Source organism: Amycolatopsis sp. cmx-4-61, assembly GCF_046548775.1.
Classification (GTDB): domain Bacteria; phylum Actinomycetota; class Actinomycetes; order Mycobacteriales; family Pseudonocardiaceae; genus Amycolatopsis.
In genome coordinates, this window is sequence record NZ_JAEBEI010000031.1 from 1 (window position 1) to 55,884 (window position 55,884).

Here is a 55,884-nt window from a genome sequence, read left to right on the forward strand (position 1 = left end):
CCGCTGGTCAGCCCTACGACGGGTCACTCTCTGCCCGAAACGCATCGGCGCCATCGTCCAAGCAGCCCTCGTCCTGACCCATCACGAGCACCAAGGCCGCTACTGAGAAAACCTCATTGGGGCGCTTTACCCCGGGTGAGCTCAAAGATCCGGCCAGTGCGCAAACGGGTGAAATCGGCGTCTGCCATGCTCTGCCCATGCTCGCGCTGCGCACCGACGAACCGCCCCGCCGTGCTCCCGCCATCTGGCGGACCATGCTGAACATCGACCGCGGCCTGGTGAACCTCGTCGGACGGCTGACCGTCACCGGCCGGGTACCGGCGCAGCTGCGCGGCAAGCCGCTGCTGATGGCCGCGAACCACATCGGTGTGTTCGACGCCTTCGTGCTGATGGCCGCGTGCAAGCGGATCGGCATCAACCCGCGGTTCATGCTGGCCGGCGGCATTCTCGACGCGCCCGTCATCGGGCCGGCGCTGCGGGTCAGCGGGCACCTGCGGGTCGACCGCAAGCACGCCGGCACCGCCGTCGGGCAGTTCGCCGAGGCCGTCGAGGCGATGAAGACCACGCGCGAGCCGATCGTCGTCTACCCCGAGGGCCGGATCAGCCACGACCCGGGCCTGTGGCCGGAACGCGGCAAGACCGGCGCCGCGCGGCTGGCGCTGGCGGCGGGCGTCCCGGTGATCCCGATCAGCCAGTGGGGCGCGCACGAGGCCGTCTACTGGGGCACCGAGACCGTCAACGGCCCGGCCGACCTGGTGCCGCTGGCCCGCTCCGGGCTCAGCGCTCCCCTGCGCCGCCCGCGGTTCCGGGTGCACTTCGGCGACCCCGTCGACCTCTCGGACATCGACACCCGGCGGCCGGGCGCCGGGGTTCGGGCGCACGCGAAGATCATGCAGGCCATCACCGACGGCCTCGTCCCGCTGCGCCGCGACGAGCTCGACCGTCCCCGCTTCCACGACCCGACGCGGCCCACCGACACGGTCAGCCCCTGGAAGCCGTCGTCCGGATCGTGAGACACGCGGGCGCGCGCCCCTAGAGTCGGCGGATGTGAGCACACGGATACTCGTCGTCTACTACAGCTCGACCGGGAACACCGCCGCCCTCGCCGAGTCGCTCGCCGCGGGCGCGCGCGAGGCCGGGGCCGACGTGCGGGTGCGGACCGTGCCGGAGACCGTCCCCGCCGACGCCATCGCGCGGAACCCGCGCTGGCAGGCCTGGGTCGACGCCGGCCCGCACCACGAGCTCGCCACGCTCGGCGACCTCGAGTGGGCCGACGGCCTCGCCGTCGGCAGCCCGACCCGGTTCGGCGGCCCGGCCGCCCAGCTGAAGTCCTTTTTGGACAGTACCGGCGGCTTGTGGGCGCAGGGAAAGCTGGCGGACAAGGTCGCGACGTCGTTCACGACGGCGTCCACCGCGCACGGCGGCCTCGAGTCGACGCTGCTGGCGATCAACAACGTCTTCTACCACTGGGGCGCGATCGTCGTGCCGCTCGGCTACACCGACCCGCACCTCAAGGAATCCGGCAACCCGTACGGCGGCTCGTTCGTTTCCCGCAAGTCGGCGGCGCCGGACGACGTCGCGCTCGACGCCCTGCGCCTGCAGGGCCGGCGCCTGGCCACGATCACCACGCACGTCGCGACCGGGCTGAAGCGCGCGGAGTGAACGTCCGGGTGCCGGAGCACCCGGACGTCGGGTTCAGCGCCGGGCCCCCGCATCACCCGCGACGAGTGCCGGGAAGGCGGGTTCGTCGCCGGCCGGGCCACCGCCGGTCTGCGGGGCGCCGTGTGGCTTCACCGCGACCTGCGGGGCCGGCTTCGGCTTGGGCGCCGACGTCGGCTTGGTGGGCTTGGTGGGCTTGGTGGGCACTGGCGTCGGCTTGGTGGGCGTCCCGACGGTGAAGTGCTGCGAACGGCTTCCGGTGCCGCCGTCGAGGCAGTACATGGTGGCCACGTAGGCCCCGGGCTGCACCCCGGTGAACGTGATGGCGTACTTCTTCCCGTCCCACGTCATCACACCCGACTGGATCGGCCGCTGCCCGCGGTAGTAGTCGTAACCCGCTTCGGCCTGGACACCTTCGGCGGCACAAGTTCCCGTGATGGTCACGGTGGTCCGCGACACCGCGACGTTCATGGAGGTCGGCGAGCCCGGGTACGGTTCCCGGGCCGAAGCCGCGGCCGGCAACAGCAGCACGCAACCGGCGGCCGCACCCACGGCGGCAAAGGATCTTCGCATTTCTCCTCCGAATCGTCGGCGGGGTTTCGGGGCATTCGGGAACACGCCCGCGGCCGTGCCCGTGGTTGCGGCCCGAACGTAACGAAACGGACTCGCCGGCCCGTGATCCAGATAACCGGGAAAATAGCTTCGGCGGTGACGTCCGGGCACCTACAGTCGCGACGGTGACCACCGAACTGCCCGTCCTCGCGCCGCCCCGGGTCGCCCACCGGGGCCGCGGGACCTCCTACGTCCTGCTCGCCGCGCTGTTCTTCAGCACGTCGGGCACCCTGGGCAAGTCCGTCATGACGGCCGGGATCACGCCGCAGCAGGTGGCCGCGGCGCGGATCGCGCTGGCCGGGGTCGTGCTGCTCGCCGGGGTCGCGCTGGTGGCGCCGCGGAAGCTGCGGGTGCGCCGCGCGGACCTGCCCGTCCTGGCCGGCTACGGCCTGCTCGGCGTCGCCGGTGTCCAGCTGCTCTACTTCGTCGCCGCGGGGCGGATCCCGGTCGGGATCGCCATCCTGCTCGAGTTCGTCTCGCCGGTGCTCATCGCGTTGTGGGTGCGGTTCGTCCGGCGGCACCGGCTGCCGCGGGCGGTGTGGGGCGGCATCGCGCTGGCCATGGTGGGACTCGCGCTGGTCGCGCAGGTCTGGGAAGGCGTCACCTTGGACGGGCTCGGCCTGCTCGCCGGCTTCGGCGCGGCGCTGTGCTCGGCGGCCTACTTCCTGCTCGGGGAACGGGCGGTGGCCGACATCGACCCGCTGGGCCTGGTCACCTGGGGCATGGTGGTCGGCGCGGTCGCGATCAGCTTCGTCGCGCCGCCGTGGACGTGGCCGGCCGCGCTGCTCGGTGCGCCCGTCGGGTTCGGCGTCTGGCACCCGCCGGTGTGGCTGCTGCTGACGCTGCTGGTGCTGGTCGCGACGGTGCTGGCGTACGTCTGCGGCATTTCGTCGCTGCGGCACCTGCCCGCGTCGGTGGCGAGCGTGCTCGGGCTGGTCGAACCGGTGATCACGACGGTCGCCGCGTGGGTACTGCTCGGCGAGCAGCTCGCCTGGCCGCAGCTGCTCGGCTCGGCGATCCTGCTGGGCGGCGCGTACGTCGTCCAGCGCAACTCGGCGATCCTGACGGCCTGAAGTTGCGCAAATCCTGCACCGGATGAGCCGCGGGTGCGAAAATTCCGCGATCCGGGTTCTCTGCGGGGAGGTGGCACCTTGGCGACCGAGTCCGGGCTGCGGCCCGAGCTGAGGCAGCGGCACGTCCGGATGATCGCCCTCGGCGGGATCATCGGCGCGAGCCTGTTCATCGGCAGCGGCGCGGTGATCCGCACCGTGGGCCCGGCGGCGGTGCTGTCCTACGCCATCGGCGGGCTGCTCGTCGTGCTGGTGATGCGGATGCTCGGCGAGATGGCGACCGCGGCGCCGTCGCTGGGCTCGTTCATGGAGTACGCGCGCGACTCGCTCGGCGGCTGGGCGGGGTTCACCATCGGCTGGCTGTACTGGTACTTCTGGGTCGGCGTGGTCGCGTTCGAGGCGGTGGCCGGCGCGAAGATCCTGCAGGGCTGGCTCCCCGGTGTGCCGCAGTGGGTGTTTTCGCTGGCGCTGATGCTGCTGCTGACGGCGACGAACCTGGCGTCGGCGCGCTCGTTCGGCGAGACGGAGTTCTGGCTGGCGTCGATCAAGGTCGCCACCATCGTCGTGTTCCTGTTGCTGGGCACGCTGTTCGTGCTCGGGCTCTGGCCGGACGCCCACTTTTCGGTGGGCAACATCGGCCTCGACGGCTTCGTCGCGAAGGGGCCGTTTTCGGTGGTGCACGGCGTGGTCATCGTGATCTTCTCGTACTTCGGCGCCGAGATCGTGACGATCGCGGCGGCGGAGTCCGACCAGCCGGAGACGGCGGTCCGCAAGGCGACGTCGACGATCGTCTGGCGCGTGATCGTGTTCTACGTGGGTTCGGTGGCCCTGCTGGTGATGATCACACCGTGGCGCGAAATCCCGAGCGAGACGAGCCCGTTCGCGGCGGCGTTCGGCCGCTTCGGCGTCCCGGCGGCGTCGACGATCGTGTCGGCGGTGGTCCTGACGGCGGCGTTGTCGGTGCTGAATTCGGGGCTGTACACGGCATCCCGGATGCTGTTCGCCCTGCGCCGCCACGGGTGGGCCCCGGGCTGGATAGCGGACACGAACGCCCGCGGCGTGCCGTGGAAGGCGATCCTGGCGTCGACGTCGGTCGGGTACGTGGCAGTGGTGATGAGTTACGTGTCCCCGGACAAGATCTTCTACTTCATCATCAATTCGGCGGGCGCGGTGGCATTGTTCGTGTACGCGATCATTTGCGGCTCACAGATCCGCATGCGGCGACGGCTGGAGGCTTCGGAGCCGGAGAAGCTGAAGCTGCGGATGTGGGGATATCCGTGGCTGAGCTGGGTGACGCTGGTGCTGACGCTGGTGGTGGTGGCGTCGATGTTGTTCGTGGACGAGGACGCCCGGGCGCAGCTGTACCTGAGTTTGGTCAGCCTGGCGGTGATCCTGGGGGTGTACGCCCTCATCCGCCGGCGATCCGGCTCAGCGCCGACCCCCAAGTGAAGCGAAGAAGTCCTCAGCCGGCCTTGCGTACGAGTCCGGTGTATCCGGCGAGGGCAAGGGTTGCCAGCGCCCACATCGCCGCTTGCACGAGCCACACAGCGGCGGTGAACACTCCGCCCCATTGAGTGTCGACGTTGAAATCACAGCGGCTGCGCACTCCTGTCGACGAAAGCGGCAGGCCTCTGTCAAGACCGACACCGATGAGTTCGATCGTCGTGCAAGGCACTCCTACGCCGCTCGTGAACGAGGTGGTGCGTTCGACGGTGTGGTGCCGACCGTCGCCGACATGGCCGGCCCACAAACCCAGTCCTCCGGCGACGCTCAGAGCTATCAGAAGAGCTCCAGCCGTGCGACGTGCGAGGTAGCCGTACCCGGCCAGAATGCCCCAGAGGCGGTGAAACCGCCGGTTCCACCAGGTGCCGATCGCCTCGGGCGCGCGCTGATGGAGATCTTGTTGCTGGCGGATGAGGATCCTACGGGCATTGCCCTCGTGGCCTGCAGCGCGTTCCACCGCCGCCAACTGCTGGTACGGCCCGGGACGGTAGGTCTTCGTGTGGAATCGGATGAGGTGCAGCCACTCCCGCCAATCAGGCGTGTCGAGGCTGCCGAACGTGAACCGGTCAAGGTCGACTTGGTTTCCGTCGACACAAGGAAACCCGGACTGCTTCGCGGAGCACACCGAAGACAACGGCATCGAAACAGTGGCGACCTCCGCATCTCTGATATCCATGAGTAGGTCGCCATCGGTGTTCATCGCTTCCACGGCAGGACCGCTGTCATTGACGACCTCGGCGCGATCGAGGTCGACGTACCCACCGACACGGGCGCCGCGCAAGCGTACCGCTCCAGCCTCGCCGACACCGGAGATTCGGGTCCCTTGCAGCTTCAGATCACCGTCGACCTGCAATCCGTCAGCCAGCAAACGCCGGAGCCGGCAGTTCTGGAAGCTGACCCAGGGGAAGTGGCTTCCCGTCAGCGCGATCGGTTCGGCGACAACGCATCGTCTCAAAGAGATACCGGCGGTCGCTGCGATCTGGTCGAGCCGCAGCCTGCCGACGATCCTGAGCCCGATCAACCGGACACCTTGCGGATCGAGCGGACCTCGCCTTCCGAGAAGCAGTTCCCTCAACAGCTCGGCACGCACTTCGTGGACTCCCTCTTCACGGGCGGCCAGCTGTTCGAGCGCCAGCGAGCTGACCTTGAGCTCGGCACCGCGCCGCGCAGCCTCGACGACCTTTCTTTCGCAGCCCGTCAGATCATTCAGAACCGGGATCGGCGATAAGTCAGTCACGTGTACCAAGTCGGCGAGGAACAGCTTGGTGCTACACGGAGTTGTTCGCCAGTTGGGGAGAGTTGTGAGCTCGCCGAGTGTCGAGTTGGCGTTTCACCGTTTTCATCCGCCGGCGATCCGGCTCAGGGCCCCGAAGAACACGTCCGTGATCTTCGCCGGGTCCGGGGCCACGAACGCCTGGCCGCCCGTGGCCGCCGTCAGCTGGTCCAGTTCCGCTTTGTCCGCGTCCGGGCCGATGCCTACTCCGATCAGGGGGATCGGGCGGCGGGGGTCCTGGAGCTTCGCCAGCCCGGCCAGCGCCTCCTCGCGGGAAATGCCGTGCGGGTCCTCGTTGCGGCCGTCCGTCATCACGATCACCAGGTTCAGCCGGCCCGGTTCCCACTCGCGGCGGGCCGTTCGGTACGTGTCCAGGACGCTGTCGTACAGCCCGGTTCCGCCGTCCGGGGTGGCCTTTACCTCGGCCAGTTTGTCCAAGGCTCCGCTCGCCAGGTGCTGGGCGACCGGCGCCATCGGCAGCAGCTCGCGGTAGTCCTTGTCGCCGTCCAGGCGCGTCGAAAACGCCAGCATGCGCAGCTGGGTCGCCGGCTTGAACAGGCGCATCGCCCTCGCCGCCGCCTGCATCGTCACCTGCATGCGGTCCAGGCCCGTGCCCGGGACCTGCGCGTTCATCGAGCCCGACACGTCGACCAGCACCTGCACCCGGGCGCTCAGGTTGATGCCCGCCCACTGGTTGAGCAGCTCGTCGACCGCCGGAGCGGACGGGAGGTTCGCCACCCGGATGCCCTCGGGCCGCACCCGCGGGTCGTCGGGGTGGTCGCGCAGCGCCTGGCCGCCCGCCGCGCGCAGGCCCGTCCGGGCGATCGCCTCCGTGCCCGCGTCGCCGAGCGCCGCCTCGCGCAAAGCGTCGACGAGCGGGCGCTGCTGCGGGGTGATGCCGCCCAGCTCCGCGAACGGGTAGTCCAATGTGGGCACCGCCGTCGAATAGACCGCGACGAGCGGGGACTTCGCGTCCTCGACGTTGTGGCGCAGCAAGGAATTCTCCGACGCCGGGAACGCCGTGACCGCGGCCGTGCCGCCGCCGTCGCTCGACCCCGGCAGCCGCGCGATCAGCTCCGTCTCCGCGCCGAGCGTGTTGGCCGAGAACCTCCGCAGCGTCGCCACGTACGCGGCCGAAGGCTCGGGCGACGCCTTGACGCTGTCCCGCAAGCCCAGCAGCGCCATCGCGCCCACCGGGTCGCGCGCCGGGTCGGACATGCCCGGCACCACACCCGGCGCCGCCAGCACCTCCGCCCAGGTCGGTGCCCGGTCGGGCCAGCCGAGGCCCTTGGCGACGTCCGCGGCGACCGCCAGGACCACCGGCGAGCTCGCCACCGACGCCCCGGTTTCGGGGACGTCGGAGGCGCCGAGCTGGTGGGCGCGGCGCAACGCCAGCGTGGAGTCCGGAACCCAGACCTGCGGCCGCGGGCTGCCGTCCGACAGCGCGAGCCGCTCGGCCGCCGGGGTCGCGTCCCGCGTCTGGATCTCGATGCTGCCGCACTTCAGGTCCAGACCGTGCACGACGAGCGACAGCGCCGGCGCGATGTCCGGCGACGCGGTGACGAGGACCTTGGCGGGCTGCTCGCACGTCGGCCGCGCGCGCACGGTCGTCACGGCCGCCCACGCGCCGGCTCCGAGGAAGAGCACGAGACCGGTCGCGAGGGCGGGCACGAGCAGCCGGCGTCGCCTACCGTCCGAATGACGTCCCATCGGCGCGGCCTCTCTGCGCGAGGCGGGGTGGGATCAAGGTTATCCCGCGGCAAAGCGGCGGTTCGTGGTCCAGACGGCCTAACAGAAGGGCTGTGGAAGCAGTGAAGGCCGCATCGAGGGCGCGAAAACCCTCGATGCGGCCTCCACGGACCGGAAACCTAGACCGGGATGACCGTCGGGACGATCATCGGGCGGCGCCGGTACGTGTCGGCCACCCAGCGGCCCACCACCCGGCGGACCGCCTGGGCGATCCGGTGCGTGTCGGTGATGCCCTCGGCCTCCGTGCGCGCCAGCTCCATCTCCACCAGCGGCACCACGGCGGCGAGCGCCTTCGGGTCGTCGGAGAAGCCGCGGCCGGACACCGTCGGGCTGCTGACCGCGCGGCCGGTGCTGGAGTCCACCGCGACGCTGATCGAGATGAACCCGCCCTCGCCGAGGACCAGCCGGTCCGACAGCGTCGACTCGCCGACGTCGCCGACCGACAGGCCGTCGACGTACACGTGCCCCACCTCGACGCGGCCGGTGCGGGACGCCTTGCCGTCCACGAGGTCCACGACCACGCCGTCCTCGGCGATGACCACGTTCTCCGCGGCGACGCCGGTGCGGATCGCCAGCTCGCCGTTCGCGCGCAGGTGCTTCCACTCGCCGTGGACCGGCATCACGTTGCTCGGGCGCACCGCGTTGTACAGGTAGAGCAGCTCCCCCGCCGACGCGTGACCGGACACGTGGACCTTCGCGTTGCCCTGGTGGACGACGTTCGCGCCGAGCCGGGTCAGGCCGTTCACCACGCCGAACACCGCGGTCTCGTTGCCCGGGATCATCGAGCTCGCCAGCACGACCGTGTCACCGGCGCGGATCGAGATCTGCCGGTGCTCGCCGCGCGCCATCCGCGACAGCGCCGAGAGCGGCTCGCCCTGCGAACCCGTCGAGACGAACAGGACCTTGCTCTCCGGCAGGGTGCTCGCCTGGTCGAGGTCGACCAGCAGGCCGTCCGGCACGTTGAGCAGGCCCAGCTCGGCCGCGATCCCCATGTTCCGGACCATCGACCGGCCGACGAACGCGATCCGGCGGCCGTGCCGCTGCGCGGCGTCGAGGACCTGCTGGACGCGGTGGACGTGGCTGGCGAAGCAGGCCACGATCACGCGCTGGTCGACGCGGCGGATGACGTCGTCGAGGACCGGGCCGATGTCGCGCTCGGGCATGACGAACCCGGGCACCTCGGCGTTGGTCGAGTCGACGCAGAACAGGTCGACACCCTCGTCGCCCAGCCGGGAGAAGCCGGCCAGGTCGGTGAGGCGCCCGTCCAGCGGGAGCTGGTCGAGCTTGATGTCGCCGGTGTGCAGGACCACGCCCGCCGGGGTGCGGATCGCGACCGCGAGCGCGTCCGGGATGGAGTGGTTGACCGCGAAGAACTCGAGGTTGAACGCGCCGACGTCGCGGCGCTCGCCCTCGCGGACCTGGATGAGGTTCGGCCGCTGCCGGTGCTCCTTGGCCTTGGCCGCGAGCAGGGCGTTGGTGAACTTCGAGCCGTAGATCGGCAGGTCCGGCCGCAGGCGCAGGAGGAACGGGACGGCACCGATGTGGTCTTCGTGCCCGTGGGTGAGCACGAGGCCGTCGATGTCGTCGAGGCGGTCCTCGATCGCGCGGAAGTCCGGCAGGATCAGGTCGACGCCGGGCTGGTCGTCCTCGGGGAAGAGCACTCCGCAGTCGACGATGAGCAGCCGGCCGCCGTACTCGAAGACGGTCATGTTGCGCCCGACTTCGCCGATACCGCCCAGCGCGACGACGCGCAGGGCTCCTTCGGGCAGTGCGGGCGGGGCGTTGGTGGGGCCTGGGCCGACGAGAAGTGAGCTCACCGAGGCAGGGTCCCAACGCTGGTGTGCGAGGTCGGCGCGACGTAGGCCGCTCGCGAATCTGCTTGTGCCACCCGCTCACCATGCCAGTCCCGGGCCGCCGTGTCGCCCAGCGGCACGCCGCCCTGGGCAAGATCAGCAGCGATCGAGGCCGTCTGCTCGGCGGTCGGCGCGACGATCGGCAGCCGCGGCTCGCCGATGTCGAACCCGCGCAGCCGCAGCGCCGCCTTGCTGAAGGCGACCCCGCCGACCCGCGACATCGCGCGGAGCACCGGCAGCATGCCGCGGTGGTTGGTGCGCGCGGTGGAGGTGTCGCCGTTCTCGTAGGCGTCGAGCATCGCGCGGATCCGGCCCGCGACGACGTGACCGATCACACTCACCACGCCGACGCCGCCGACGGAGATCCACGGCAGGTTGAGGCCGTCGTCGCCGGAGTAGTAGGCGAGGTGGGTGTTGGCGATGACCTCGGAGCCGGCGATCAGGTCGCCCTTGGCGTCCTTGACCGCGACGATCCGGGGGTGCTCGGCCAGCCGCAGCAGCGTGTCGACCTCGATCGGGACGACCGAACGCGGCGGGATGTCGTAGAGCAGCACGGGCAGCCCCGTGCTGTCGGCGACGGCGGTGAAGTGCGCGAACAGCCCGGCCTGGCTGGGCCGCGAGTAGTACGGGGTGACGACCAGCAGGCCGTGGGCCCCCGCTTCTTCGGCCTGCTTCGCCTGCTCGATGCTGTGCGCGGTGTTGTTGGTGCCCGCGCCGGCCACGACGGTCGCGCGGTCGCCGACGGCCTCGACCACGGCGCGGATCAGCTCCTGCTTCTCCGCGTCGGTCGTGGTCGGGCTCTCGCCGGTGGTGCCGTTGACCACGAGGCCGTCGTTCCCCAGCTCCACGAGGTGCTCGGCCAGCTCCTGCGCCCGCTTCAGGTCCAGTGCGCCGTCGGCGTCGAACGGGGTGGCCATCGCGGTGAGCACGCGCCCGAAGGGCCGTCCGGGCGCTGCGGTAGGTGGGTTGGACATGGGGAGACGGTACCTCGCCGGTCCGACGAAAACCGCGTGGACCTGGTCACCAGGAGGATTTCCCGGGGTCGGCCGCTCGTCGCGGAACTTCTACTTGACCTTGGTCACGATCGGGGCGGTGATCGGGCCGCCGTCGGCGCGGGCGAGCACGCAGTAGAACTCGCGGCTGGGCTCCTCACCTTGCTTCCCGGGAGTTCGGCGCCACTCGGTTTCGGTGGGCACGAGCGCGCGGAAGGTGAGGTCCGCCCGGTTCGGTTCGGGCACGATCGACGACCGGAACGCGGTCGCGCACGCCGCTTCGGCGCCGGCCGTCACGGCGGGCAGGCCCGGGTAGGCCGCGACCTTGGCGTCGTCGGAGCTCCAGTTCTCGACCGAGATCAGGTTGCCGATCTCGTAGACCTCCAGCGTGTGGCTCTTGTCGCAGTCGGTCTTGTTGTCTTCCTCGCTGATGATGGAGCCGTCCTGCACCGGGGTGTTGAAGCACCGGTAGTAGCCGCCGATGTCGGTGCGGAGCTGGCCGCCGACGCCGTAGGTCATGGTCGCCTGCTTCTGCTTGTCCACGGCGGGCGTCTCGTAGGCCTTGCCCGCGAAGAAGCCGCCGACCAGAGCGGCCACGACGAGCACCGCGGCGGCCGTGAGCCACAGCGCGCGGTGGGACTTCTTCGCGGGCGGCTGTGGCGCGGCCCGGCCGAGCATCGCCGTGCCGTGCGGCGGCGTGGGCCGCACGCCCTGCGCCGTGGTCAGCAGGTTCTGGGCCTGGGCCGCGGTCAGCCGCGCGTCGGGGTTGGTGACGAGCAGGCCGAGGATGGCCGCGGCGATCGGGCCGTGTGCGCGGGTGAGGTACGGGATCTCGGTCATGATCGCGTGCAGCGTCGCGGCGGTGGTCGCGCGCTCGAACGGGATCGAGCCTTCGACGGCGAAGAAGAGCGTCGCGCCGAGGGACCACAGGTCGGACGCGGGCATCGCTTCGCGGCCCTCGACGCGCTCCGGCGCCATGAAGGCGGGCGAGCCGACGATCATGCCGCTGGTGGTCAGCCGCGGGTCGTCGACGGCGTGGGCGATGCCGAAGTCGGTCAGCTTCACGCGGCCGTCCGGCGCGACCAGGATGTTCGCCGGCTTGACGTCCCGGTGCACGATCCCGGCGGCGTGCGCGGCCTGCAGCGCGGCGAGCACCCGCTCGCCCAGCTGCGCGGCCTGCGCGGCGGCCATCGGGCCGCGCCGGCGCACGAGGTCGGCGAGGCTGGGCGCTTCGACGAGCTCCATGACGATGAAGGTGGTCCCGCCGTCGGTGACGACGTCGTAGACGGTGACGACGGCGGGGTCGTTGAGCCGGCCGCCGGTGCGGACCTCGCGCAGGGCGCGTTCGGAGAAGACGGCGGCGGATTCGGCGTCCGGCAGCCGCAGTTCCTTGACGGCGACCTGCCGCCCGATGACCTGGTCCTGTGCCCGCCAGACGACACCCATGCCGCCCCGGCCGAGCTCGCCGAGCAGGAGGTAGCGGCCGGCGACGACCCGCTGACCAGGCGTAACGGGGGCCTGCGGCGGGTAGGGCCGGGTTCGTTCGTCGGTCACGGTGCTCCTTTTGGCGGCGGTCGCGCAGATGCTAGTCGGACCGCCGCGGGGCGCCGCGGGTTCCGCGGAATTCGTGACGTGGGCCGGCCGGCTCGGGCCACTGGCGGGTCGGCCGGCGTCCCTGGCGGGCCGGGTCGCGTGCCGGGAGGGTCAGGGGGTTTCGCCGCGGTAGGGAAGCCAGCGGTAGCCCGGGGCGAACTCGCTGAACTCGGCGTGGCTGCCGGTTGCCGTCCAGATCCGGTCGCTGACCACCAGGCCCGGGAAGATCGTCAGGTCCTTCTCCGCCAGGAGCTCGTCGTGGTGGCGGAACAGGTCGGTCTCGATGCCGGCGAGCGCGTAGCGGTAGACCGGCGGGGCGGTCCGGAGCAGCCAGTAGAGCCGGCGGCCGGCCGCCGTCATGGCCGCCGCCTCCTCGCGGGTGTGGGCGCCCGTGCGGCTGAGGCCCTCGGGGGCGATGCCGCACCACCACGCGCCGTCGCCGGGGAAGACGCTCGCCGGCCAGCCGTCGAAGTGGCGCGCGAGGTCGTGGGCGTGGGTCGCGCGCTCCCCGCATTCGGCGTTGAGAGCGAAGGTCCAGGCCATGGCCGCTACCCCGTTCCGTCGGTCAACCGGTGACCGTGAGCCAGATGAGCACCAGGTTCAACGCGATGATGATCGCCGCCACGACGCAGGCCGCCAGGGTGGTCAGGCGGTGGTTCGCGTCCTCGCCCAGCAGCGACCGGTCCGCCGTCAACCGGATCAGCGGCACCAGGGCGAACGGGATGCCGAACGACAGCACCACCTGCGAGACCACCAGCGCCGCGCTCGGGTCCGCGCCCAGGGCCAGCACCACGATCGCCGGGGTCAGCGTCACCAGGCGGCGCAGCACCAGCGGGACGCGCTTGTGCAGCAGCCCCTGCATGATCATCGCGCCCGCGTACGCACCCACCGACGTCGAGGCCAGGCCCGAGGCCAGCAGGCCGATGGCGAACATCAGCGCGATGCCCGGGCCGAGCGCCGAAGCCACCGCGCCGTGGGCACCCTCGATGCTGTCCACGCCCGCCTGGCCCTGCAGGTTCGTCGCCGCGAGCAGCAGCATGCCGAGGTTCACCGCGCCCGCCAGCAGCATCGCCAGGCCGACGTCGGCCCGGGTCGCGCGCAGCAGACGGCGGCGCCGGGCCGGTTCGAGCCGGCCGTGGCGGTCGCGGACCAGGCCGGAGTGCAGGTAGACCGCGTGCGGCATCACCGTCGCGCCGAGCATGGCCGCCGCGATCAGGATGCTGCCGGCGCCGTCGAACTTCGGGACCAGGCCGCCCAGCGTCTGCGTGGCCGACGGCGGCTCGACGAACAGGCTCGCCAGGAACCCGATCGCGATCACCGCCAGCAGGCCGGTGACGACCCGCTCGAACGTCCGCTGGCCGCCGCGGTCCTGGACCGCCAGCAGCGTCAGCGACACCGCGCCGGTGATCAGGCCGCCGACGACGAGCGGCAGGTCGAACAGCAGGTTGAGGGCGATCGCGCCACCGACCACCTCGGCCAGGTCGGTGGCGATGGCGACGATCTCCGCCTGCGCCCAGTAGGCCAGCCGGGCCGGCCGCGACAGGCGGGCGCGCAGGGCCTCCGGCAGCGACATCCCGCTGACCAGGCCGAGCTTCGCCGACAGGTACTGCACGAGCACGGCCATCAGGTTCGCCGCGACGATCACCCAGACCAGCAGGTAGCCGTAGCGGGCGCCGGCGCTGATGTTGGACGCGACGTTCCCGGGGTCGACGTAGGCGATGGCGGCCACGAAGGCGGGCCCGAGCAGGGCCGAGCCGGTGCGCAGGCGGGTCACCAGTCTCGGGCGGACTGCCTCGGTCACCGCCATGAAACCTGCCTCTCGCCGGATGTCGGGAAACCCAAACCGAAGTTTAGGCACGCCGAACTTTGCTTTTCAAGGGTGACGACTCCACCCTGGAGCCGGGGTACCCCGAAAAGCCGGAAAGGCCACCTCGATGAGTTCGAGGGCCTTCCCCGGCGGCGGATCAGGGGTGGGCGACCTCGTGGCCGGATTCGCGCAGGGCCGCGACCGCGTGGTCGAGGTCGGCGGCACGGACCAGGATGTGGTCGGTGTCGAACGTCGACATCGAGAACAGCGCGACCCCGGCCGCGGCCAGCTCCGAGGCCAGCGCGGCGATGATGCCGGTGAGCGTGAACTCCAGCGGACCACGGACCGACAGCAGCCGCCACCCGTCCTCGGCCGCCGTGGCGCCGGCCGGCTCGTGGCCGGCCGGGCAGATCACGGACAGCTCTTCGGGGGTCCGCGTCACCGAGACGAACCCGTCGCCGGGCGCGAAGAGCTCGGCGGGCACCGCCGCGTCCGCGGGCAGCCGGACGACGGCGTACTCGCCGGGCCGGACGTCGATGGCAAGTCGCTTCATCAGGCTTCCAGCACCTTCGGGCTCGTGGCGATCTCGGTGCCGTCCGGCAGCGTCGAGATGGTGAAGTCCGCGAACACGTTCGCCGCGGCCTTCTGCAGCTGCCGCAGGCATTCCACGGCCAGCTCGCGGATTTCGACGTCGGCGTGCTCGGTCGCGCGCATCGCGACGAAGTGCCGCCACGCGCGGTAGTTCCCGGTGACGACGATGCGCGTCTCGGTCGCGTTCGGCAGCACCGCGCGTGCGGCCTGGCGGGCCTGCTTGCGGCGCAGGGTCGCGCTCGGGACGTCGGCGAACTTCTCCTCCAGCCCGGCCAGCAGCTCGGTGTAGGCGTCGACGCTCGCCTGCGTCGCGGCGAGGAACTTCTCGTGCAGCACCGGGTCGTTCGCGATCACCTCGGGCTCGACGAACTCGGCGTTGCGCTCCGGGACGTACCGCTGCGAGAGCTGGGAGTAGGAGAAGTGGCGGTGGCGGATCAGCTCGTGGGTCAGCGAGCGGGAGATGCCGGTGATGTAGAAGGTCACCGAACCGTGCTCCAGCACCGAAAGGTGCCCGACGTCGATGATGTGCTCGAGGTAGCCGGCGTTGGTCGCGGTCGCCGGGTTCGGCTTCTTCCACGACTGGTAGCAGGCCCGGCCGGCGAATTCGGCCAGCGCTTCGCCGCCGTCCGCGTCGGTCGACCACGGCACGTCCCCGGGCGGGAAGAACTCGGTCTTCGCGATCAGCTGCACTCTGGGTGACACGGTTCCGGTCACGTCAGCACCCCTTCTCCCGGCTCTCGCGCAGCCTAACCGCGTGCGGGCCGTCACTTCCGGGGGACACGTGACATCACGGCTTCCTTGACTGACGTCACCGATGACGTCATAGTGGTGTCATGGACCTGACCCCGTACATCGCCAACCTTCGCGAGGACCTCGCGAACACGGCTGCCGCCGGGGACGAGCACACCCGGCGGGCGGCCGCACTGCTGTCTTCCGCGCTCGAGCCCGCCGTCCGCCTGACCCTGATGAACGCTCTCGCCGACCTCGCCGCCGAGGTCACGGCCGCACTGCCCGGCCAGGTGGTCGACGTGCGGCTCGACGGCCGGGACGTCCGCGTGGTCGTCACCGGCACCGCCGAGGAGACGACGTCACGCACGACACCACGTGACACCACGCCACCACCACCGTCGTCGCCGATCGACGGCGGCGACATCAGCCGGATCACCCTCCGGCTGGTCGAGCAGATCAAGGGCCAGGCCGAACGCGCCGCCGCCGCCCAGGGCGTCTCGCTGAACACGTTCGTTTCGCAGGCCGTGCAGGGCGCGCTGGGCCACGGCGTGCTCGGCGGCGGGGGCAGCAAGCACCAGAGCAAGGGCGGCGGGTCGCACCTGCACGGCTGGGTCGAAGGCTGAGGGGACGAGACGATGAGTGAAGAACAGACCACACCGGCCGGCGAGCCGGACGACGAACTGGTCCGGATCGACGAGTTCGAGACCGACGTCCCGCTGGAGCTCGACGTGAGCGTCACGATCGGCCGCGTCGAGATCGTTCTCGAAGGCGATTCCGGCGCCCGCGTGGAGCTGCGGCACGACCAGGGCGAGCAGCAGCCGTGGGTGGCGGGCGTGAACAGCCTGCTGTCCTGGGTCGGCGAGCGCTTCGGCGACCAGCTCGGCGTCGACCCGTCCGCCTCCCCCGCCGAGGCGGTGCGGCAGAGCCGGATCGAAAAGCTCGGCAACCGCCTGGTCGTGCAGGCACCGAAGGCGTGGCAGCTGCGCAACGCCGCGCTCGCGGTGAAGGTGCACGCGCCGTCGGGCTCCCACGTCGAGGTGCGCGCGGGCGCGGCGGACGTCACGGTGACCGGTTCGGCCGGCCGCGTCGACCTGCTGACCGGCTCGGGCGAGGTGAAGCTCGACCGCGCCGACGGCTCGGCCACCATCCGCACCGGCAGCGGCGCGGTCCGGCTCGGCCCGACGCTGGGCGGGCTGCAGCTGCGCAGCGGCAGCGGCTACGTCGAGGCGTCGTCGATCACCGGCTCCGCGTCGCTGGCCACCGGCACCGGCGACGTCTGGCTGGGCGCGGTCTCGGGCGAGGTGATGGCCCGCACGGGCAGCGGCGACCTGTCGGTGGCCGACGCCGCATCGGGCTCGCTGGACCTGATCACCGGCTCCGGCGAGGTCCGGATCGGCATCCGCGGCGGGACGTCGGCGGAGGTCGACCTGACCTCCAGCGCGGGCCGCGTGTCCAGCGAACTGGACGTCGCGGACGCGGCCCCGGAAGGTGGCGTGAAGCTGAAGGTCCGAGCCCGCACGGGCACCGGCAACGCCGTGGTGACGCGCGCGGCGGGCTGAGTAAGGGGGAAGGACGGGCCGTTCCCGGTGCGGGGGTGCCGGGGACGGCCCGTTCGCGTGCCACCTCCGCCGAGCGCGCTCGGCGATGCCCGAGCGCGCTAACGGACCAGCTGCCCCAGCGGCGCCGCCAGGTCGCCGCGTTCCCCCACCGTCACGCCCGACAGCCCGAGCCACTCCGCCATGTGCCGCAGCTCCGCCGCCAGCTCCGGGAGCACCCGGGCCACGTCGACCCCTTCCTCCGCGAAGGCCCCCTGCACCCGCAGCACCCCGGCCGCCCGGTCCGACTTCAGATCGACACGGGCCACCAGCTCTCCGTCCAGGAGGAACGGGAACACGTAGTACCCGTACACCCGCTTCGGCTCCGGGACGTAGATCTCGATGCGGTAGTGGAACCCGAACAGCCGTTCCGTGCGGGCCCGCTCCCAGATCAGCGGGTCGAACGGGCACAGCAACGCCCGGCCCGCCACCGTCCGCGGGGTGCGGGCCGCCACGTGCCGGTACGCCACCTGCTTCCAGCCGCGGACCGCCACCGGCTCCAGTTCGCCCGACTCCACCAGCTCCGCCACCGCCTGGCGGGCCGGGGCCGGGCCCAGGCGGTAGTAGTCGCGCAGGTCCGCCTCCGTGGCCACGCCCAGTGCTCGCGCCGAACGCGAGAGCAAGCCCCGGGCGCCCTCCTCCGCGGACACCGAACGCGCCAGGATCTCCGGTGGGACCACCCGCTCGGTCAGGTCGTAGAGGCGTTCGAACGAGCGCCGCGTGCCCGTGGTCAGCTGGCCGATGCCGAACAGGTACTCGCAGACGCGCTTGACCTCCGACCGCTCCCACCATGAGCCCGGCCCGCGCCGCTGGGCGTCCGCCTCCACCGCGCGTTCGATGCCGCCCGCGCCGATCGGGCCCAGCTCCTTGACCACCGACAGGATCTCGTCCACCAGGCCCGGCGACTTCTCGATCAGCGGCCCGTAGTGCCGCCACCAGCCGTCGCGCTTGGCGCCCGAGCGGATCAGGGGCCAGTCCTCGATCGGGAGCAGGCTCGCCTCGTGGGCCCACGTCTCCACCAGCATCCGCGGGCGGCGCGCCGAGTTCGCCCACGCCGCCTGGTCGAGCAGCGCCGGGTCGTACGCGCCCAGCCGCGAGAACACCGGCATGTAGTGCGCCCGGACCGCCACGTTCACCGAGTCCAGCTGCAGCAGCTGCACCCGCGACAGCACCCGTTTCAGGTGCTGGCGCGAAGGCACGCCGGCCGGACGTGGGTCGGTGAAGCCCTGTGCGGCCAGGAACGTCTTCCGGGCCGTCGCGACGCTGATCGTTTGCATGGTGAGCTCATGGTGCCACCCACCACCGACAAAACCGGGAGCCCATGGATCCGTCCATGCCCCCACCGCCGCCCTCGACGATGGCGCTGTACTAACTTCGGCCCATGAGCGACGCCGCCGTCCGTCCCGCCGATCTGTCCGACGCCGCGGAGATCGCCCGCATCCAGCGCGACACCTGGCACGCCGCCTACGAGGACCTGCTCGGCAAGCAGGCCCTCGCCCAGCTGGACGCCACCGACCTGGCCGGCACCTGGACCGAGACCATCGACTACCCCGGCAGCCTCGTCTACGTCGCCACCGAGGGCGAGTTCACCGTCGGGTTCTGCGTCGCCGGCCGCGCGCCCGAAGACGAGGTCGCCCAGGCCGACGGGAGCCTGCCCGAGGACGCCGGCAGCACCGGGCTGATCGCCACCCTGCTCGTCGAGCCGCGCTGGGGCCGCCGCGGGCACGCCGGGCGGCTACTCGCGACGGCCGCCGCGGGCCTGCGGGCCGACGGCGCCACCCGCGGCATCGCCTGGGTCGCCCAAGGCGACCACGCCACCCTGGGGTTCTACCGCCGGGCCGGCTGGAACCCCGACGGCACCGTCCGCACCCTCGACACCGGCGAGCGCACGCTGCGCGAGGTCCGGCTCACCGGCACCCTCGACCTGTCCCTGACCTGAGTCCCGGAAGATCACCCACCGCATCACGGCGTACATGAACACGCCTTCGCACCCGCCCGCGAGCAGCCGCGAGACGTGGTATTCGACGCCCAGCGCCGTCAGCCCCGCGCCCACACCCAGCAGAAACGCGGCGTAATTGACAGCAATCGCAAGTATGTAAAGACCCAGTTGGATTCCCACGGCGGCGTGGGAATGGAAGTTGAACGTCCGGTTCAGGACGAAGCTCAGCCCGAACGCGCAGACGTACGCCAGCGTGATCGCCAGCCAGACCGGCCAGCCGAGCACGCCGTGGAAGACGGTCAGCAGCCCCAGGTCGACGCCGAACGTGAACCCGTTGATGAGGCAGAAGCCCAGAAACGTCGGCGCCACGATCCGCGACAACCCCAGGGGAAGGCCGCGCACGACGGCCCGGCAGAGGGCGCCGAATCGGTCAGCGGGCGTACGGGCTTGCTCGGCGGCCACCCCGTCAGTGTTCCGGCCGGAGGTGACGGGCAGCCGTCCGGCAGGTGATCTTCTGGTGCGGACCACCCACCGAAGAGGGGGGTAAACCCCCGTGCGCGGAGATTTCGAACTGATAACTTGGAAGAACGCGAGAGCTTTTCAGGAGGTGACACGATGAGCTGGATCCTGCTGACGCTGGGCGTCGCGTTCGGTTCGGCCATCGTGCCCTTGATCAACGCGGAAGTGTTCCTCCTCGGGTTGTGCGCGAGCCAGCCGGGGCTGCACTGGCTGTGGCTCGGGGCGGCGGTGGCGGTCGGGCAGATCGCCGGGAAGACGCTGTACTACCTGGCCGCGCGCGGCACGATCAAGCTGCCGAAGCCGCTGCACGACCGGCTGCACCGCGAGCGCCCGATGACGCCCCGGCGCGTGCGCTGGCAGCTGCGGACCAAGCGGATCCGCGGGTGGGTCGAGTGGCTGCGCGAGCGCTGCCACCGGCACCCGCACTGGATGGCCGGGACGTACGGGGTGAGTTCCCTGGTGGGGTTGCCCCCGTTCATGGCGACGAGCGTGCTGGCCGGGCTGGTCCGGATGCGGCTCGCGACCTTTTTGACGACGGGACTCGCCGGAAGGTGGATCCGCTTCAGTTTGATCGCGGCTTCACCCGCGGTGTTCGCGGGCTGGCTGCACCACTGAGACGAGGGCGGACCAGGCGGCACGCGAGACGGTGAGCTGACCGAGGTGGCGGGCCTTGGTATCCCGCACGCCGACAGCCTCCGCGAGGGAAACCTCGACACAATCGGTTTCGGTGCCGCTGTAGCTCGACTTGCGCCAGGTCAACACGGTGCCTCCTAGCTATCGTGCGGCCTCCCGCAAAAGGGCGAGGGATGCCTCCTCGGTGAGAGCTTTACCGGTGATCAGCCTAGCCAGCGCCCGGTACGGGCCGCCACCTTCACTTTCGGGCAGGAATCCGCTGGCGTGGTGGTGCTCCAGATGCACGATGGCGGGCCGGTCGCCGAACTCGTAGATGATGAACGACCCGATCAACCCGGGGTGGTAACCGGCATCCAGCGGCACGATGCGCAACGAGATATTCGAGCGCCGCACGGCTCGCAAAAGATGGTCGACCTGGTCGGACATGATGTCCTCGCTGCCGACCTGGGTCCGGAGGGTGGCCTCGCCGACAAGGGCATGCAGGTGGACCGGTTCTCGCTTGGTCAGGATTTTCTGGCGGTTCAAGCGCATGACCAATCGCCGGTCGGCTTCTTCTTCGCCGATGCGCGCAGCGGTCAGAACCGCGCGCGCATAGTCGGCGGTCTGGAGCAATCCGGGGACGATCGCGGGCGCCCAGTTGGTGATCTTCGTGGCGGTGCGCTCGTACTCGATGATCCCGGTGAGCGCCGACGGCAGGTCCGACGGATTCGAGTCCAACCAGTTGGGATCTTTCACGTGCTGGGCCAGGAACAGGATCCGCTGTGTCGTCGCGCGGTCGATCCGCAGGTACCCCAGGATCCGGGCCACCTCCTCGATCGGCGGCACCCGGATCCCGAGCTCCCACTGCGAGAGCAACCGCGGATCCACTTCCAGGGCCCGGGCCAGCTCGCGCAACCCGAATTTCCGCGCCTCACGCACCTCGCGCAGCGACGCGGACAACGCCCGGCAACCCGGAGAAGACGAAGTCGGTTTCATGCGGCAGATAGTACGAATGCCGCTCATTTCCCGAATGAACGACAACTGTCAGCGAATTGCCACACCACCGTCCCGGTCACCGCCACCACGAAAGCCCATCCGCCGATCGGCTCCGCGAACACCGCCACCAGAAAACAAAACGCCGCGAATCCGCCCAGGCCGCGCAGCACACCCCGCGTGGTCGCCGCGGCCGCCGCCGGGCCACCTTGTGCGAGCGCGAACACCGCCACCACGGTCGTTCCCGTCGGGAAGGGCGCGAGGACGCCCGTCAGGTCCGGGCCGAGCCGTCCGGCCGCGGCCGTCAGGACCACCACCAGGACCGCCGTCGCGGCCGCGCGGGCGGGCAGGTCCCACCACGGCAACCGCACCGGCCCCGCCTCCCCCGGCTCCGGCAGCAACCGGACCCCCGCCCCGGCCGCCGCCAGCGCCAGCCCGAGCGCCACCCAGACCGGCACCGGCGCGAACGACAACGCCAGGTCCAGCGCCAGGCACACCAGCCAGCCGAGCAGCACCGTGCCGACCCAGCCGCGCGCCCGGGACACCCGCGCGAACACCACCGCGAACGCGGCCAGCGACACCAGCCCCAGCAGCGACGCCGACGCGGCCCGCGCCACGAACGCCGTGCCGTGCTCCAGGTACGTGATCAGCAGGATCGGCCCCGCGACGACCGGCATCGCCACCAACAGGCCGGTCAGGCCGGGGCCCCAGCGCCGTCCGGCCAGCGACGAGCCGACCACCAGCAGCGGCGCCAGGACGAGCTTCAGCAGCAGCGTCACCGAGCCGAGTCTGCCGGACCCAAGGGCCGGCCGGAGCCAGGTCGAGGAGGTCTCCGCGCCGGAACTACTCGGCACGTGAGCGTTCGGCGGCTTCCAGTTCGATGGCCTTCTTCATCGTCTCGCGCGCCCGGCGCCGGTCCCCCGCGATGTCGTAGGCGTACGCGAGCTTGTACCAGACCCGCCAGTTGTCCTGGTCGGCCTCGACCTCCGCGCGGCGCGCCTCGAACCACGCGTCGGCCGCCTCGCGATCGACCCGGCCCGACGGACGCCGGGGCAGGTCGGAGACGTCCGGGAGCGCGCCCTCCTCGTCGAGCCGGCGGGACAGGCGCTGGACCTGGAGGCCGTTGCGCCAGGTCACCACGACCACCCAGACGCCCAGCACCGGCAGCAGGAGCACGCCGGCGCCGAGGGCGATGCCGGCCCCGGTCCCCGTCTTGAACAGGGCGAACGCCCGGTCCGCGAGCAGGAACAGGTAGACGACCAGCGCCGCCGTCAGCAGCAGCGCGACATTGCGCGCTTTCACAGGTCGAGGACGTTCTCCAGGCCGACCGTCAGGCCGGGCCGCTTCAGCACCTCGCGCACGCCGAGCAGCACGCCCGGCATGAACGACGTCCGGTCGAGGGAGTCGTGGCGGATGGTCAGGGTCTCCCCTTCGCCGCCGAACAGGATCTCCTCGTGCGCGACCAGGCCCGGCAGGCGGACCGAGTGCACGCGGACCTGCTCGACCGTCGCGCCGCGGGCGCCGTCGAACTCGTCCGTCGTCGCGTCGGGGCCCGGGGTCACGCCGGCCTCGGCCCGCGCGGCGGCGATCATCCGCGCGGTGTGCGCGGCGGTGCCCGAGGGCGCGTCGGCCTTGCGGTTGTGGTGCAGCTCGATGATCTCGGCCGAGGCGTAGAACTTCGCCGCCTGGGCCGCGAAGCGCATCGCCAGCACCGCGCCGAGGGCGAAGTTGGGCGCGACCAGCACGCCGAGCGCGGGCTTCGGCTCCAACAGCGAGCGCAGGTGAGCCAAGCGGGATTCACTGAAGCCAGTGGTGCCGACGACCGCGTGGATGTCGTGCTCGACCAGGTACTCCAGGTTGCCCATGACGGCTTCGGGGTGGGTGAAGTCGACGACCACCTGGGCGTCGGCCAGCGCCGCGAAGTCGTCGCCCGCGTCCAGCGCCGCGACGAGCTTCAGGTCCGAAGCGCCTTCGACGGCCTTCACCACCGTCGCGCCCATCCGGCCGCGCGCACCGAGCACACCGACGTTGATGGTCATGAAGCGATCACCTCGTGCAGGTCGTCAGGAAGGTCGTCGGCGTGAGCGTACGGCCCGACGACCGCCGCCGCCGAGACCCCGCCCGGCCGCGCGAACAAAGTGCGAGCGAGGGCACACACGTCTTCGGTGGTCACCGCGTCGATGCGGGCGATCGTGTCGTCGACGCCGAGGTAGTGGCCGTAGTTGAGCTCGTTCTTGCCGATCCGCGACATCCGGGACGACGTGTCCTCCAGGCCCAGCACGATCCCGCCGCGCAGCTGGCCCTTGGCGCGAGCCACCTCGGCTTCGGTGAGGCCGTCGACGCCGACCTTGTCGAGCACCTCGCGGATGACACCGGCGACGTCGCCGAGCTTCTCCGGCTGGCAGCCCGCGTACACGGCCATGTGCCCGGTGTCGGCGTAGCTCGCGACCGACGAGTACACCTGGTAGGCCAACCCGCGCTGCTCGCGGATCTCCTGGAACAGCCGCGACGACATCCCGCCGCCGAGGGCGGCGTTGAGCACCGACAGCGCGAAGCGGCGCTCGTCGTGCCGCGACAGCGACCGCAGGCCGAGCATGACGTGCGCCTGCTCGGTGTCGTCGGTGTGCAGGGCCAGCTTCGGGACCGTCTTGATCCGGGCGCGGCCTTCGCGGGGCGCGATCGGGGTCGCGGCGCCGGCCAGGCGTTCGCCGAGGGCCTTGCGGACCAGCCGCAGCACCTGGCCGTGGTCGATGTTCCCGGCCACGGACAGGACCATCCGCGGCAGCGTGTAGCGGCGCTTGTAGAAGTTCCGCAGCGCGGCCGGGGACATCTCCACGATCGACTTTTCGGTGCCGAGCACCGGGCGGCCGAGCGGGTGGTCGCCGAGGATGGCCGTCACGAACGTCTCGTGCAGCAGGTCCTCGGGGTCGTCGTCGCGCATCGAAATCTCTTCGAGGACGACGCTGCGTTCCATGTCCATGTCGCGGTCGGTGCAGAGGGCGTCGAACACGACGTCGGTGACCAGGTCCACGGCGAGCGGCAGGTCGGCGTCGAGCACCTGCGCGTAGTAGCAGGTGTGCTCCTTCGCCGTGAAGGCGTTGAACTCGCCGCCGACGGCGTCGATCTCCTCGGCGATCTGCGTGGCGTCGCGGTGTTTCGTGCCCTTGAACAGCAGGTGCTCGAGGTAGTGCGCGGCGCCGGCGACGGCCGCCGGCTCGTCGCGGGAGCCGATGCCGACCCAGAGCCCGACCGTGGCCGAGCGGGACGCCGGGACGCGCTCGGTGATCACCCGCAGGCCGCCGGGCAGGACGCTGCGCTTGACGACCGCACCGTCCGAAGTGGACTCCAGCGTGCGGGTGGTGCCGACGGGCTGCTCGTGCCCGGAAACCTGCCGTGCCATGGGTTCCTTACTCAACTTGCCGTGAAGGCCACCTCGGGGACACCCCCGAGATGGCCTTCACGGATCAGGAAACGAGCTGTGCTTACTTGGCGTCGGCCTTCTCGGCGTCGGCGTCGGCGGCGGCCGCGGCACCCTCGGCGGGCTTGGCGGCGTCGTCTTCCTTGACCACGATCAGGCTGATCTTGCCGCGGTTGTCGATGTCGGCGATCTCGACGCGGAGCTTGTCGCCCACGTTGACCACGTCCTCGACCTTGTTGATCCGCTTGCCGTTGCCCAGCTTCGAGATGTGCACCAGGCCGTCCTTGCCCGGCAGCAGCGAAACGAACGCGCCGAACGCGGCCGTCTTCACCACGGTGCCGAGGAAGCGCTCGCCGACCTTGGGCAGCTGCGGGTTGGCGATGGCGTTGATCAGGTCGATCGCCGCCTCGGCCGACGGGCCGTCGGACGCGCCCACGTAGATCGTGCCGTCGTCCTCGATGGAGATGTCGGCACCGGTCTGCTCGGTGATCGAGTTGATCATCTTGCCCTTCGGGCCGATGACCTCGCCGATCTTGTCCACCGGGATCTTCACGCTGGTGACGCGCGGCGAGTACGGGCTCATCTCGTCCGGGCTGTCGATCGCCTCGGCGATGACCTCCAGGATGGTGAGGCGAGCGTCCTTCGCCTGCTTCAGCGCGGCGGCGAGCACCTCCGACGGAATGCCGTCGAGCTTCGTGTCCAGCTGCAGCGCGGTGATGATGTCCTTGGTGCCGGCGACCTTGAAGTCCATGTCGCCCAGGGCGTCCTCGGCACCGAGGATGTCGGTGAGCGCCACATAACGGGTCTCACCGTCGACCTCGTCCGACACCAGGCCCATCGCGATGCCCGCGACCGGCGCCTTCAGCGGCACGCCGGCGTTGTACAGCGCCATGGTGGACGCGCAGACCGAGCCCATCGACGTCGAGCCGTTGGAGCCCAGCGCTTCGGAGACCTGGCGGATCGCGTACGGGAACTCGTCGCGCTTCGGCAGCACCGGCACGAGGGCGCGCTCGGCGAGCATGCCGTGGCCGATTTCGCGGCGCTTCGGCGAACCGACGCGGCCGGTCTCCCCGGTGGAGAAGGGCGGGAAGTTGTAGTGGTGCATGTAGCGCTTGTGCGTCTCCGGGGACAGCGAGTCGATCTGCTGCTCCAGGCGAAGCATGTTCAGCGTGGTGACGCCCAGGATCTGGGTTTCGCCGCGCTCGAACAGCGCCGAACCGTGCGCCCGCGGGATCACCGCGACCTCGGCCGAAAGCGACCGGATGTCGGTGAGGCCACGGCCGTCCATGCGGATCTTCTCCGTGAGGACGCGCTGGCGCATGATCTTCTTCGTCAGGGCCTTGAACGCCCCGCCGATTTCCTTGTCACGGCCTTCGAAGGCTTCGCCCTCGCCCAGGCCGATCTTCTCGATGACGGCGGCCTTGACCTCGTCGGTCGCGGCGTCGCGGTCCTGCTTGCCCGGGATCTGCAGCGCGCGGGCCAGGTCGTCGGTGGCGATCGCCGCGACGGCGTCGTAGACGTCCTGCTCGTAGGCCAGGAAGACCGGGAACTCGCCGGTCGGCTTGGCGGCGACGTCGGCCAGCTTCTGCTGGGCCTCGCACAGCACCTTGATGAACGGCTTCGCGGCTTCGAGACCGGCGGCGACCGCGGCCTCGTCCGGCGCCTTGCCGCCGGCGGCGATCAGGTCGAGCGTGTTCTCGGTGCCCTCGGCCTCGACCATCATGATCGCGACGTCCTCACCGACGATGCGGCCGGCGACGACCATGTTGAAGGTCGCCTTCTCCAGCTGCGACCAGGTGGGGAACGCGACCCACTGGTCCTCGATCAGCGCGACGCGGACGCCACCGACCGGGCCGGAGAACGGCAGGCCGGCGATCTGGGTCGACGCCGAGGCGGCGTTGATGGCCAGCACGTCGTACGGGTCGTCCGGGTTGAGGCTCTGGACGGTGATGACGACCTGGATCTCGTTGCGGAGACCGTCGGTGAACGACGGGCGCAGCGGCCGGTCGATCAGGCGGCAGGTCAGGATCGCGTCGGTCGACGGGCGGCCCTCGCGGCGGAAGAACGCGCCGGGGATGCGGCCCGCGGCGTACATGCGCTCTTCGACGTCCACGGTCAGCGGGAAGAAGTCGAAGTGGTCCTTCGGGTGCTTCGACGCGGTCGTCGCCGAGAGCAGCATGGTCTCTTCGTCGAGGTACGCGACGACGGCGCCGGCGGCCTGCTTGGCCAGGCGGCCCGTCTCGAAGCGGACGGTGCGGGTGCCGAACCGGCCGTTGTCGATCACGGCTTCGGTCTCGTGCACGGTGACTCCGGTGGAGTCGGTCATATGGTGTATCTCCTCTTTAGTTCCTTCGTACGACGCGAGTCTCCCACCCTGGGACCAGTTTCGCCTGAGGACGCTCGAGGAATGAGGCCGGTCTTCGATCGAAGCTCCCGGGACGCTTCCCGGGAACCACTACCGAGGACCGGCGGACGGACCCTCGTGCGCGCTCGCGCCGTTTCTCTTTTTGACCGAGGGGGAGCGACCGTCGTGGTCACTCCCCCTCGGGTTGAAGCTATCGGCGCAGGCCGAGGCGCTGGATCAGCGCACGGTAACGCTCGATGTCCACCTTCATCACGTAGTTCAGCAGCCGGCGGCGACGGCCGACCAGCAGCAGGAGCCCGCGACGCGAGTGGTGGTCGTGCTTGTGAGCCTTGAGGTGCTCGGTGAGGCCGACGATGCGCTTGGTGAGCAGCGCCACCTGGGCCTCGGGGGATCCGGTGTCCGAGTCGTGCACGCCGTACTCGGCCAGGATCGACTTCTTCTCTTCGGTGGACAGCGCCACTTGTGTTGCTCCTCGAAATAATCAGTGCCGTGCGGCCCCGGGCGTGGATGCACGCCGGGAAGACGGTCACGGCCGCCACGGACTGCAGCCGGACCCGGCCACGACGTTACCATTCTGGTCACGTGCGTCTCTGAGCAGGGCCTTCAGGCGTCGGCCAGCCCGAACGAGCGGGCCACCCGGTAGCGAGGACCACCCGGCTCGCGCTCACTGGTCATCAGCGCCACTTCCGCGGCGCGCCAGCGCCGGCTCGTGAAACCAGCCAGCTCTTTCGTCCAACGCGCGGCGAGCCCGGGTTCTTCCCGGGGGAACCGCGCGAGGGTCAGGTGGGCCCGGTAGGGCCTCGGTTCGGCGCCGGCCCCCGCGGCTTGCGCGAGCGGCGTCAGCTCCGTTCCGGCGGCAGTCAACCACAGCACGCCGGGGAACGTCGCGGCCTTTTCCAGCCGGACGTCGATCGCCGGACGGCCGGCCAGCCGCTCGGCCAGCCAGGCGGCGCGCGTCCCGACGTCGTCCGGCCCGTAGTAGCCGAGGGTGATGTGCCAGCGCTCGGGGGGCTCCCAGCGGAGGCCGTCGCCGGGATCGCCGAGGGCCGCGGCGACCTGCTCGACGACCTGCTCGACGACGTCGGCCGGCGGGAGCAGCGCGCTGAACAGGACTGGCATCAGGAGCCGTTGCCCGCCCGGCGGAGCAGGTCGGCGATGGCCGGGAAGTCGTCGTCGAGGCGCTTGGCGGCCTCGCCCAGGTCTTCGTCCTCGGCCAGGTCGCGCAGGTAGGCGAGGACCTTCTGGTCTTCGTTGACCACGGGGATGTTGTCGCGGCCGACGGTGGGCCGGGAGTCCCGGACGTCCTCCATCGCGGCCAGCATCGCTTCGCGGTTGCCGGCGGCGACCTCGGGCACCAGGATCTTGCGCTCGAGCATGATCATCCTGGCCAGCACGACCGGGTTGCCGATCTTCGCCCGCCGCCCGCTCATCACCTGGCTGAGCATGGGGGCACTGATCCCGAGGACCTCGGCCAGGAACGCCTGCGAAACGTCGAACGCGACGACGAGCCGTCGCACTCGGTCACCGAGCGGCTCCCCATACCACTCCCGCTGCAACGCGATGTTCCGCTGGACGATCTTGTGGTCCTCCACCAGTCCCCTGCTCCCCTGTTTTCCTTCGCGCACACCGTCCGTGAGCATCTTGCCATCGCCGCCGCGCGCGTGAACCGCGTTGTCCCCTATTCGTCCCCGGTCAGGGCGTCCGGGGGCAGTTCGAGTGCCTTTCTCGTCTCCACCACGTCGTCGTCGATCTGCGCGACGAGCCCGGCCGAATCGGCGAACCGCACCTGGTCGCGCAGCCGCGTCACGAAGTCGACGGCCACGTGCTGGCCGTAGAAGTCCTCGTCGACGTCGAGGACGAACGCCTCGACGGTCCGCTCGCGGCCGGAGAACGTCGGGTTGGTGCCCACCGAGACCGCGGCGCGCAGCCGGCGCGTGGGGTCGGCCGAACGGGTGAACCACGCGCTGTACACGCCGTCGGCCGGGACGGCGGCGAACCGCGGCGTCGACAGGTTCGCCGTCGGGTAGCCGAGTTCGTGGCCGCGCCCGTCGCCCCGGACGACGATGCCCTCCAGGCGGTGCGGGCGGCCGAGGGCTTCGGCGGCGGCGACGACGTCACCGGCGTCGATGCAGGACCGGACGTAGGTGCTCGAGAACGTGATCGCGGACTGGTCCTCACCGGACAGTTCCTTGCCCTGCAGCTCGGCACCGAACGCCGCGAAGCCGAACCGGCGGCCGAGGGTGCGCAGCATGGCGACGTCACCGACCGCCTTGGCGCCGAAGGTGAAGTTGTCGCCGACGATCACCGCGGCCGCGTGCAGCCGGTCGACCAGCACCTCGTGCACGAACTCCTCCGGCTGCAGCCGGGACAGCTCGAGGGTGAAGGGCAGCACGCAGAAGACGTCGATGCCGAGGCTCTCGACGATCTCGGCCTTGCGCCGCAACGTCGTCAGCTGCGCCGGGTGGCTGCCCGGGCGCAGCACCTCGGACGGGTGCGGGTCGAACGTCAGCATGACGCTCGGCACGCCGCGCTCGGCCGCCGCCGCGACCGTCCGGCTGATCAGCTCCTGGTGCCCGCGGTGGACACCGTCGAACACGCCGATGGTGACCACGCACCGGCCCCAGCTGCCGGGAAGGTCCCCCAGTCCACGCCACCGCAGCACGTCACACTCCCGTCTCTCGAGCCCACCCTAGGCGGGCAGCAACACGACCACCGCACGGGACACGCCCTGTTCGTCGGCGGCCAGGGCGAGCACCCGGCCGTTGGGACCGAAGAGCCCGTACGTGCCCTCGACGCCGGCGGCCGGGATGCGCTGGCCGTGGCGGACCGCCTTCGCCGTGGCGGCGTCGAGATCGCGGCGCGGGAACGCGGCGGCGACGGCGGCGTCGAGGTCGAGGCTCAGTTCGGGCTGTTCTTCGAGCTGGTCGAGGGTCCTCGCCTTAGCGAGGGTGAAGGGGCCGACCGTGGTGCGCCGGAGGGCCTTCAGGTGGCCGCCGACGCCGAGGTCGGTGCCGAGGTCCCGGGCCAGCGCGCGGACGTAGGTGCCGGAGGAGCACTCGACGACGGCGTCGACCTCGACGTGGTCCGCTTCGTGGCGGACGGCGAGGACGTCGAAGCGGTAGACGGTGACCGGGCGGGCCGGGATGACGACGTCCTCCCCGGCGCGGACCCGGGCGTAGGCGCGCTTGCCGTCGATCTTGACGGCGCTGACGGCGCTGGGCACCTGCTGGATGTCGCCGGTGAGCTTTTCGACGCCGTTGGCGATGTCTTCGTCTTTGACGTTCGCCGTTTCGGCTTGGGTGAGGACTTCGCCCTCGGCGTCGTCGGTGGTGGTGCTGCTGCCGAGGCTGAGGGTGGCGAGGTAGGTCTTGCGGTCCAGGGCGAGGTGGCCGAGCAGCTTGGTGGCGCGTTCGATGCCGAGCACGAGGACGCCGGTGGCCATGGGGTCGAGCGTGCCGGCGTGCCCGACCTTGCGGGTCCCCATGATCCGCCGGGCGCGCGCGACGACGTCGTGGGACGTCATGCCGGCGGGCTTGTCGACGATGAGGAGGCCGGGAGGCGGGGCAGGACGACGGGGCGGTTTCGAGCTCGACACGCGGCAAACCCTACTGGCCGCTCGTTGCGGATCGATCAGGCCGGGCCCGGCTCATACGCCCCGATGTGGCCTTCGGTGCGTTGAAACAAGCACTGCGGCGGCGCATCGGTCAGGCGGCGACGATCGGGGTCTCGGGCAGAGCCGCGTCCCAGCGGCGGCGGGTGATGCGGACCGGGAGTTCCTCGCCGCGGGCCTCGGCCAGGAACAGGTGCGTGCGGGTCCGGCGCCACCACACGAGCATCCGGACCGTGCCGAAGGCCAGGACCGCGACCAGCGTCAGTAGCGACAGCCGGAAGTTGCCGCCGGTCACCTGCAGGAGGACGCCGACCGCGAGTGCCGCGATCGTCGTCGCCACGAAGCCGCCGACGTTCACCACACCCGTCGCCGTGCCCACGCGGCTCAGCGGGTTGTAGTCGCGGGCCAGTGCGAAGCCGATCATCGACGCCGGGCCGCCGAGGGCGAGGAAGGCGAACGCGGGCACCAGGACCGGCAGCGGCACCTGGCCCGGCCAGCCCAGCAGCACCGCCCAGACCAGCACCGCCCCGCCGATGTAGCCGCCGACCAGGGGCATCCGCAGCGACGGACGCCGGCCGATCAGGCCGCCGAGCAGCGGGCCACCGGCCATCGAGCCGAACACGAACACCGTGAGGAGCGCGCTCGCCGTCCCCTTCGACTGACCTTGGCCCTGGACCAGCCACGGGACGCCCCACAGCAGCGTCAGGGCGTTCGGGGCGAACATCGTGCTGAAGTGGACCCAGAACCCCAGGCGCGTCCCCGGTGTCCGCCACGCTTCGGCGACCTGGCCCGCGAGCTCGCGCGGGCGGACGCTTTCGCGGATCGCCGGCTGTTCGCCCGCCGGGACGTCGCGGACCCGCAGCGCCACGACGACCGTGTAGAGGACGGTGATGGCTCCGACGGCCAGGAAGGTGGGTGTCCAGCCGGCGCTGTCGAGCACGAGCGAGAGCGGGACGGTCGCGGCGAGGTTGCCGATGTAGCCGACGGCCGCGGTGAACGACGTCAGCAGGGCGTACTGGCGGCCCGGGAAGTGGGCCGCGACCAGGCGCAGGACGCTGACGAACGTGAGCGCGTCGCCGAGACCGAGGACACCTCGGGCGAGCAGGCCGAGGCCGTAGGAGTGCGCGACGCCGAGCAGGAGCTGGCCGGCACCGAGGATCAGCACGGCGACGGTGAGGACGCGGCGGGGGCCGTAGCGGTCGACCAGGACGCCGGTCGGGATCTGCATCGCGGCGTACACGCCGACCTGCAGGACGGTGAACGTGCCGAGCGCGGCCGCGCCGACGCCGAAGCGCTCGGCGGCCTGCAGCCCGGCGACCCCGAACGACGTCCGGTGGAAGACGGCGAGGAGGTAGACGGTGACGGCGGCGAGCCAGATCAGCCAGGACCGGGCAGTGGCACGGCCGGTGGCGGGCACGGGTTCCTCCAGAGGTGGGCGGTTCGGGGCGCAGGACGCCCACGCTGCCGTCCCTACTACTTGTATCGCCTAAGCAACCACGAACCATAGCCACGACCCGCGTGGCTTTCCCCACAGGTAACCCGCATCACCCGAGCTCAGCGGGGCATCACCCGTGATCGGGGAGTCATCACGCGTGATTGAAGGGCCATCACTCGTGATTGAAGGGACGACACGCGGCGGCGTGCGGGCCCCGCCGTGTCGACCCTCCAATCACGCGAGTCGACCCTCCGATCACGCGAGTCGACCCTCCGATCACGCGAGTCGACCCTCTGATCACGCGAGTCGACCCTCTGATCACGGATGGCGCACGTCAGGTGGGGCGGGTGGCGCCGGTTACCGCCCAGTTTCCGGAGCGCCAGCGGGCCAGGACCGCGGCCAGGCGGAGGAGCATGAAGAGGGAGAGGCCGGTCCAGATGCCCGTCAGGCCCCAGCCGAAGCCGAGCGAGGCCCAGATCAGGGGGAGGAAGCCCAGCGCCGCGCTGCCGAGCGTCGCGTTGCGGAGGAAGGCCGCGTCGCCCGCGCCCAGCAGCACGCCGTCCAGGGCGAAGACCACTCCCGCGATCGGCTGCAGGGCCACGAAGAACCACCACGCGTGCGGGATCTCCGCCAGCACGCCCGGGTCGGACGTGAACGCGTGCGGCAGCACCCACGACAGCGCCGCGAACAGCACGCACAGGAAGCACCCCAGCAGCAGCCCGTACCCGGTGATCTGCGACGCGACCCCGCGCGCCTGCCGCGCCGAGCCCGCCCCCAGGGCGGCGCCGACCAGCGACTGCGCGGCGATCGCCACCGAATCCAGCACCAGTGCGAGGAACGTCCACAGCTGCAGCACCACCTGGTGCGCCCCGACGGCCTCGGTCGACGTCCGGGCCGCCACCGCCGCCGCCGAGACGAAGCACGCCTGGAACGCCAGGCTGCGCAGCACGAGGTCGCGGCCGAGGCCGAGCTGGGCGAACATCACCTTGAAGTTCGGCCGCAGGCCGACTTTCTCGCGCACCAGGGCCGCGAAGAACAGCGTCGCCGAGATGACCTGCGCGACGACGTTCGCGATCGCCGAACCCTCCAGCCCCAGCCCGGCCCAGTACACGAGGACCGGGCACAGGACGGCGGAGATCCCGTTGCCCGCCAGCACGTACCGCAACGGCTTCGCGGCGTCCTGCACCCCGCGCATCCAGCCGTTGCCGGCCATGGTGACCAGGATCAGCGGCGCCCCGAACAGCGCGATCCGCAGCCACGACACGGCCGCGGACGCGATCTCGTCACGCCCCGAAAGCACCCGCGCGATCGGCCAGGCCAGCAGCTGCCCGGCGACCAGCACGAACAGCCCGACGAACACCGCGAGCCACGTCGCCTGCACGCCCTCGCGGACCGCGTCGGCCCGGCGGCCGGCGCCGTGCAGCCGGGCGGTGCGGGACGTCGTGCCGTAGGACAGGAACGTCAGCTGCCCCGACACCTGGGCCAGCACGACGCCGCCGAGCGCGAGCCCGGCCAGCGACAGCGCGTCGAGGTGACCGACCACCGCGGTGTCCACCAGCACGTACAGCGGCTCGGCGGCCAGCACCCCCAGCGCCGGCACGGCCAGGCCCAGCACGCGTTTCGCCGGAACCCGCTCGGTCTCCTCCACATTCACCACGAACCGGACTCTAACCGCCACCACCGACCGTCCTGACCGGCGGGAACCCGGGAACTCCCCGGGCGCGCCATCCGACGCACTACAGCAGCGGTGCCCGCTCCAGCGCCTCGCGCAGGCCCGCGACGACCTCGTCGGCCGAGCCCGCGACCGTGCAGCCCGCGGCCTGCCGGTGGCCGCCGCCGCCGAACTCCGCCGCGACCGCCGAGACGTCGATGCCGGTGCTGCGCAACGAAATCTGCCACTGCCCCGGCTGCGCCGTGTCCTGCTTCAGCACCGCCGCGACGGCCGCCTCGCGCACCGAGCGGATGACGTCGATGACCGACTCGACCTCTTCGCCGCGGACCGTCCGGGCCTCGTCTACCCCGACCACCGCGTGCACGAAACCCCGGCCCTGCGCGGCTTCCGGCTCCAGCCGGGCCCCGCGCAGCACCGCCGAGAGCATCGGCAGCCAGGCGAACGGGCGCTCGTCGACGATCCGCCGCACCACCGCTTCCGGGTCCACCCCCGCCGCCAGCAGCCGGGCCGCCATCCGGTGCGTCTCCGGGCTCGCGCGGCGGAACCCGCTCGTGTCGGTGACGATCCCCGCGTAGAGCCCCCGGGCGATCGGCTCGTCCAGCTCGGCGCCCAGTTCCTCCAGGACGCGGAACACGAGGACCGCGCTCGCCTCGGCGCGCTCGTCGACGACGTGGCAGGTGCCGTAGAACGTGTTCGTCGCGTGGTGGTCGATCACCAGCACCGCGCCGGCGAGTTCGACGCGCCCGGCGAGCCGGCCGAGCCGTTTCGGCGTCGGCGTGTCGACGCAGACGAGCAGTTCTTCGGAGTCCGGGAGCGCGTCCGGGTGGGTGAGCAGGCCGTCCTCGTCGAGCCACCGCAGCGACTCGGGAGCCTCGTCGGGTTCGCCGAAGGAGACGCGCACGCGGGCCCCGCGCTGCCGCAGCGCCCGGCCGAGGGCCAGTGCGCTGCCCAGCGCGTCCGCGTCGGGCCGCACGTGGCCGAGGATCGTCACGTCGCCGGCCGACGCGAGCAGCGCGGCCGCGTCCCGGATGTCCTGCGCCGAAGTAGGGATCACGGTGCGTCACGCTACGCTCTGCGGGATGCCTGAGTACGTGATGCTGGTCTACCCCTCGGCCAACCGGGTCTACGCCGCCTCCGCCCCCGCGCTGCTGCGCGCCGAGCTGGCGGTGTTCGGCGCCGGCTTGGCGGCCGAGCTGTCCGCGATCGAGGAGGTCGAGCTCGGCGGCGTCGGCTACGTCCGCTTCACCAGCTCGGCGCCGCTCGGCGAGCGCGACCTCGCCCTGCTGTCGAACCTCTCGTCGCTGTACGCCCTGTTCGAGCTCGGTGACGGCGTCCTCCGTCCGGTGCGGGTGACACCGCTGGCGAAGGCGGACTCGGACCTGCTGACCATCCAGAAGTACGCGGGCAAGACGAACGAGCTGTTCACCAAGCTGCTGGTGAACGTCACGCTGATGGCGACCGCGGACCCGTTCTCGGCCAAGCCGAAGTACCTGCTCGACCCGCTGTGCGGCCGCGGGACCACGCTGAACCAGGCGATGATGTACGGCCTGCACGCGACGGGCCTGGACGTCGACGCGAAGGACTTCGAGGCCTACGAAGCGTTCATCAAGACGTGGCTGCGGAACAAGCGCGTGAAGCACACCGCCGAGTCCGGCCAGCTGCGGCGCAACAAGGTCCGGCTCGGGCGGCGGCTCGACATCGAGTACGCGCTCGACAAGGAAGCGTACAAAGCGGGCGACACGCGCAAGCTCACCTACTTCAACGCCGACACCCTGACCACCGACGAGGTGCTGCGGGCGAACTCCTGCGACGTGATCGTCACCGACGCGCCGTACGGCGTCCAGCACGGCAGCCACCGCGAAGCCGGGTTGCAGCGGAGCCCGCGTGACCTGCTCGCGGCGGCCGTCCCGGTGTGGACGCGGGTCCTGAAACCCGGCGGCGCGCTCGGCATCTCCTGGAACACCACCGTGCTGCCGCGCGAAGAGCTCGTCGAGGTGCTGCGGAAGGCCGGGCTCGACGTCCGCGAGGGCGGGCCGTGGGAGGAGTTCGCCCACCGCGTCGACCAGGCCATCCTGCGCGACCTGGTCGTCGCGGTGAAACCCGCTTCCTGAGCCGCCCGGTCAGGACGCGGTGAGCTCACCGGGCTTGGGCGCCTGCCCGTTCGTTCCGGGCGCGGCCGCGGGCGGCGGGGTGGTGGTCAGGCCGCGCTTCACCGAGTCCAGAATGGACAGTCCCTGGCCCACCAGCCCGGCGGCCATCTCGCCGAGGCCGTCGGCGCCGTTGAGGATGTTGACGTTCGCCCCCGACAGGCCCCGCCCGGCTTCCTTGACGATCTGCGGCAGCTGGTCGATGAGCATCCGGTCGAGCGCGACCCGGTTGTTCGACGCCGCCGCTTCCGCCTGCACGCGCATCTTCTCCGCTTCGGCGAGCGCCAGGATGCGGATCCGCTCGGCCTCGGCGTCGGCCGGCTTGATCACCTCGGCCACCAGCTGCTGCTGCCGCAGCTCGGCTTCGCGCTGGGCCAGCTCGGTGCGCGCGTCGATGACCTCCTGCTGCGCCCTCGCCTGCGCGAGCGGGCCGGCCTGGGCCGCCTGGGCCTGGGCGGCTTCGACCTCGGCGCGGTACCGCGCCTGCACGATCGACGTCTGCCGGGCGTACTCCGCCTGCGTCCGCTGCGATTCCTGCTCGGCCTCCGCCGCGGTCTTGTTCGCCACGGCCTGGGCGATCTGCGCGTCCCGCTGGATGGCGGCGTTGTGCGGTGCGGCCATTGCGGCGATGTAGCCGAGCTTCATGTCGTCGATCGACTGGATCTGCAGGGCGTCGACGGTGAGGCCGATCTTCGCCATCTCCACCGCGGAGCCGTCCAGCACCTCCGTGGCGAGCTTCTGCCGCTCGGTGATGATCTCCTCGACGGTCATCGACCCGATGATGGACCGCAGGTGCCCGGCGAAGATCCGGCCGGTCAGCACGGACATCTGGTCCTGGTCGGAGAGGAACCGCTGGCCGGCGTTGACGATGCTTTCGGTGTCGTTGCCGACCTTGAACGCGATCACCGCCCGGACCGTCAGGGCGATGGCCTGCTTGGTGACGCACACTTCGGTCACTTCCGCTTCGCACATGGCGAGCGTGAGGAACCGGACTTTCCGGAAGACGGGCATGACGAACGCACCGTGGCCGGTGACGACCCGGAACGGCGACGCGCCCTTGCTGCTCTTGCCCCCGGAGATCAGCATCGCCTCGTTGGGAGCGGGCACGCGGTAACCGAACATCGGCTGTCCTTGTCGAAAGCACTAAGAAGCGGGATCCGAGGCGTCCCACGCCACGACGTCGACCGTGCGCCGTCCCCGGGTTTCCACGACCAGGACGGTCGTGCCCTTCGGCAGCTCCGTGTCGGACCAGGCAAGGAAGGTTTCCAGGCCACCCCTGATCCTGATCAGCACCTCCCCGGGCCCCCGCTGCCCGCGGGTACCGACCAGGAGGACTCCGGTGCGGCCGGACGGGGAAAGGTCGGAGTGCACAGTGCCGACCTCCCTCGGTGGCCGTCTCGGTGCGGGGAACCCCCCGCTCCTTTCATTGTGCTCCCGCCGGAGGCACCCGGCGGGCACTGTGAGGTTCCGATCAGGCAGGCAACCGGACGGGCCGCTCGGGCGTACGCGGCTATACTCGCCGACCGTGACCGTCGAGGAACGCCCCCTGCGCGCGGACGCCCGGCGCAACCGGGAGGCGCTGGTCGCGGCGGCGCGGGAAGTGTTCGGCGCCAAGGGGGTCGACGCCCCGCTCGACGAGATCGCGCGGCGCGCCGAAGTCGCCATCGGCACCCTCTACAACCGGTTCCCGACGCGGGCGGACCTCGTCGAAGCCGCCTTCCTGCCGTCGCTGCAGGAAGCGCACGCCGTGTTGGACGAGGCCCTCGCGTGCGAGGACCCGTGGGACGGGTTCGTCCTGTTCCTGGAGCGGTCGGTGCAGATGCAGGTGTCCGACCGCGGCTTCACCGAGGTGTGCTCACGAACGTTCGACCCGGCCTCGGGACTGGAGAAAGCCAAGCAGGCCAACGGTTCCCGGATGAACCGGATCATTTCGCGCGCCCAGGAGGCCGGCGCGCTGCGGGCGGACTTCCGGGGCACCGACCTCGCGATCGTGTTCGCGGCGGCGACGGCCACCCCGGACTGGCGGCGGGCGCTCGGCATGGTCCTCGACGGGCTGCGCGCGCGATGACCTGGCTCGCGGACACCGCCGCGTCGTACGACACCGTCGCTTCGAGCTACGCCGAATTCGTGTCCGACGCGCTCGAGAAGCAGCCGTACCTGAAGGCGGCGCTGACGCTGTTCGCGTCGCAGGTCGACGGGCCCGCGGTGGACGTCGGCTGCGGCCCGGGGCACTTCACGGCGTACCTGGCTTCGCTCGGCGTCGATGCGTCCGGCGTCGACCTGTCACCGGGGATGGTCGACCTGGCCCGCCGGTCGTACCCGCAGCTGCGGTTCGAGGTGGGGTCGATGACGGACCTCGCGCTGCCCGACGCGTCGGTCGCCGGCGTGCTGGCGTCCTGGTCGCTGATCCACGTCCCGGACGAGTCGGTGCCGGCGGCGCTGGGCCACTTCCACCGCGTCCTGCGACCGGGCGGCCTGCTGGTGATCGGGTACCACGTCGGCGTGGGCACGCGGCTCAAGACCCAGGGCTACGGCGGCCACCCGATGCGGGTCCACGTCCACCTGCGGCAGCCGTGGTGGCTGGCCCGGCGGGTGCGGGACGCCGGGTTCACCGTGGACGCGGAATGGCTGCTCGATCCGGAGGCCGAGGTTTCGCAGGCGATTCTGTTCGCTTCGAAATAGCGTGTCCGTGAGTTACGCTTCGCCCATGCAGATGGGGGTTTTCCGCCGGTTCGGCGTGTTCGTGACGATCATTCTTTCGGCGCTCGCCTCGACACTGCTGCTCGGCGCGTCCGCCGCGCACGCCGCGCCACCGCCGTTGGGCAAGCAGAACTGGGTGGTCAGCGTCGCCGGGTTCACCTCGGCGGCCGGCAGCAACTACCTGCGGCTGGGCTACCTCGTGTTCGATCCGTCGAGCAACGCCGTCCAGCACAACTTCTGGACGTGGAGCCAGCGCGATTACCCCGTTCCGGTGAACAGCGGGGACGTCTACTACTGCGGCGAGTTCCAGCCGGGCACCAACCCGCGGAACAACTGCCCGATCAAGACCGCGCCCGGGTTCACCGGTGACCCGAACGGCCACTTCACCGGCACGTACGCCTACGACTCGGCGTCCGGTCAGGTGACGATCACCTGGACGAGCAGCACGATCAACGGCTCGACGACCGCGGTGAACCTCGGCGAGACCTGGGCGGTCTCCGAGCTGCACCCCGGCCTGGGCCGGATGCAGCTGGTGACCGACACCTACTCGATCACCGGCGGCTACGCGTACGGGAGCAACGCCTCGCTGGCGCAGACGAGCAAGGCGTCGATGAGCACGATCCGCGCCACGCAGCGGTCGTACCAGTACGAGGCCCACAGCTGGAACAAGCTGAAAGTCACCACCGTGGCCCGGGGATCGGGCAGCAGCTTCACGGTGGGCCCCACCTGGAACGCCTGCACCGACGGTTCGTGCCTCGGGTATGTGCAGAAGAACGCGGGTTGCGACGCGGCATCCTGCTGCCCGAACCCGGGCACCGCCGAGTACGACGCGTGCGTGAAGAAGCTCGCCGACAGCGGCGACCGCCGGTTCTACTACCTGACCGGCGATTTCGGCGGCCGCCGCAACAGCTACGAGTTCTGGTGCGAGTGCCTGTCCTACGACGGGTGCTACCTGGGCAACAGCCACGTGCGGCCGCTGCTGCAGGTGATCGACGACTCGGGGGCGTTCCAGGGCTGGGTGGGAGCCGAGGTCAGCCCGGACCGGAGCGGCACCCGGGAGATGGACGGCGAGTACTACGGCGCTTTCGCGATCGTGGCCTGACGCCCGGAGAACCGGTCACGACAGGCGCTGCCCGACGAACTCCAGGACGTCCGGCAGGATCCCCCGCCAGTAAGCGTCGTCGTGGCCGCCCGGGGAAAACCGGGACACCTCCGGGGAAACCGCCCGCACCAAGCGCCGGTCCGCGCCCAGGAACGGGTCCGACTCGCCGCACCACACGCCCAAGCCCGCGGGACGCAGCTCCGCCGGGTGCAGCAGGGGTTCCTCCGCGCGCCAGTTCGCCTCGTCCGCGAACACCTTGCGGCTGCGGGCGTCCGGCCAGCTGACGAACAGGGCGGCGCTCACCGTCGCCACCGCCTTCAGGTCCGGGTGGGTGCGGGCGAGCCGCAATGCGCCGAAGCCGCCCATCGAAATGCCGAACACCGCCGAGGGTGGACGCAGGTCGCGGGCCGTCAGCCAGGCCGGGACTTCGTCCGTGAGCATGCGCTGCGGGTCGTCGGTGCCGCCGGTTTTCACCCAGTAGTGGTCGCCGTCGAGGGCGGCGATCGCGAAGGGCGGCGTTCCGGCGCGGACCGCCGCCGTCAGCAACGCCGGGACGCCCAGGGAGAGGAACGTCCGGGCCTGGGCGCCGCGGCCGTGCAGGGCCAGGCACACCGGCAGTCCCGAGGCCGGAACGCCTTCGGGCGTGATCAGGACCAGGTCGACGTCGGTGCCGCGGGCCGCCGAGTGCCTGCGCTGGACCGTCACCGGCTCGGACAACCCCGAAGGGCGGCTCGAGGGCGGTACCGGCGGCGGACCGGGTGCGGGCTCGGGCGACGAGCAGCCCGCCAGCAGCGCCAGTGCGCTGCCGGCGAGCAGGCCGCGGCGGGAGAGCACGGGTCAGCCCCGGCTCTCCTCCTCCGCGAACTCGTCGTCGTCTTCGGTCTCTTCGCGCGGTGCCTTGTACGGGTCGGCGTCGCCCGCGTGCTGGGCGCCGGTCGCCCGGCGCGCGACCTCCGCGTCGGCCTCGCGGGCCTTGGCGAGCAGGTCCTCGATCCGCTTCGACTCCTCGGGGATCGTGTCCGCGACGAACGTCAGCGTCGGCGTGTAGCGGACGCCGGTGCCCTGCCCGACCTTCGTGCGCAGCACCCCGCGCGCCGACTCGAGCGCGGCCGCCGCACCCGCGAAGTCCGGGACGGAGTCCAGCTTCTCGCCGAGGACCGTGTAGTACACCGTGGCGTCGTGCAGGTCGCCGGTGACCTTCGTGTCCGTGATGGTCACGTAGTCCAGCCGGGGGTCCTTGACCTCGTGCTCGATCGCCGACGCGACGATCTGCGAGATCCGCTTGGCGAGCTTGCGAGCCCGAGCAGGATCAGCCATGTCGTTCTCCTAGGGAAATCTAATCGTCCGGGCCGAGCAGCCGGCGGCGTGCGGACAGCAATTCGAACTCCGGCCGGCTCGCCACGTACCGCTCACACGAGTCGAGCACGTCCCGGACGTGCTCGCCACCTTCGGCGACCACGGCCACCCCGATGAGGGTCCGGCGGTGCAGGTCGGTGTGGCCGGCTTCGGCCACCGACACCGCGAAGCGCTTGCGCACCTCGGCCAGTACCGGACGGACCACGGATCGCTTCTGCTTCAGCGAATGGACGTCGCCGAGCAGGATGTCGAGCTCGAGAGCTCCGACGAACATAGGCAAGTTTTTGGTGTGTGTAGTAGGGATGAGCCGGGTGCGCACGGGAAGTCCCGCGCGCACCCGGCCCCGAGCCATTACGCGCGAGGCTTCTCGCGCTGCTCGTAGGTCTCGATCACGTCGTCGACCTTGATGTCACCGTACGAGCCCAGCGTCAGACCGCACTCGTACCCTTCGCGGACCTCGACCACGTCGTCCTTGAACCGCCGCAGCGAGCTGATCGGCAGGTTCTCCGCCACGACGGTGCCGTCGCGGAGCAGACGGGCCCGGGCGTTGCGCCGGATCTCGCCGGACATGACCAGGCAACCCGCGATCGTGCCGATCTTGGAGGACTTGAAGACCTCGCGGACCTCGGCGCGGCCCAGCTCGACCTCTTCGTACTCCGGCTTGAGCATGCCCTTGAGGGCCTGCTCGATCTCGTCGATCGCCTGGTAGATGACCGTGTAGTACCGGACGTCGACGCCCTCGCGGGTGGCCCGCTCGGTCGCCTTGCCCTGGGCGCGGACGTTGAACCCGAGGACGATCGCGTCGGACGCGGTCGCCAGGTCGATGTCCGACTCGGTCACGCCACCGACACCGCGGTGGACCACGTTCAGCTCGACCTCGTCGCCGACGTCCAGCTGGAGCAGCGAGGCTTCGAGGGCCTCGACCGTACCCGAGTTGTCACCCTTGATGATCAGGTTGAGGCTGTTCGTCTCCTTCAAGGCGGAGTCGAGGTCCTCGAGGCTGACCCGCTTGCGGCGCGACGCGTTGAGCGCGTTCCGCGTACGAGCCGAGCGGCGCTCGGCGATCTGCCGGGCGACGCGGTCCTCGTCGACCACCAGGAAGGTGTCACCCGCGCCGGGCACCGAGGTGAACCCGATGACCTGGACGGGCCGCGACGGCAGCGCCTCGGTGACGTCGACGTTGTGCTCGTCGACCATCCGGCGGACGCGGCCGTAGGCGTCACCCGCCACGACCGAGTCACCGACGCGCAGCGTGCCGCGCTGGACCAGGACGGTGGCCACCGGGCCGCGGCCGCGGTCGAGGTGCGCCTCGATCGCGACACCCTGGGCCTCCATGTCCGGGTTGGCCCGGAGGTCCAGCGCGGCGTCGGCGGTCAGCAGGATCGCCTCGAGCAGGCCGTCGATGTTGATGTTCTGCCGCGCGGAGATCTCGACGAACATCGTGTCGCCGCCGTACTCCTCGGCGACCAGGCCGTACTCGGTCAGCTGCTGCCGGATCTTGTCCGGGTTCGCGCCTTCCTTGTCGATCTTGTTGATCGCGACCACGATCGGGGCCTTGGCGGCCTGCGCGTGGTTGATCGCCTCGACCGTCTGCGGCATCACACCGTCGTCGGCCGCCACCACGATCACCGCGATGTCGGTCGAGTTCGCACCGCGGGCACGCATGGCGGTGAACGCCTCGTGACCCGGGGTGTCGATGAAGGTGATCAGACGCGGGTTGCCGTCGAGCTCGGTCTCGATCTGGTACGCACCGATGTGCTGCGTGATGCCGCCGGCCTCGCTCTCGCGGACCTTCGTCTTCCGGATCGTGTCGAGCAGGCGGGTCTTACCGTGGTCGACGTGACCCATGATGGTCACGACCGGCGGCCGGATCTGCAGATCGTCTTCGCCACCCGCGTCGTCGCCGTAGGTGATGTCGAAGGTCTCCAGCAGCTCGCGGTCCTCCTCCTCGGGGCTGACGACCTGAACGTTGTAGTTCATTTCGCCGCCGAGCAGCTCGAGGATGTCGTCCGACACGGACTGCGTCGCGGTGACCATCTCGCCGAGGTGGAAGAGCACCTGCACCAGCGAAGCCGGGTTGGCGTCGATCTTCTCGGCGAAGTCGGTCAGCGAGGCACCACGCGGCAGCCGGATCGTCTCGCCCTGCCCCTTGGGCAGGCGGACGCCGCCGACGCTGGGCGCCTGCATGTTGTCCATGTACTCCTGGCGCTTCTGCCGCTTCGACTTGCGGCCCTTGCGCGAGGGACCACCGGGGCGCCCGAAGGCACCCGCGGTACCACCACGGCCACCGGGGCCGCCACGGCCGCCGCCGCCACCGCGGAAGCCGCCGCCACCGGCCGGGGCGCCGCCCCCACCGGGACCGCCGCCACCCGGGCGGAAGCCGCCGCCGCCACCGCCGCCGGGACGGAAGCCACCGCCGCCGCCACCGCCACCGGGGCCGCCGCGGAAACCGCCGCCGCCGCCACCGGGACGACCGCCGCCGCCACCGGGGCCGCCACGGGCGCCGCCACCGGGGCCACCGCGGGCGCCGCCACCGGGACCGGCGGGACGCTGCGTGCGGCCCGGCATCATGCCGGGGTTCGGCCGCGGGGGCATGTTGCCCGGGCTCGGCCGGTTGCCACCGGCGCCACCACCCGGCCGCGGGGCCGGACGGTCACCGCCGGCGCCACCGCCGGGACGCGGGGGCCGGTTGTCGCCGCCCTGGCCGCCGCCGGGGCGCGGAGCCTGCGGACGCGGGGCCGGGGCGCCGGAACCGACGCCGAACGGGTTGTTGCCGACGCGCGGGGTGCGCGGGCCGGGCTTGGGACCGCCGGGCTTGGGGCCCTGCGGCTTCGGCGGGACGACCGAACCGGTGCCACCCGAGGAGGACACGGGGGGCGTCGCCGGGGTGTCCTGCTTGGGAGCGGCCGGAGCCTCGGCTTTCGCGGCCGGGACCTGCTCCTGGGGTGCGGGCGCGGCGGGCTGCTGACGCGGGCCGGGCCGCGGACCGGGGCGCTGCCCCGGGGTGGCCGGCTTCGACGCCGCGGGCGCCTGCTGCTGGGGTGCGGCCGGAGCCGAGGCGGCCGGAGCGGGCGCCGCCTGGGCCGCCGGAGCCTGCTGGGCAGGCGCGGGGGGCTTCGGGGCGGCCGGTCCGGGCTTGGCGGCCGGCGGACCGGGGCGCGCCGACGGGCCGGGGGTGGGCTTCTTGGCGCCCTTGGGCGCATACGCGTCGCGGAGACGGCGGGCGACGGGCGCCTCGACCGTGGACGACGCGGACTTGACGAACTCGCCCTGTTCCTTCAACTTCGCGAGCACGTCCTTGCTGGTGATGCCGAGCTCTTTCGCGAGCTCGTGTACGCGGGCCTTGCCTGGCACAACTCTCCTCATCTAGGGGAGGCCAGGCGGAAAACCCGCTGACCTCGTCCTTATTGTCTGACGCTCATGGCTTCAGCTTCACGGCTGACTCATGACGGGTCGACCTGCTTCCTTGCTTCCTCGCGACCCCGGGGACGTCCCGGGCTCGTGGTGCGTGGTTCGGCGTGCCTCAGTGCGCCTAAGTGCGCCTCAGTGCGCCCGACGTGCTCGCGGACCTCGCGGGCGTCGAGCGCCCCGGGAGCCCGCAGGGCTCTCGGGAAGGCCCGCCGCCGTTCGGCCTTGGCCAGGCAGTCCGGATCGGGGTGCAGCCAAGCCCCCCGGCCCGGCAGCCGCCGACGCTCGTCGACGACCACCCGCCCGGCCACCACGACCACGCGCAGCAGCTCACTGATCAACGCCCGCCGCTTGCAGCCGACACAAGTCCGCACCGGGGAAATCCGGTGGGGCTGGTGCTCGGCTACCCGCCGCGGGCTTCGAACCACTCCTGAGTCTAGCGCTTCGACCTTCACTCAGCCGAACCGGTTGTCGCAGCGGGCCGCGACGGACGGGCGTGGTCTTGATCACCCTCGTCGTCCGCCGGTGCGGCGTCGCTGCGGATGTCGATCCGCCAGCCGGTCAGGCGGGCGGCCAGGCGGGCGTTCTGGCCCTCCTTGCCGATCGCCAGCGACAGCTGGAAGTCCGGCACCACGACGCGGGCGGTCTTCGCCCGCTCGTCCACGACTCGTACCGAAACAACCTTCGCGGGCGACAGTGCATTCCCGACGAAGCGAGCCGGATCCTCCGAGTAGTCGATGATGTCGATCTTCTCACCGGCCAGCTCGCTCATCACGTTGCGCACCCGCGCGCCGACCGGGCCGATGCAGGCGCCCTTGGCGTTGACGCCCGGCACGGTGGACTTGACCGCGATCTTCGTGCGGTGTCCCGGCTCCCGGGCGACGGCGGCGATCTCGACGGTCCCGTCGGCGATCTCCGGCACCTCCAGGGCGAACAGCTTGCGCACCAGGTTCGGGTGCGAGCGCGAGAGCGTGATCTGCGGGCCGCGGTTGCCGCGCGAGACGGTGACGACGTACGCCTTGATCCGGCTGCCGTGCTCGTAGGACTCCCCCGCCACCTGTTCGGCGGACGGCAGCACGCCCTCGGTGTCACCCACCTGGACCACGACCATGCCGCGGGCGTTCGCGCGGGCGTCACGCTGGATGACGCCGGCGACGATCTCGCCCTCCTTGGTGGAGAACTCGCCGAAGGTCTTCTCGTGCTCGGCGTCGCGCAGCCGCTGCAGGATGACCTGGCGCGCGGTGGTGGCGGCGATCCGGCCGAAGCCCTCCGGTGTGTCGTCCCACTCCTCGTCGACCTGGCCGTCGCTGGTCAGCGTGTGCGCGAGCACGCGCACCAGCCCCGTCTTGCGGTCGATGTCGATGCGGGCGTGCGACTGGTGGCCCTCGGTGTGCTTGTACGCGGTGAGCAAGGCCGTCTCGATGGCCTCGATCACCGTTTCGAAGGGGATGTCCTTGTCCCGTTCGATCGCCCGCAGCGCGGCGATGTCGACGTTCACTTCGACCCCTTCTCCGTCTCGGCCGCGATGAAGCCGGACGCGTCGTCTTCGAGCAGTTTCAGGTCCTCGGCGGGCGGCTGCTTGAACTCGATCTCCACGACCGCCTTCGCCACGTCGGCGTAGCGGACGTCGCGGATCTTGCCGCCTTCGAGGACGCGGGCGGCGTGCTCGCCCGCGTGGCCGACCCGGCCGACGAAGGCCGTGCCGTCGGCCGGGGTGACCTTCACCAGCCGGAACCGCGCGCGCCGCCAGTGCCGGGCCTGGGTGAGCGGGCGGTCGAGCCCCGGCGAGGTGACCTCCAGGGTGTAGGCGCTGGCCAGCACGTGGTCGTTCTCGTCGAGCGCCGCGGAGACCTTGCGGCTGACCTCGGCGACCTCGTCCAGCCCGACCCCGTCGTCGGCGTCGACGACGACCTTGACCAGCTGGCGCCGGCCGGCCTGCTGCACCTCGAACGAGTCGAGGTCGAAACCCGCGGCGGTGACGGCTTCGGCCACTATCGGCTGAAGCCGGCTGGCGAGTTCTCCTGGCACGTGGGGCTCTCCTTGGTTCGAACCGGGGTTTGCGCGGTCGGTGGTGGACCAGCTTATCCGGTCGCCCGCTCACCCCGCGCGAGCGGCGGGGCCGCTCCGGGGCCTGGCAGGATGGGGCGGCGTGACCGGAAGACCGACCGAGCTGACCCGCCGGACCGCCCTCCGCGCGGGGGCGCTGGCCGCACTGGCCGTTCCCCTCGCCGCCTGCGGACCCGGCTACGACGAGAGCCCCGACCCGCTGCAGCCGCTGCTCGCCGCCGCCCAAGCCGACGCCGCCGCGGCGCGGGCGCTGGCGTCCGCGGGCAAGGACGCCGACACCGCCGGCCAGCTCGCCGACGCGCGCGCGGCCCACGCGGCCGCCCTCAAGTCCGAAGTGGACCGGCTGAACCGGCCCGCGCCGTCGTCGTCACCCGCCCCACCGGCCCCCGCGGCGCTCGGGGACCTGAAGGAGCGGCTGGCGGCGGCGCGCAAGCAGGCCGAAGACCTCGTCGGCGGGCTGCCGCGGTACCGCGCCGGGCTGGTCGCGGCGGTGGCGGCGGGCTGCGCGTCGCTGCAGCGCATCGCGCCGGCGCTGGGGCCGGGCGAAGACGCCCCGAAGGTGGGGGCCGCCCCGGCGGGCGCGGTGGCACCGGAGTCGGTGGACCCGCTGCAGGCGGCGCTGGCCGCCGAGCACGCCGCCGTGTGGGTGTACGGGCTGGTCAGCGCGTTCCTGCCGGGCGAGTTCGGCGACGCGGAGAAGAGCGGCGCGGCGGAGCACGCCCTGCGCCGCGACTTCCTGCAGACGACGCTCTCGGCCGCGGGGGCGACCCCGGTGGCACCGGAAGCGGCGTACGTGCCGAAGAACCCGGTGACGGACGCGAAGTCGGCGTCACAGGTGGTGGCGACGGCGGAAGCCGACTGCGCGTCGGCGTGGCTCGCGGTCATCGACCACACCGACGACGCGGGGTTGCGCACGACGGCGTTGCACGCACTGGTGGCGGCTTCGCGGCGAGGCACGCCGTGGCGTTCGGAGGCGGGTCAGAAGCCGGTCGCGATCGCGATGCCCGGCCAGTCGAGCTGACCCCGCCTCAAGCGCCCCAATGTGGCCTTCGGTGCGTCTGACGCACCCAAGGCGGCCTTCGGTGCGTCTGACGCAACCAAGGCCACATTGGGGCGCTCGGGGCGCTCGGGGCGGTCAGGGGTGGAGGGTGGCCGAGAGGCGGAGTGCGTCCTCGGCGATGCGCTTGATCAGGTCCTTGTCCTTGTGCTTGGCGTAGAAGTCGGCCAGCACGATCGTCGTGTTCGTGCCGTCGACCCTCGAGGCGAACGCCGCGTCCTTGCCGCTGACACTCGGGGTGCCGGTGCCCGCGAACGTCTTGTCCTTCACCAGGTCCGTGACGTTGCCGGTGTTGTCCTGCTCGGTCAGCGTCTTGAGGGCCTTCGCCTGCGACGAGTCCGGCATGCCCACCAGCGCCACGGACACCAGCGCCTTCGCGCCGCCCGTCTCCGTCGTGTACAGCGCGCGCACCAGGGACCGGCACGGCGTGTCCTTGAAGAAGTCCTGGGTGTCGCCGTAGGACTTCTCGACGCAGTCCGTCGTCTTCACGGGCCCCGCGACCAGCGTGAACTCGAACTGCCCGCTGTTCTGCGCCGGCGGCTGCGCGACCGGCTCGTCCGGCGTCGAGTCGTGCCGGATCAGGAACCAGATGAGCCCGGAGACGACGGCGATCGCGACCAGCCCGGCGCCCCTGAGGAGCAGGGACCGGGTGTCGCGAGCCGGCGGCTCCGGCACGGGCGGCCGGGGCTGCGGGGGCACCGCGCCCAGCGGGGCCGTGTCGGACGGGCCTGGGGTGAAATGCGCACCAACCACGGGGCCATACGGTAGTTCACCCGCCGTCAGCGATTCACTCGAACGCGGGTAAAAGGCGTTCGACGTCGTCAAGCGTGTTGTAGAGGTGGAAGCCGACGCGCACCCGGCCGCCGCGGACGCTCGACACGATGCCCGCCGAAGCCACCCGCTCGGGATCGGCGTCCAGCGACACGATCGCGGTGCCGCGCGGCGGCAGGCCGAGCTTCTCCAGCAGCGTGTCGGCCAGGCCGGTGTTGTGCGCCCGGACCTGCGCGAGGTCGAGGCCGGCGAAGTACTCCAGGGCCACCGCCGAGCCGACCTGGGCCAGCCAGACGGGCGAGAGGTCGAACGCGCGGGCGTCGCCGGCCAGGCGCAGCGGGAGGCCGTAGACCGTGGCCCACGGGTCCTCCCCCGCGTACCAGTTCGCCGCGACCGCGCGGGTGCGCTCCTGCGCGTCCGGGCGCACCGCGAGCCACGCGCTGCCGCGCGGCGCGCCGAGCCACTTGTAGCCCGCGCCGAGCACCCAGTCCGCCCAGGCGACGTCCAGCGGCAGCCAGCCGGCCGCCTGGGTCGCGTCGAGCAGCACCGCCGCCCCGGCGGCCTCGGCGGCGGCCCGCAGCGCCGGGAGGTCGGCGATCCGGCCGTCGGCCGACTGGACGACGCTGACCGCGACGACGTCGTGGCCCTCGACCCGCGAGGGCAGCACGTCCAGGGGCACCTCGGTCACCGTGACGCCGGGGTTCGCCGCGAAGGGGAAGGTCACGCTGGTGAAGTCGCCTTCGGCCGCGAGCACGCGGGTGCCGGCGGGCAGCGCCGCGGCCACGTTGGCGATCAGCTGCGAGACCGACGCGCCGCTGGCGACGCGCTCGGGCCCGACGCCGAGCAGGCGCGCGAACCCGGCCCGCGCTCGCGTGACGTACTGGTCGAAGTCGGCGGGCCGGGTCGCCCCGGTCCGCCACCGTTCCACCGTCTCGGCCACGGCCTCGGCCACCGGCGCGGGCGGGACGCCCACGCTGGGCGTGTTCAGGTATCCGGGCGGGGCGGCGAAGTCGGTTCCGAAGGCACGCATGTCCCAACGAAAGCAGATCGGCCCGGCCGGTTCACCCGGTTTACGGCAGCAGGGCCGTGACGTCGGCGTAGCCCGGCGGGCTCAGCGGCAGGTCACGGCCGTCGCGCACGGCCAGCGCCGTTTCGGCGGCGGCGGCCAGTGCCATCCGGTACGGGAGTGACCCGAGGCTGATCCGGGCGACCCCCAGCTCCGCCAGGCCGGCCACGGTGACCTTGCCGGGCAGGAACAGCAGGTTGAGCGGCAGGCCGGCGGCGACGATCCGCTCGACGTCACCCGGCTCGGCGAGGCCGGGCACGAAGACGCCGTCCGCGCCCGCCGCCGCGTACGCCCGCACCCGCCGCTCGGCCTCGGCGATCGAGTGGCCGCCCGCCCAGTGCGTGTCCGTGCGGGCGTTGACGAACAGGCCGGGCGCGCGGTCCTTCACCGCCGTGACCAGCGCGCACTGGACCTCGACCGGGGCGAGCGAGCCGTCGGCCCGGCCGTCTTCCAGGTTGACGCCCGCCGCGCCCGCGTCGGCCAGTTCGGCGGCGAGGCCGGCGACGGCGGCCGGGTCGGCGCTGAAGCCGTCGGCGATGTCGACGCTGACCAGGACGTCCAGCCGCGCCAGGCGGCGGGCGAGGGCGACGGTCGCGTCCCGCGTCGACGGCCCACCATCGGGCTCGCCCGCCGCGGCGGAGACGCCGAGGCTGGTCGTGCCCAGTGCGCGGAAGCCCTGGGCGGCGAGGAAGGCGCCGACGCCGAACTCCCACGCGTTCGGCAGCAGCAGCGGGGAGCCGGGCACGTGCAGGGCACGGAATTCGTCCATGCCCCCGAACTTAGGCCCGCGACGGTTCGGCAGGCACCGAAGCGAACCGCGCCGGCACGCCCGTGCTCCGGTTCGCCACTTCGACCAGGCTCCCGAACGCGGCCAGACCGAGAATCGGCACGACGGAAGAGACTGGCGCGCAGCGGATCCGACGCGGGTCGAGTGTCGCGAGTGGACCGCGGACCGTGTCGACCCCCCAATCACGCGTGTCGGCTCCTCAATCACGCGTGCCGACCCCTCAATCACGCGTGCCGACCCTTCCCGCACGAACCGCCGGTGCGGGAAGAGCCGACGCGCGTGATCCCGGGGTCGACACGCGTGATCAGAGGGTCGACACGCGTGATCGGGGGGTCGACACGACGTCAACCGCCGCCGCCGGAAGCCGCGGCGGTCCGGGCCGCGCGGGCGGCGTGGAGTTCGCGGATCACCTTGCGCAGGGCCGGAACCGCGGTGCCGGCCTGCTCCTCCAGCCAGGCGAGGCGGTCGCGGTGGCGGCGGCGCTCGGCGCGCGGGAGGACCGCGCCCAGCTCGACCGCCGCGGCCAGCGCCGTCAGGGCGGCGACGTCGGCGGACACGGGCGTGTCGCTGCGCAGGGCCGCGCGCACCTCGTCGCGGAGCGCGGCCGCCCTCGCCGGCTCGCGGACCGCCGGACGGCGGCGCGGGAACAGCCCCAGCACGCGGGACGTCCGCAGCGTGATGACGCCCGCCGCGTCGAGCTGGGCCTCCAGGGACCGCAACGTCTCTCGCGCGCCGCGGCGGACCCGGGCGCGCCACTTCCGGTGGGGGTCGGCGGCGAGCTCGGCGAGCACGTCGTCGAGCACCAGGTGGCCCGTGCCGCCGGCCCCGGCGACCACCGGACGGCCGCCGTCGTCGGCGACCCGGCCGCGCAGCACCAGGTCCGTCCACGCCGCCGCGCGCACCAGCAGCGCCACGCGTTCCCGGTCCGGCAACCGGGCACGGGCGGTGTCGCACGCCAGCAGGTACGCCCGGGCCGGCAAGGACAGCTCGCTCATCTCACTCCCGTCCGTCGTCGACCCCCAGTCCACCGGATCCGGGCCGCCCGGCGGAACCGGCCGACGAGGGTGATCGCGGCGACGAACGTTGCGCGGGCCGCAACTTTGGTTGCGGGTCCGGGGCGGCGGCCCGCGGCGGCGGTTACCGTGACCGCGTGACCACCGCCCGGCGGCCGCTGTGGCCGAGCCGCTCCGACGCCTGCTGGCTGATCGTCGCGGCCCTCGCCTTCGCCGGGATGAACACCCTTTTCCACGTCCTCGGCGACCGGACGACCGGCGCGTGGGGCCCGGCCGCCGGGCTGGTCCTGCAGATCGCCTGCGATGCCTCGCTGGTGCTGTTGTTCCGGTTCCCGGGCCCGGTGTGCGCGTTCGTCACCGCCGCGGCGTTCGCGATGCTCGCGAGCGACACCTTCGCGCCCGGCCTGCTCGTGCCCGTCCACCCGCTCGCCCTGACGACGGTGCCCGCGATCACGTCGGTGATCCTCTCCCAGTCGGCCCGCGTGCTGGACAAGCGAACCGTGCTCTGGGTGGCCGGCGTCCTGGCCGTGATCGCCGCGCGGCCGTGGACACCGAGCTGGTCGACGACGCCGTTCGGCCTGCTCAGCACCGCCCTGCCGGCACTCGCGTCGCTGTACTTCGAAGCCCGCAAGCAGCTCCTCCAGTCGCTGCGCGACCGGGCCGAACGCGCCGAGCGCGAGCAGCACCTGCTCGCCGAGCAGGCCCGGGCGGCGGAACGGCGGCGGCTCGCGGGCGAGATGCACGACGTCGTCACGCACCGGCTCAGCCTGATGGTGCTGCACGCCGGCGCGCTCGGCGTGACCAGCGCCGACCCGGCCGCGCGGACGGCGGCCGAGGACATCCGCCGCGAAGGCGCGCTGGCCCTGGACGAACTGCGCGACCTGGTCGGCGTCCTGCGCAACGGCACCGAACCCGGGCCGCGGACGCTGAGCCCGGAGGCACCCGGCGACCCGGCGCGGCTGGTCGCGGAGTCCCGGTCGGTCGGGGTGGCCACGGACCTCGTCGTCGACGGCGATCCGGCACAGGTGTCGCCGACCGTCGCCCGCACCGCGTACCGGCTCGTGCAGGAGGCGCTGACGAACGTGCGCAAGCACGCGCCGGGCGCGTCGGCGGCGGTGTCCCTGCGCTACCACCCGGGTGGTCTGGACGTCTCGGTGGACAGCACGGCGGCGGCGCACCCGCCCGACCCGGCGCTGGCGCGCAGCGGCTCCGGAGCCGGGCTGGCGGGGCTGCGGCAGCGCGTCGAACTGGTCGGCGGCCGGTTCGAGGCGGGCCCGGCACCCGGCGGCGGGTTCCGGGTCGGTGCGATACTGCCCGCCTACGTCCCGACGGCGGAAGGCACGCACTGTGATCCCGGTGCTCGTGGTCGATGACGAGCCGATGGTGTGCGCGCACCTGCGCACGATCCTGGGTTCGGCGGACGACATCGAGGTCGTCGCCCAGGCCGCCGACGGCGCCGAAGCCGTCGAGGCCGTGGTCCGGCACCGGCCGCGCGTGGTGCTGATGGACCTGCGGATGCCGGGCGTGGACGGCCTGACGGCCATCCCGCGGATCACGGCCCTGCCGGACCCGCCGGCGGTGGTCGTCCTGACGACGTTCGACGCGGACACCTACGTGATCCGGGCGCTGCGCGCGGGCGCGGCGGGCTTCCTGGTGAAGTCGACGCCCCCGGAGGACCTGATCGGCCTGGTCCGCGTGGCGGCCGACGGCCACACGGTGCTCTCGCCGTCGGCGGCGCGCCGGCTGGTGGCGTTGTCTTCGGACAACCGCGAGCGCGGCGAAGAAGCCCGGCGGCGCCTCTCCGGCCTCACCGAGCGCGAGCGGGATGTACTGGCCTGCCTGGGCGAAGGACTGTCCAATGCGGACATCGCGGCGAAACTGCACCTGGCCGAGGCGACGGTGAAGAGTTATGTCTCGCGGATGCTGGTCAAGCTGGACTGCACCAACCGGACCCAGGCCGGGTTGCTCGCCCACGAGGCCGGTTTGGTCGCCCGTCAGTGAAACAGCAGCGGCGCGGCGTGCCACAACGCCCAGCCGTTGAGCAGGAACCATCCGCCGATCCACAGCGGTGACGGCAGCTTGCTGCTCCTGGCCAGCACGGCCGCGTCGTCGGTCCGGTTGCGGAACCCGTCCTGCATACGGGCGACGATGAGCATCCGCACGCCGTCGATCTCGCAGGTCAGCAGCAGCCAGGCTTCGGTGTACGCGACGGCGGTGCGCAACCAGCCCGGGGCGTAGCGGAAGGCGCAGTAGACGACCGCGCCCACCACGACGAGCACGGCGAAGGTGAGCAGGTCCCGGGTGAACAGCAGGATGAACACCAGCGCGGCGAGGGTGAGGACGAGCACCGCCGCCACGTGACCGCGGTGCAGCAAGGCGGCCGCCCCCAGCCCGGCCAGCGGCGGCACCGCGTACCCGGCGGCGGTGGCCAGGACATCGCCGAGCGCCGAATCGGCCGTCTGGTAGGTGGTGCCGCCACGCGCGCTGGTGATGGCGACGCGGGAGACGTTCCCGCCGGTCAGCAGGCTCACCGCGGCGTGACCGCCTTCGTGGAACAGGGTCGCCAGGACATTGGCTTTGCGCAGGAGGCTCGGCCGCCCGGAGGGCGGCGTGGTGAACGAGGTCAGCGACACCGCGAAGGCGAACAACGCGGTGAGGCCGACGACTCCCCAGCCCGGTGCGGGCACGGTCTCGTTGAGCACCGCGACAGTGTCCCCGCGGGCGGCGCCGCGGGAGGAGGATCGGGACGAACTGTCCAGGAGCTGTCAAGTGCTACGCGGACGCGGGTGTGTGCTCCGCGTCGTAGGCGTCCCGGGCTTCCTGGACCGAGGCCATGTGCCGCCGGGCCCAGTGGTCCAGCATGTCCAGCGGCTCGGACAGGTTGCGCCCCAGCGGGGTCAGCTCGTACTCGACCTTCGGCGGGATCGTCGGGTACGCCGTGCGGGTGAGGATGCCGTCGCGGACCAGGCTGCGCAGCGTCTGCGTCAGCACCTTTTGGGAGATCCCGTCCACGCGGCGGCCGAGCTCGGTGAACCGCAGCGGGCCGCCGGACAGGGCGCCGACGATCAGCACCGTCCACTGGTCGCCGATGCGGTCGAGCAGCTGGCGGGTCGGGCAGTTGCGGTCGTACGGATCGGGCCCCACGGCGTGCCTCCTCACTCTCCCGGGGAGAGTAACACGCCGATCAGGGGGTGGCGCAGGCCAGACCCGCGGCGACCCGCTTGATGAAGGACCCGAGGAACCACCGGTAGAACCAGCCGGTGCCGGGGATCTTCGGCTCGAACGTCGAATGCCAGTGGATGTCGGTGCCACCCTCGCGGGGCGAGAGGTCGACGTAGGCGACGTAGTCCCGCAGCGGCAGGCCGCGCTCGAGCGCGTACCCGAACCGGCGGCCCGGCTCCAGCGCGACGATCTTCTCGTAGGAGCGGACGCCGTTCGTCGTGAACAGCCGGACCGCACCGAGCCCCTCCGGCTCGCCCGTCCCCGCACGGACCAGCTCGAACGATCCGAGCGGCGACCACTTCGGCCAGCTGGAGCCGTCCCGCAGCAACTCGTAGAGGGCGTCGGCCGGAGCCGCCGACCGCGTGCGCACCGAAATCCGTTGTACCATTTGGTACGTGTACCATCTGGTACATGATCGAGACAAGTCCGCGCGCCAAACTGCTCGACGCGGCGATCGACCACATCGCCCGCCACGGCGGTGCGGACCGGAGCCTGCGGGCACTGGCCGCGGACCTCGGCACCAGCCACCGCATGCTGATCTACCACTTCGGCTCGAAAGAGGGCCTGCTCACCGCGGTGGCGCGGGAGGTCGAAGCCCGGCAGCGGGCGGCACTGGCCGGCCTCGGCCCGGCGGACGCGGGCCGCGAGTTCTGGCGGCGGCTCACCGACGAAAGCCTGCGCGCCAACGAAAAGCTGTTCTTCCAGCTCTACGGCCAGGCCCTGGGCGGCACCCCGGGCACGGCGGAATTCCTCGACGGCGTCATCGAGGACTGGCTGGGCCCGCTCGAAGCGCTGCTCGCCCGGTACGGCGTCCCGGAGGCCGACCGGCCCGCGCACGCCCGGCTCGGGCTGGCCGTGGCCCGCGGGCTGCTGCTCGACCTCGTCACCACCGGCGACCGCGAAGCCGTCGACGCCGCCATGGAGAAGTTCTTGGCACGGTACGAAAACCCGTGATGCACTGACCCGATGCGACTGATACTGGGGTTTTTGGCCGCGTTGCTCACGACAGGGCTCACAACAGGGTTCACAACGGGGCTCACGCCCGCGGCTTCCGCGGCGCCAACGGAAAGCCGTCCGGTCTATTCCTACGCGGACGCGATCCGCGAGACGGCGTGGGTGGAGACAAGCACCGACAACGACCACGACGGCAAGCCGGACCGCATCGCCGCCGACGTCATCCGGCCCGCCGCGCCCGTGCGCGTCCCGGCGATCCTCGACGTCAGCCCGTACTACGCGTGCTGCGGCCGCGGCAACGAGCAGCAGAAGAAGACGTACGCGCCGGACGGCACGCCCCGGCAGTTCCCGCTGTTCTACGACAACTACTTCGTGCCGCGGGGCTACGCCGTCGTGCTGGCCGACGTCGGCGGGACGAACCGGTCGTCCGGCTGCTTCGACGACGTCGCTTCCGGCAACGCGGTCGTGGACTGGCTGGGCGGCCGGGCGAAAGCCTTCGACGCCCTCGACGGCGGCCGTCCGGTGACCGCGGACTGGGCCACCGGGGACGTCGGCGCGATCGGCAAGTCGCAGGACGGTGCGACCGCGATCGGGATGGCCGCTTCGGGCGTCGCCGGGCTGAGGACGATCGTGCCGATCGAAGGC

At 71.8% G+C, this 55,884-nt stretch carries 59 protein-coding genes and 1 pseudogene (1 of these 60 only partly in view); 17 read left to right on the plus strand and 43 right to left on the minus strand.

The window, feature by feature from the left end; genetic code table 11:
- The first annotated feature begins 197 nt into the window (after positions 1-197).
- Together ACLJOU_RS44005 and wrbA are read left to right on the plus strand one after the other, a co-directional pair.
- Positions 198-1,013 (plus strand): lysophospholipid acyltransferase family protein, encoded by an 816-nt coding sequence (locus tag ACLJOU_RS44005; RefSeq protein ID WP_410575235.1) that lies wholly within the window; start codon positions 198-200, stop codon positions 1,011-1,013.
- A 34-nt stretch (positions 1,014-1,047) separates the two neighbouring features.
- The gene (gene wrbA / locus ACLJOU_RS44010; RefSeq protein WP_410575236.1) at positions 1,048-1,662 is read left to right on the plus strand and encodes an NAD(P)H:quinone oxidoreductase; all 615 of its coding nucleotides are present in this window, start codon (positions 1,048-1,050) and stop codon (positions 1,660-1,662) included.
- A 33-nt stretch (positions 1,663-1,695) separates the two neighbouring features.
- Here the strand turns inward: wrbA and ACLJOU_RS44015 are convergent, their stop codons facing one another.
- Entirely contained in the window at positions 1,696-2,232 is a 537-nt protein-coding gene (locus tag ACLJOU_RS44015; protein ID WP_410575237.1) for a hypothetical protein, read from the minus strand.
- Positions 2,233-2,396: 164 nt separating this feature from the next.
- On the opposite strand from ACLJOU_RS44015, the gene ACLJOU_RS44020 reads away from it, so the two are divergent.
- The gene (locus ACLJOU_RS44020) at positions 2,397-3,344 is read left to right on the plus strand and encodes an EamA family transporter (RefSeq protein ID WP_410575238.1); all 948 of its coding nucleotides are present in this window, start codon (positions 2,397-2,399) and stop codon (positions 3,342-3,344) included.
- Between the two features lie 78 nt (positions 3,345-3,422).
- Positions 3,423-4,790, plus strand: a complete 1,368-nt coding sequence (locus ACLJOU_RS44025) for an amino acid permease (protein WP_410575239.1) — start codon at positions 3,423-3,425, stop codon at positions 4,788-4,790.
- Positions 4,791-4,803: 13 nt separating this feature from the next.
- On the opposite strand, the gene ACLJOU_RS44030 is transcribed toward ACLJOU_RS44025, so the two are convergent.
- The 9 genes from ACLJOU_RS44030 to thyX all read right to left on the minus strand — a co-directional run bounded on the left by ACLJOU_RS44030 (position 4,804) and on the right by thyX (position 15,416).
- The gene (locus tag ACLJOU_RS44030; RefSeq protein ID WP_410575240.1) at positions 4,804-6,081 is read right to left on the minus strand and encodes a hypothetical protein; all 1,278 of its coding nucleotides are present in this window, start codon (positions 6,079-6,081) and stop codon (positions 4,804-4,806) included.
- A 102-nt stretch (positions 6,082-6,183) separates the two neighbouring features.
- Positions 6,184-7,827, minus strand: coding sequence for a substrate-binding domain-containing protein (locus ACLJOU_RS44035; protein WP_410575241.1), 1,644 nt, complete (start codon positions 7,825-7,827; stop codon positions 6,184-6,186).
- Positions 7,828-7,985: 158 nt separating this feature from the next.
- Positions 7,986-9,635: a ribonuclease J gene (locus tag ACLJOU_RS44040; protein ID WP_410575313.1), complete on the minus strand. Its 1,650-nt coding sequence runs from the start codon at positions 9,633-9,635 to the stop codon at positions 7,986-7,988.
- A gap of 44 nt (positions 9,636-9,679) precedes the next feature.
- Positions 9,680-10,693, minus strand: a complete 1,014-nt coding sequence (dapA, locus tag ACLJOU_RS44045) for a 4-hydroxy-tetrahydrodipicolinate synthase (RefSeq protein ID WP_410575242.1) — start codon at positions 10,691-10,693, stop codon at positions 9,680-9,682.
- A 90-nt stretch (positions 10,694-10,783) separates the two neighbouring features.
- Positions 10,784-12,265, minus strand: coding sequence for a serine/threonine-protein kinase (locus ACLJOU_RS44050; RefSeq protein WP_410575243.1), 1,482 nt, complete (start codon positions 12,263-12,265; stop codon positions 10,784-10,786).
- A gap of 150 nt (positions 12,266-12,415) precedes the next feature.
- Entirely contained in the window at positions 12,416-12,847 is a 432-nt protein-coding gene (locus ACLJOU_RS44055) for a hypothetical protein (RefSeq protein ID WP_410575244.1), read from the minus strand.
- A 22-nt stretch (positions 12,848-12,869) separates the two neighbouring features.
- The gene (locus tag ACLJOU_RS44060) at positions 12,870-14,111 is read right to left on the minus strand and encodes an Nramp family divalent metal transporter (protein WP_410575245.1); all 1,242 of its coding nucleotides are present in this window, start codon (positions 14,109-14,111) and stop codon (positions 12,870-12,872) included.
- Between the two features lie 157 nt (positions 14,112-14,268).
- Complete coding sequence (locus ACLJOU_RS44065; RefSeq protein WP_410575246.1) at positions 14,269-14,664, minus strand: ACT domain-containing protein; 396 nt, start codon at positions 14,662-14,664, stop codon at positions 14,269-14,271.
- The gene (thyX, locus tag ACLJOU_RS44070) at positions 14,664-15,416 is read right to left on the minus strand and encodes an FAD-dependent thymidylate synthase (protein WP_410575247.1); all 753 of its coding nucleotides are present in this window, start codon (positions 15,414-15,416) and stop codon (positions 14,664-14,666) included. Before thyX ends, ACLJOU_RS44065 begins: the two co-directional genes overlap by 1 nt.
- 119 nt (positions 15,417-15,535) lie before the next feature.
- On the opposite strand from thyX, the gene ACLJOU_RS44075 reads away from it, so the two are divergent.
- Positions 15,536-16,054, plus strand: a complete 519-nt coding sequence (locus tag ACLJOU_RS44075; RefSeq protein WP_410575248.1) for a toxin-antitoxin system HicB family antitoxin — start codon at positions 15,536-15,538, stop codon at positions 16,052-16,054.
- 12 nt (positions 16,055-16,066) lie between these two features.
- Complete coding sequence (locus ACLJOU_RS44080) at positions 16,067-16,990, plus strand: DUF4097 family beta strand repeat-containing protein (protein ID WP_410575249.1); 924 nt, start codon at positions 16,067-16,069, stop codon at positions 16,988-16,990.
- A 98-nt stretch (positions 16,991-17,088) separates the two neighbouring features.
- On the opposite strand, the gene ACLJOU_RS44085 is transcribed toward ACLJOU_RS44080, so the two are convergent.
- Complete coding sequence (locus ACLJOU_RS44085) at positions 17,089-18,303, minus strand: winged helix-turn-helix domain-containing protein (protein ID WP_410575250.1); 1,215 nt, start codon at positions 18,301-18,303, stop codon at positions 17,089-17,091.
- Positions 18,304-18,407: 104 nt separating this feature from the next.
- Here ACLJOU_RS44085 and ACLJOU_RS44090 point away from each other — a divergent pair, with 104 nt between their 5' ends.
- Positions 18,408-18,965: a GNAT family N-acetyltransferase gene (locus ACLJOU_RS44090; RefSeq protein WP_410575251.1), complete on the plus strand. Its 558-nt coding sequence runs from the start codon at positions 18,408-18,410 to the stop codon at positions 18,963-18,965.
- 66 nt (positions 18,966-19,031) lie between these two features.
- Here the strand turns inward: ACLJOU_RS44090 and ACLJOU_RS44095 are convergent.
- A pseudogene (locus ACLJOU_RS44095) lies at positions 19,032-19,493 on the minus strand (GtrA family protein); the annotation flags it as partial.
- A gap of 87 nt (positions 19,494-19,580) precedes the next feature.
- On the opposite strand from ACLJOU_RS44095, the gene ACLJOU_RS44100 reads away from it, so the two are divergent.
- Positions 19,581-20,099: a hypothetical protein gene (locus tag ACLJOU_RS44100; RefSeq protein ID WP_410575252.1), complete on the plus strand. Its 519-nt coding sequence runs from the start codon at positions 19,581-19,583 to the stop codon at positions 20,097-20,099.
- On the opposite strand, the gene ACLJOU_RS44105 is transcribed toward ACLJOU_RS44100, so the two are convergent.
- The 15 genes from ACLJOU_RS44105 to ACLJOU_RS44175 form a co-directional block, all read right to left on the minus strand.
- Positions 20,064-20,246: a DUF397 domain-containing protein gene (locus tag ACLJOU_RS44105; protein ID WP_410575253.1), complete on the minus strand. Its 183-nt coding sequence runs from the start codon at positions 20,244-20,246 to the stop codon at positions 20,064-20,066. The genes ACLJOU_RS44100 and ACLJOU_RS44105 overlap by 36 nt on opposite strands.
- Before the next feature lie 12 nt (positions 20,247-20,258).
- Positions 20,259-21,092, minus strand: coding sequence for a helix-turn-helix domain-containing protein (locus ACLJOU_RS44110; RefSeq protein ID WP_410575254.1), 834 nt, complete (start codon positions 21,090-21,092; stop codon positions 20,259-20,261).
- 23 nt (positions 21,093-21,115) lie between these two features.
- Positions 21,116-21,868: a hypothetical protein gene (locus ACLJOU_RS44115; RefSeq protein ID WP_410575255.1), complete on the minus strand. Its 753-nt coding sequence runs from the start codon at positions 21,866-21,868 to the stop codon at positions 21,116-21,118.
- Positions 21,869-21,932: 64 nt separating this feature from the next.
- Entirely contained in the window at positions 21,933-22,391 is a 459-nt protein-coding gene (locus tag ACLJOU_RS44120; protein ID WP_410575256.1) for a tetratricopeptide repeat protein, read from the minus strand.
- Entirely contained in the window at positions 22,388-23,128 is a 741-nt protein-coding gene (gene dapB, locus ACLJOU_RS44125) for a 4-hydroxy-tetrahydrodipicolinate reductase (protein WP_410575257.1), read from the minus strand. Before dapB ends, ACLJOU_RS44120 begins: the two co-directional genes overlap by 4 nt.
- The gene (locus ACLJOU_RS44130) at positions 23,125-24,489 is read right to left on the minus strand and encodes a M16 family metallopeptidase (RefSeq protein WP_410575258.1); all 1,365 of its coding nucleotides are present in this window, start codon (positions 24,487-24,489) and stop codon (positions 23,125-23,127) included. Before ACLJOU_RS44130 ends, dapB begins: the two co-directional genes overlap by 4 nt.
- Before the next feature lie 82 nt (positions 24,490-24,571).
- A complete protein-coding gene (locus tag ACLJOU_RS44135; RefSeq protein WP_410575259.1) occupies positions 24,572-26,833 on the minus strand; it encodes a polyribonucleotide nucleotidyltransferase in 2,262 nt (753 codons plus the stop codon).
- Positions 26,834-27,062: 229 nt separating this feature from the next.
- Positions 27,063-27,332 (minus strand): 30S ribosomal protein S15, encoded by a 270-nt coding sequence (gene rpsO, locus ACLJOU_RS44140; RefSeq protein ID WP_003084034.1) that lies wholly within the window; start codon positions 27,330-27,332, stop codon positions 27,063-27,065.
- Positions 27,333-27,475: 143 nt separating this feature from the next.
- Complete coding sequence (gene thpR / locus ACLJOU_RS44145; RefSeq protein ID WP_410575260.1) at positions 27,476-27,991, minus strand: RNA 2',3'-cyclic phosphodiesterase; 516 nt, start codon at positions 27,989-27,991, stop codon at positions 27,476-27,478.
- Positions 27,991-28,464 (minus strand): XRE family transcriptional regulator, encoded by a 474-nt coding sequence (locus tag ACLJOU_RS44150; RefSeq protein WP_410575261.1) that lies wholly within the window; start codon positions 28,462-28,464, stop codon positions 27,991-27,993. Before ACLJOU_RS44150 ends, thpR begins: the two co-directional genes overlap by 1 nt.
- Positions 28,465-28,550: 86 nt before the next feature.
- Complete coding sequence (locus ACLJOU_RS44155) at positions 28,551-29,534, minus strand: bifunctional riboflavin kinase/FAD synthetase (protein WP_410575262.1); 984 nt, start codon at positions 29,532-29,534, stop codon at positions 28,551-28,553.
- 27 nt (positions 29,535-29,561) lie between these two features.
- Positions 29,562-30,467 (minus strand): tRNA pseudouridine(55) synthase TruB, encoded by a 906-nt coding sequence (truB, locus tag ACLJOU_RS44160; RefSeq protein WP_410575263.1) that lies wholly within the window; start codon positions 30,465-30,467, stop codon positions 29,562-29,564.
- 109 nt (positions 30,468-30,576) lie between these two features.
- Entirely contained in the window at positions 30,577-31,899 is a 1,323-nt protein-coding gene (locus ACLJOU_RS44165; RefSeq protein ID WP_410575264.1) for an MFS transporter, read from the minus strand.
- Positions 31,900-32,251: 352 nt separating this feature from the next.
- Positions 32,252-33,571 (minus strand): MATE family efflux transporter, encoded by a 1,320-nt coding sequence (locus ACLJOU_RS44170; protein ID WP_410575314.1) that lies wholly within the window; start codon positions 33,569-33,571, stop codon positions 32,252-32,254.
- 82 nt (positions 33,572-33,653) lie between these two features.
- Complete coding sequence (locus tag ACLJOU_RS44175) at positions 33,654-34,643, minus strand: DHH family phosphoesterase (protein ID WP_410575265.1); 990 nt, start codon at positions 34,641-34,643, stop codon at positions 33,654-33,656.
- Positions 34,644-34,668: 25 nt separating this feature from the next.
- Here ACLJOU_RS44175 and ACLJOU_RS44180 point away from each other — a divergent pair, with 25 nt between their 5' ends.
- Positions 34,669-35,700 (plus strand): TRM11 family SAM-dependent methyltransferase, encoded by a 1,032-nt coding sequence (locus ACLJOU_RS44180; protein WP_410575266.1) that lies wholly within the window; start codon positions 34,669-34,671, stop codon positions 35,698-35,700.
- A gap of 9 nt (positions 35,701-35,709) precedes the next feature.
- Here ACLJOU_RS44180 and ACLJOU_RS44185 read toward each other — a convergent pair whose 3' ends face one another.
- Entirely contained in the window at positions 35,710-36,858 is a 1,149-nt protein-coding gene (locus tag ACLJOU_RS44185; protein WP_410575267.1) for an SPFH domain-containing protein, read from the minus strand.
- A gap of 21 nt (positions 36,859-36,879) precedes the next feature.
- Positions 36,880-37,107, minus strand: a complete 228-nt coding sequence (locus ACLJOU_RS44190) for a hypothetical protein (RefSeq protein ID WP_003084005.1) — start codon at positions 37,105-37,107, stop codon at positions 36,880-36,882.
- A gap of 154 nt (positions 37,108-37,261) precedes the next feature.
- On the opposite strand from ACLJOU_RS44190, the gene ACLJOU_RS44195 reads away from it, so the two are divergent.
- From ACLJOU_RS44195 to ACLJOU_RS44205, 3 genes are read left to right on the plus strand one after another with little or no spacing between them, the layout of a single operon-like run.
- Positions 37,262-37,804: a TetR/AcrR family transcriptional regulator gene (locus tag ACLJOU_RS44195; RefSeq protein ID WP_410575268.1), complete on the plus strand. Its 543-nt coding sequence runs from the start codon at positions 37,262-37,264 to the stop codon at positions 37,802-37,804.
- Entirely contained in the window at positions 37,801-38,418 is a 618-nt protein-coding gene (locus tag ACLJOU_RS44200; protein ID WP_410575269.1) for a class I SAM-dependent methyltransferase, read from the plus strand. The genes ACLJOU_RS44195 and ACLJOU_RS44200 overlap by 4 nt, the downstream gene beginning before the upstream one ends.
- 25 nt (positions 38,419-38,443) lie before the next feature.
- On the plus strand, positions 38,444-39,538 hold the full coding sequence (locus ACLJOU_RS44205) for a hypothetical protein (protein WP_410575270.1): 1,095 nt from the start codon (positions 38,444-38,446) through the stop codon (positions 39,536-39,538).
- Positions 39,539-39,553: 15 nt separating this feature from the next.
- Here ACLJOU_RS44205 and ACLJOU_RS44210 read toward each other — a convergent pair whose 3' ends face one another.
- The 7 genes from ACLJOU_RS44210 to rimP form a co-directional block, all read right to left on the minus strand.
- Positions 39,554-40,372 carry an alpha/beta hydrolase gene (locus ACLJOU_RS44210; RefSeq protein ID WP_410575271.1) on the minus strand — a complete coding sequence of 273 codons (819 nt, stop codon included), beginning with the start codon at positions 40,370-40,372 and terminating at the stop codon, positions 39,554-39,556.
- A 3-nt stretch (positions 40,373-40,375) separates the two neighbouring features.
- Positions 40,376-40,855 carry a 30S ribosome-binding factor RbfA gene (gene rbfA / locus ACLJOU_RS44215; protein WP_410575272.1) on the minus strand — a complete coding sequence of 160 codons (480 nt, stop codon included), beginning with the start codon at positions 40,853-40,855 and terminating at the stop codon, positions 40,376-40,378.
- A 19-nt stretch (positions 40,856-40,874) separates the two neighbouring features.
- Entirely contained in the window at positions 40,875-41,168 is a 294-nt protein-coding gene (locus ACLJOU_RS44220) for a DUF503 domain-containing protein (RefSeq protein WP_003083991.1), read from the minus strand.
- A gap of 77 nt (positions 41,169-41,245) precedes the next feature.
- Positions 41,246-44,248: a translation initiation factor IF-2 gene (infB, locus tag ACLJOU_RS44225; RefSeq protein WP_410575273.1), complete on the minus strand. Its 3,003-nt coding sequence runs from the start codon at positions 44,246-44,248 to the stop codon at positions 41,246-41,248.
- A gap of 89 nt (positions 44,249-44,337) precedes the next feature.
- Positions 44,338-44,730, minus strand: coding sequence for a YlxR family protein (locus ACLJOU_RS44230; RefSeq protein WP_410575274.1), 393 nt, complete (start codon positions 44,728-44,730; stop codon positions 44,338-44,340).
- Positions 44,731-44,753: 23 nt separating this feature from the next.
- Positions 44,754-45,800, minus strand: coding sequence for a transcription termination factor NusA (gene nusA, locus ACLJOU_RS44235; RefSeq protein WP_410575275.1), 1,047 nt, complete (start codon positions 45,798-45,800; stop codon positions 44,754-44,756).
- On the minus strand, positions 45,797-46,330 hold the full coding sequence (gene rimP, locus ACLJOU_RS44240) for a ribosome maturation factor RimP (RefSeq protein ID WP_410575276.1): 534 nt from the start codon (positions 46,328-46,330) through the stop codon (positions 45,797-45,799). The genes nusA and rimP overlap by 4 nt, the downstream gene beginning before the upstream one ends.
- A 121-nt stretch (positions 46,331-46,451) precedes the next feature.
- Between rimP and ACLJOU_RS44245 the strand changes: the two genes are divergently transcribed.
- Positions 46,452-47,390, plus strand: a complete 939-nt coding sequence (locus ACLJOU_RS44245) for a ferritin-like domain-containing protein (RefSeq protein ID WP_410575277.1) — start codon at positions 46,452-46,454, stop codon at positions 47,388-47,390.
- A gap of 114 nt (positions 47,391-47,504) precedes the next feature.
- Here ACLJOU_RS44245 and ACLJOU_RS44250 read toward each other — a convergent pair whose 3' ends face one another.
- The 4 genes from ACLJOU_RS44250 to ACLJOU_RS44265 all read right to left on the minus strand — a co-directional run bounded on the left by ACLJOU_RS44250 (position 47,505) and on the right by ACLJOU_RS44265 (position 51,045).
- On the minus strand, positions 47,505-48,101 hold the full coding sequence (locus tag ACLJOU_RS44250) for a hypothetical protein (protein ID WP_410575315.1): 597 nt from the start codon (positions 48,099-48,101) through the stop codon (positions 47,505-47,507).
- Between the two features lie 112 nt (positions 48,102-48,213).
- Positions 48,214-49,227 carry an aminotransferase class V-fold PLP-dependent enzyme gene (locus ACLJOU_RS44255; protein ID WP_410575278.1) on the minus strand — a complete coding sequence of 338 codons (1,014 nt, stop codon included), beginning with the start codon at positions 49,225-49,227 and terminating at the stop codon, positions 48,214-48,216.
- A gap of 40 nt (positions 49,228-49,267) precedes the next feature.
- A complete protein-coding gene (locus tag ACLJOU_RS44260; protein WP_410575279.1) occupies positions 49,268-50,032 on the minus strand; it encodes an isocitrate lyase/phosphoenolpyruvate mutase family protein in 765 nt (254 codons plus the stop codon).
- A gap of 362 nt (positions 50,033-50,394) precedes the next feature.
- Positions 50,395-51,045: a GOLPH3/VPS74 family protein gene (locus ACLJOU_RS44265; protein WP_410575280.1), complete on the minus strand. Its 651-nt coding sequence runs from the start codon at positions 51,043-51,045 to the stop codon at positions 50,395-50,397.
- Positions 51,046-51,200: 155 nt separating this feature from the next.
- Here ACLJOU_RS44265 and ACLJOU_RS44270 point away from each other — a divergent pair, with 155 nt between their 5' ends.
- Both ACLJOU_RS44270 and ACLJOU_RS44275 read left to right on the plus strand, forming a co-directional pair.
- Complete coding sequence (locus tag ACLJOU_RS44270) at positions 51,201-52,436, plus strand: sensor histidine kinase (protein WP_410575281.1); 1,236 nt, start codon at positions 51,201-51,203, stop codon at positions 52,434-52,436.
- On the plus strand, positions 52,411-53,064 hold the full coding sequence (locus ACLJOU_RS44275; protein WP_410575282.1) for a response regulator: 654 nt from the start codon (positions 52,411-52,413) through the stop codon (positions 53,062-53,064). Before ACLJOU_RS44270 ends, ACLJOU_RS44275 begins: the two co-directional genes overlap by 26 nt.
- Here the strand turns inward: ACLJOU_RS44275 and ACLJOU_RS44280 are convergent.
- The 3 genes from ACLJOU_RS44280 to ACLJOU_RS44290 all read right to left on the minus strand — a co-directional run bounded on the left by ACLJOU_RS44280 (position 53,058) and on the right by ACLJOU_RS44290 (position 54,673).
- Positions 53,058-53,765, minus strand: coding sequence for a M50 family metallopeptidase (locus ACLJOU_RS44280; RefSeq protein WP_410575283.1), 708 nt, complete (start codon positions 53,763-53,765; stop codon positions 53,058-53,060). The genes ACLJOU_RS44275 and ACLJOU_RS44280 overlap by 7 nt on opposite strands.
- A 70-nt stretch (positions 53,766-53,835) precedes the next feature.
- Positions 53,836-54,207, minus strand: a complete 372-nt coding sequence (locus ACLJOU_RS44285; RefSeq protein ID WP_410575284.1) for a winged helix-turn-helix transcriptional regulator — start codon at positions 54,205-54,207, stop codon at positions 53,836-53,838.
- Positions 54,208-54,247: 40 nt separating this feature from the next.
- Entirely contained in the window at positions 54,248-54,673 is a 426-nt protein-coding gene (locus ACLJOU_RS44290) for an SRPBCC family protein (RefSeq protein WP_410575285.1), read from the minus strand.
- Between the two features lie 23 nt (positions 54,674-54,696).
- Here ACLJOU_RS44290 and ACLJOU_RS44295 point away from each other — a divergent pair, with 23 nt between their 5' ends.
- Positions 54,697-55,239: a TetR/AcrR family transcriptional regulator gene (locus tag ACLJOU_RS44295; protein WP_410575286.1), complete on the plus strand. Its 543-nt coding sequence runs from the start codon at positions 54,697-54,699 to the stop codon at positions 55,237-55,239.
- Between the two features lie 12 nt (positions 55,240-55,251).
- Positions 55,252-55,884: the beginning of a CocE/NonD family hydrolase gene (locus tag ACLJOU_RS44300; RefSeq protein WP_410575287.1), read on the plus strand. The gene runs 1,140 nt beyond the window's last position; the window shows 633 of its 1,773 coding nt (coding positions 1-633); the start codon lies at positions 55,252-55,254; the stop codon falls past the right edge of the window.

Bases quoted from the DNA above. Each gene is read 5' to 3' on its own strand.
- ACLJOU_RS44005 (WP_410575235.1), top strand. From the start codon at position 198: ATGCTCGCGCTGCGCACCGACGAACCGCCCCGCCGTGCTCCCGCCATC.
- ACLJOU_RS44015 (WP_410575237.1), bottom strand. From the start codon at position 2,232: ATGCGAAGATCCTTTGCCGCCGTGGGTGCGGCCGCCGGTTGCGTGCTG.
- ACLJOU_RS44035 (WP_410575241.1), bottom strand. From the start codon at position 7,827: ATGGGACGTCATTCGGACGGTAGGCGACGCCGGCTGCTCGTGCCCGCC.
- dapA (WP_410575242.1), bottom strand. From the start codon at position 10,693: ATGTCCAACCCACCTACCGCAGCGCCCGGACGGCCCTTCGGGCGCGTG.
- ACLJOU_RS44055 (WP_410575244.1), bottom strand. From the start codon at position 12,847: ATGGCCTGGACCTTCGCTCTCAACGCCGAATGCGGGGAGCGCGCGACC.
- ACLJOU_RS44060 (WP_410575245.1), bottom strand. From the start codon at position 14,111: ATGGCGGTGACCGAGGCAGTCCGCCCGAGACTGGTGACCCGCCTGCGC.
- ACLJOU_RS44065 (WP_410575246.1), bottom strand. From the start codon at position 14,664: ATGAAGCGACTTGCCATCGACGTCCGGCCCGGCGAGTACGCCGTCGTC.
- ACLJOU_RS44075 (WP_410575248.1), top strand. From the start codon at position 15,536: ATGGACCTGACCCCGTACATCGCCAACCTTCGCGAGGACCTCGCGAAC.
- ACLJOU_RS44080 (WP_410575249.1), top strand. From the start codon at position 16,067: ATGAGTGAAGAACAGACCACACCGGCCGGCGAGCCGGACGACGAACTG.
- ACLJOU_RS44085 (WP_410575250.1), bottom strand. From the start codon at position 18,303: ATGCAAACGATCAGCGTCGCGACGGCCCGGAAGACGTTCCTGGCCGCA.
- ACLJOU_RS44090 (WP_410575251.1), top strand. From the start codon at position 18,408: ATGAGCGACGCCGCCGTCCGTCCCGCCGATCTGTCCGACGCCGCGGAG.
- ACLJOU_RS44100 (WP_410575252.1), top strand. From the start codon at position 19,581: ATGAGCTGGATCCTGCTGACGCTGGGCGTCGCGTTCGGTTCGGCCATC.
- ACLJOU_RS44110 (WP_410575254.1), bottom strand. From the start codon at position 21,092: ATGAAACCGACTTCGTCTTCTCCGGGTTGCCGGGCGTTGTCCGCGTCG.
- dapB (WP_410575257.1), bottom strand. From the start codon at position 23,128: ATGACCATCAACGTCGGTGTGCTCGGTGCGCGCGGCCGGATGGGCGCG.
- ACLJOU_RS44130 (WP_410575258.1), bottom strand. From the start codon at position 24,489: ATGGCACGGCAGGTTTCCGGGCACGAGCAGCCCGTCGGCACCACCCGC.
- ACLJOU_RS44135 (WP_410575259.1), bottom strand. From the start codon at position 26,833: ATGACCGACTCCACCGGAGTCACCGTGCACGAGACCGAAGCCGTGATC.
- thpR (WP_410575260.1), bottom strand. From the start codon at position 27,991: ATGCCAGTCCTGTTCAGCGCGCTGCTCCCGCCGGCCGACGTCGTCGAG.
- ACLJOU_RS44180 (WP_410575266.1), top strand. From the start codon at position 34,669: ATGCCTGAGTACGTGATGCTGGTCTACCCCTCGGCCAACCGGGTCTAC.
- ACLJOU_RS44185 (WP_410575267.1), bottom strand. From the start codon at position 36,858: ATGTTCGGTTACCGCGTGCCCGCTCCCAACGAGGCGATGCTGATCTCC.
- ACLJOU_RS44200 (WP_410575269.1), top strand. From the start codon at position 37,801: ATGACCTGGCTCGCGGACACCGCCGCGTCGTACGACACCGTCGCTTCG.
- ACLJOU_RS44205 (WP_410575270.1), top strand. From the start codon at position 38,444: ATGCAGATGGGGGTTTTCCGCCGGTTCGGCGTGTTCGTGACGATCATT.
- rbfA (WP_410575272.1), bottom strand. From the start codon at position 40,855: ATGGCTGATCCTGCTCGGGCTCGCAAGCTCGCCAAGCGGATCTCGCAG.
- ACLJOU_RS44220 (WP_003083991.1), bottom strand. From the start codon at position 41,168: ATGTTCGTCGGAGCTCTCGAGCTCGACATCCTGCTCGGCGACGTCCAT.
- ACLJOU_RS44255 (WP_410575278.1), bottom strand. From the start codon at position 49,227: ATGCGTGCCTTCGGAACCGACTTCGCCGCCCCGCCCGGATACCTGAAC.
- ACLJOU_RS44260 (WP_410575279.1), bottom strand. From the start codon at position 50,032: ATGGACGAATTCCGTGCCCTGCACGTGCCCGGCTCCCCGCTGCTGCTG.
- ACLJOU_RS44265 (WP_410575280.1), bottom strand. From the start codon at position 51,045: ATGAGCGAGCTGTCCTTGCCGGCCCGGGCGTACCTGCTGGCGTGCGAC.
- ACLJOU_RS44290 (WP_410575285.1), bottom strand. From the start codon at position 54,673: ATGGTACAACGGATTTCGGTGCGCACGCGGTCGGCGGCTCCGGCCGAC.
- ACLJOU_RS44295 (WP_410575286.1), top strand. From the start codon at position 54,697: ATGATCGAGACAAGTCCGCGCGCCAAACTGCTCGACGCGGCGATCGAC.